Source organism: Mycoplasmopsis gallinarum DSM 19816, from assembly GCF_000621085.1.
GTDB classification, from domain to species: Bacteria; Bacillota_I; Bacilli_A; order Mycoplasmatales; family Metamycoplasmataceae; genus Mycoplasmopsis; species Mycoplasmopsis gallinarum.
On sequence record NZ_JHZE01000011.1, the window covers coordinates 1 to 43,494 of the forward strand.

The window sequence follows — 43,494 nt, forward strand, 5'->3', positions numbered from 1 at the left end:
CATTCTCTTGATACTGCTCAAAATCTTTTTCATATCCTATTCCAAATCTGGTTTCATACCCATTGCCTTTAAATTTTTGATATCCAATTTGTAAATAATTGCCTTTTTCTCTTTTAGATATTGAAATTATTCATGTTCTCTTTCTTGTTTTGCTTGCCATATCGGTATTATACCATTATTTTAGTAGTATCATACTATATTTTTCACATATTTATTACATAAATATGTGATAATTTAAAATATATAAAAAAATCCCACAAGTGGGAAACGTGGGACAAATACACTATTCAAAAATTAAGAAAGAAATATTAAAAAGCAGTTCCCAATGAACTGCTCTTTTATTTCATTTTTTACAAATCAAGTTTAATTAAGCTTGTTCGATGTGGAAGATTTCGTCTCCAACAGTAATTTCTTGACCTGGTTTGATTAAAATTTCAACGATTTTTCCATTTACTGGTGCAGGAATTTCTGAAGTCATTTTATCAGTTTCAACTGAGAATAAAATGTCACCTTCTTTAACTTCTTGACCAACAGTAACCATAACTTCTGCTACTGTTCCTTCATGTAATCCTTCACCGATGTCGGTAAATTGCATTTTAAACATAATTATAACTCTCCTAATTTTTCTGGTTGTTCTAATAATTCTTTAACTCTGCCATTAAAACGTCCCATATCAGCGCCATCAACTCAACGGTGATCAGCTGCTATTGATAAATACATTGCTTTTTTGACAACAATTTCTTTATCAACTAAGGTTAATTGATCCTCAATTGCGCCGACAGCTGTAATTGCAATTTCTGGGTAATTCATAATTGGGGTACCTCAAAGAACTCCAACTGAACCAACGTTTGTAATAGTATATGAGCCACCTTGCATATCAGCCATTGTTAATTTTTTGTCTCTTGCTAATGTGGCTAATCTTACAATTTCTTGTTGAATTTCAACAATTGATAATTTGTCAGCATTTTTAATCACTGGTACTACAAGTCCATAAGGTGTATCAACTGCAATTCCAATGTTTAATGAATCAGGGAATTTAATAACTCCATTTTCTTCATCAACTTTTGCTGCAAACATAGGGTATTCACTTAGGGCAATAGTAATTGCTTTAATAATTCATGAAAGAAAAGTTAACTTAATACCTTTTTCTGCTAAAACTTTGTCTTTAACTTGAAGACGGTAGTTTCATAAATTAGTTGCATCTACTTTTTGCACTAATGAACAATAAGCAACTTGATTCATTGCATTTTTTAAATTTTTTGCAATAGCTTTTCTAATTGGAGGAAGCTTAACTTCTTTTGCTTCCAATGGTTTTACTTCTATAATTTCGCTCATAATTATTTCACTTCTTTTTTCTTGTTAATTCTTGCTAAAATAGCTCTTTCTCTTGGAGTTAAATTAGCATTATCTTCTGTAATTTCTTCTTTAGCTTTAGCTTTTTTATTGGTTTGAGCTAATGCAGAAAAGTCAAGTAAATCGTTAGAAACTTTTAATTGTCCAACAACTGCTGGAGCCCCTTCTTCCTCTTTACTTCCACATTTTTTTGCGAAATCTTCGATCATATTATCTCCTAACAAATTAATTATTTATAGCTTAGTAAAACTATTAATAATTATAAATAAAGAAAAAGGCTTTACTACAAAATATTTTATTTGTAAGAAAACCTTTCTCTTAATTTAATTTATTTATTATTCTTCATCTAACATTTCTTCAATTACTGTAGCAATTTTTTCTTTGTCTACCATAAAGTAATTTTCTAATGCTGGAAGAGGAATTGTTACGTCTGGTCCATTTAAACGACGTGGTTTTGAAATTAAGTCATCAAAAGCATGTTCGTTTACACGAGCTAACACTTCGGTTGCAATTGAACCATATTCTACAGCTTCTGAAACTACTAATACACGTCCAGTTTTTTTAACAGATTCAATAACTGTTGCTGTATCTAATGGTTTAATTGTTCTTAAGTCAACCACTTCTACTGAATATGATTTTCCTTTTTCTGCTAATAATTTTAAAGCAGCAATTGTTTCATGAACCATGTGTCCATATGCAACAACTGTTAAATCTTCACCTGGAACTACAACATTTGCTTTACCAATTTCAACTTTGTAGTATCCTGCTGGAATTTCTTGTTTGAAAGCACGATAGTCACGTTTGTGTTCTAAGAATACAACTGGATCTGGATCTTCAATAGCTGCAATCATTAAACCTTTAGTGTCATATGGGGTTGAAGGCATAACAACTTTTAATCCTGGAATATGTGCATATAATGCTTCCAATGATTCTGAGTGGTGTTCTAAAGCCTTAACCCCACCACCACATGGCATACGTAAAACCATAGGAACTGTCATTGTTCCTCTTGATCTATTTCTCATACGAGCTGCGTTTGAGAAAATTTGACCCATTGCGTACATTGAGAAACCTGAGAATTGAATTTCGATAACTGGTTTTAATCCAGCAATAGCTGCACCAATAGCTGAACCTGCAATAGCTGATTCTGAAATTGGGGCATCTCAAACTCTATCTACACCATATTTTTGTTGAAGCCCTTGTGTAGCACGGAAAACACCACCTTCATATCCGGCATCTTCACCATAAATAACAACTGACTTATCTCTTTCCATCATTAAATCTAATGCATGTGTAAGAGCACCAATATTATTAACTGTAATTTTTTCCATTTTTATCTCCTTAATATCCCACTGATATTATTTTTTTAAAAATCTTCTGTTAGCTTCTTTTTGAGCTTTTAATTCATCTGTTAATTCTGCATAGGTGTAGTCATAAATGTCATCAAATGATTCTGAATTAAGAATTTCAGTTGATTTTTCATATGCTTCTTTAGCTTCATTTTTGGCTTCTTCGATGTATTGAGTTCTTAATTCTTCAGTTAAGTAACCTTTATCCATTAAGAATTTTTCAATTCTGTGCATTGCCTCTCATTTTTCATGTTCAAGTTCTTCTTCTTTTGTACGGTAAACACGAGGATCATCACTTGTTGTATGTTGTCCTTGACGTCATGTAACAAATTCAATAAGAACTGGTCCATGTCCTTCTCTTGCATATTGATATGCTTCTTTAGCAACTTCATATGATGCAAGTAAATCGTTTCCATCTACACGAATACCTGGAATGTCATATGATTTTGCTCTTTGTGATAATGTTTTAACTTTATAACTATTTCTTTCTGGAACTGAAATAGCTCATTGGTTATTAATAATAGCAAAAACTACAGGTAAATCACGTACTGAAGCTAAGTTAAGCCCTTCGTGGAATTCACCTTCATTGGTTCCACCATTACCAATAGTTGTAAGAGCAATTTTGTTTTTTCCTTCCATTTTTAATGCATATGCAACACCATCTGCCATTGAAATTTGTGATCCAATAACAACTTGCATTGGAAGTACATTAACATCTTTTTTAAATTTAGAACCTAATTCTGAACCTCTTCAATATAGGTAAATGTTTTCCATTGGAATACCACGTGATAATTGTGATGCTAGCACACGGTAGTGTGGAACGAATCAGTCATCTTTTTCTAAAGCATAACCAATAGCTGATAAAACAGCTTCTTCACCTAAGTTAGGCGCAAAGGTACCTAAACGTCCTGTTTTTTGTAAAGTTAATGCATATAAATCTCATTCACGAGATCTAATCATAATTTTATACATTTCTAATAATTGTTCTTTTGATGCACTAGTTTCAAAATTTTTATCAATTAAGTCACCGTTTACATCTAAGAAACGAATCATTTCTTTTGGGTCTGACATAACTTTGTCAGGTTGAATGTATTTAAATTTCATTCGCTCTCCTTCAAAATTTGCAATTAAATTGCATATAAATTATAACAATAAAACAAATGAATATCTTAATTTATTTGTAAGAAAAAAAATTACACTTTAATTTTCATTTCCTAATTGTTTCCTAAAATTTAATTCATTTTTGCCTTAAAAAAATCTCAAAAATGAAAAATTAAAAAATAAGACTTTATATTTTTAGCACTATTGAAATTTTTAAATTATTTTTTATAATTTATAAAATAATAAATTAAAAAATAAGGATATTAATATGGCAGAAAATAAAGAAATTAAAAAAGAAGCTACTGTTTACCATGTTACTCCAAAAGGTGACCACTGACAAGTAAAGGGAGCTGGTAATTTAAAAGCTACTAAATTATTTAACACTCAAAAAGAAGCAATTGAGTATGCAAATGAAATTGCTAAAAAAAGAGAAGGTTCATTATTAATTCACCGTACTAATGGACAAGTTAGAGACAGTAAAAGTTTCAAACCTAAAAAAACATCTAAAAAATAGAATCTATGGCCAAGTTTATTAAAACTTTTTTTTGAATTTTTTCAGCAATTATTTTTTATTCAATAATAATTGCTATTTTATTTTTAATTTATAAAGTAAATGTTGAAATTTTTATTGTTTTGGTTTTTTTATCTTATTTTCTAAATGCCTTAACTACTATTGTTATTTTTAATCAAAATCGTTCAGAAACTTCAAAATTATCTTGAATGCTTCTTATTATTACTTTTCCTTTATTGGGCCATTTATGCTATTTTGCTTTTGGTTCCAAATTTAGAAATAAAAAAGAGCAAAAATTAATTAAAAATAAGCAATATTATTTGCAAACTTATGAAGATTATTGACAAAAATATGAATATAGTCGACTTGAACAATTAAGTAAATTAAATCGCGCTACTTTTTTAAAAGCAAATTATAATTTTTATCATCATCCACACAATTTTTTTGAAGATTTATTTAAACAAATCAAAGAAGCCAAAAAATCTATTTATTTGATTTCTTATATTTTAAAACCAGGTGAGATACTTGATACTTTGTGTGATTTGTTATTGGAAAAAGCTAATCAAGGAGTTAAAATTCATTGATTAATTGATGATTTTGGTCGTGGTTTAGTAAAACCAAAATATTTTGTTAAATTAAAAAAGAATCATAATGTGGAAATTGTTTTTATTTCTAAAGTATTTTATCCTTTTATTCATTCACAAAATTTTTATCGCAATCACCAAAAGTTCTATGTAATAGACAATGAAATAGTTTTTGGTGGTGGTTGCAACATCAGCGATGAATATGTGGGGTTATCTAAAAAATATGGTGACTGAGTAGATTTAAATTACGTTTTAAGGGGCAAGCATGTTAATTCATATATTTTATTGTTTTTAAAATATTGAAAACTTTGAGGACCTAAAAAATCTATTTTGAATCAAAGCAGTATTAAATCATTATTGAATTGAAAAATTACAGATGAAAATGAGAATTCCTTGGCTTTATTAACTCATGATTCTCCTGTTTATAATATAAGCAAGCTGGAATATAACTTATTGTTTCTAATTTCAATTGCAAGAAAAAAAATTAGAATTGCCACTCCTTATTTTTCAGTTCCTTCATCTATTATTAATTCTTTAATTCTAGCTTTAAATTCAGGAGTTGAAATTGAAATTTATTTTCCTGGCTTACCTGACAAAAAAATTATTTGAAATAGCAGTTTAAATGAATTAAAAAAATTGGAAGAATATGGCTTAAAGTTATATATTTATCAAAATAGTTTTTTACATTCAAAATGTGGCATTATTGATGATTCAATTGGTTTCGTAGGCTCATCAAATATGGATATGCGTTCAATGTATGCTCAATATGAATTGTTGGATATTTTTACAGGAGAAGCTGTTAGTCAATTAAATGTAATTATGAATTCTTACCAACACAATTCATACTTACATAAAGAAAATCCAATTCAAAATCGAAAAAACTTATTAGCTGAAACTTTTTATGAAGGGATTAAACCATTAGTATAAATATGAAAAAACCTAAATGATGATTAACCGGTTTGCTTTGTCCTCTTTTATTAGCACCAAGTTGTTTTAACCAAAATAGTGAAATTAAAAAAACAAATAGTAATGAAACAAAAGATGATAAAGCAAATTCCTTATCTAATTCTGATGATGCAAATATTGTTACTGATGTTTCTGAGAAAAATGAAAGTGCATCTGATTCAATTAATAAAAAAGATGAGAACTCTAATAAATTAATTGAATCTGAATCATCATCTCAAGATAGTTCAGAAAACAATTTGAATAATGATTCAAATGATTCAAATCAAGATAATTCTATTGAAGAAGATACTCAAAGTAATAAAAAAACAGTTTCTGATGATTTAACTGAAGAATCAAGCCGAGAAACTGATAATCATTCTGAAATTAAAGAAATTGAAAATAACGTTGATGAAAATGAACATTCAGAAGATGAAATTGTAAATGACAATTCCGAAAATAATGAAAATGAAGGAACAGAAAATTCTACCAATTCTTCATCTGAAAATAGTTCAACCGTTGAGAACACAGAAAAAGTAAAAGAAACAGCTCAAGGTTATTACCTAGAATTTCCTAATGCTTATAAATATTTTGAACGCACTCCAGAATATTTCAAATTAAATTCAAATCGTGAATATTTACAAAAAATTCAAAATCGTACTTTTTCAATTTTTTGAACTTTTAATGATGGTAGTTTTACAGCTGGAACTTTTTGATTATTAGACTATAAAGTAATAGAAGAAAAGAAAAAATACAAATTATTTTTAGCAACTAATCACCACGTTGCAGTTGATTTATTTCATGCTAATGATTACCCTGAATATCAACAACCAAATCGCGAAAAGCAAATAGATCAAATGATTGTCAATATTAAAGATAATTTAATTGATAATGGAGCAAAAACTTATTCTTGAAATTTAAGTAAAAATCAGTGACCTCGCAATTTTTATCTTGCTAGAAATTTTATTTATAATGCAAATAATGGGCGGAGTCATTATGCTGATTTTGCAGTAGTTGAATGAGACATTGATTTTAGTCAAATAAATTTGCGTGATTTGCATCAAAAAGCAATTGCCAAAAGAATAATTAATGCAATGGTAGAAGTAGACTGAAGCATTAATCAAGCGCAAAACAATTTATCAATGAATTTAAAACATAATCCATATGTCTCAATAGACTATGGATCAATTTTAGAATTAAGAAATAATATTATCGGTTTTCAAAATAATTCAAGTAATTTAAATGAAGTTAAAACATACCAAAAAGCTGAACAAATTGATAAATATTTAAATAATATTTTTAATCAAACTCAAAATATTAATTATTATTTTAAGCCTAATTTATTTTATGTTTATGGACATCCAGTGGTTAATAATCGTATTGCCACTTTTAGTAATGTAATGGCTGAGGACTTAGATTCATTTAATCACTCAGATTGAATTAAGACTTCAATGTATATACAAATGGAAAAAGAATATCATAATCTTCCGGTTGCAAGCCATGGCAATCGTTTTAATAATGAAGAATTGCCTAATTTTTATGGTTTAGTTTATTTAGGTTCACAAAGAAATAGAATTATGGGCGGCGCAAGTGGCGCTTTAGTTATAGATCAGGATGGAATGCCTTTAGGAATTGCTTTTGCTGAACCAAAGAGTCCATCAATTGTTTATGTCAATCAAAACAATAAATATGCTACAAATTATAGTTTTTTATTTCAACAATTTGTTCAACAACATGCAATTTATACTAATCAAGGTCAAATTGAAAAATACAATTTAATTGATGGTAGAGATAAAAATAGATATCCACATCAAAAAAGTTCTTATAAAGAACAATTGATTAAAATTTACGGATTAAATTATTCAACTAAATTATTTGAAAATGAATAATTGATTAAAACCATTGAAAACTGAAAAGAGACATAAAAAATACATATTTTTAAACTGAGACATAAAAATTGAACAAAAGTTTAATTTATCATAACACTTCAAGATTCTTGAGGTGTTATTCAATTCAGTACAGATTAAATTCTTTCAATGTTATATAAAATATAAGATTAGTAATTAAATTTTTAAGTACTTTAAATTTAATTTTTGATATGTCTATTAATTTTAAACATTCAGATTTCAAAATTGAAAAGAAATATTCGGATTCCCTATTATCCAAAAAATTTCCAACTCTTCCCATTGAAACCATTCCATTCTTCTTTTGAATCGTTTCTACATAATTTTTTGAAGAACATTGAAATCCATGATCAGAATGTGCAATTCATTTTTGATTTAATTTTGTTTTTGACATATGTTGCATAACCAATTCAAGATCATTTCTTGTTGAAAGATTGTAATTAATAAGATATTTACTTTTATGATCAATAGCAACTGACAAGAAAACAAAATTGTTTTCGCAATTTTTTGGTTCTTGAATATATGTTACATCTGTTGCAATAATTTGATTTTTTTACCTTTGTAATCTCGATTTATTAAATCAATAAATTTTACATTTGTATTTTTTTGTTCTCTATCTTTTCTCTTTTTTCTAATTAAACAAAGCAAACTTAATCTATTCATTATTCTACCAATAGTTCTATAATTAAGCGTTATTTGATATTTTCTTTTTATATAATTTTCAAGTTTTTTTCTTCCAAATAAGCATTTATTTTGTTTAATGATTTAATTACTAATTCATCATATTTATTATTAAATTTTAAATTTTTATTTTGTTTATGTTTTGTTTTTAAATTATGAATAGTTGATTTAGACTTGCTAAAAGAAAGACCTAATTTTCTTACTAAAATTGAAGATTTTTTTATCTTAGAAATATCAACTTCAATTCCATTTTTGTCAAAAGAATCTTTGTAAATTTCCAAAAGTTTTATCAATTGTTCTTTTGGCATTTTTTCTCATTCTTTTTTAACAATTTCAATTGAGGTTATATTTTTCTTTTTTGGCCTTCCTGCGCCTTTACCTTTTTTAGGAGATTTGCCTGTTTAATATTCTAAATTAGTCATACCTAAATTATATCTTTTGTAATTTCTAATAAAATACTTTTCACTTCTATGAATTTTTTATCAAAAAAGCTAATTCCTCTGATTGAGAGAAATTTAATTTTAAAATCATTTTTTGCAATTAAACCTTTTTTATAATCATGATAAATTGAAAAAAGTTCAAGTCATTTATGTTGTTTAAGTTGTCTCATATATTCCCTTATACAAAAAACACGAAATATGGATTGTCTATATTTCGTGTCCCGGTTTATGGATTTATTAACTGTATCTTTTTAATTTAAACTAAAAAAATATTAAAAGATTTTTTAATAACATCTTAATATTTTGTTACAATGATAAAAAAAATAAATAAACATTACAGAAGTTATAATTATAAGGAGATTTTACCTATTATGTTATACGATAAAGCAATCTTTTATCCTTCTTTAAATAAAAAACCTAAGCGTGAAGAAATTTTAACTTATAATCAAGTTAAAGATAGTCTTGATACTAATGAATACGTCCTTGATTTAAAATCAATGGATTTAATTTGTCTTGATATTGATAATCAAAAATCAAGAGATTTATTAGAAGAACTTTTAATTAATAATGATTTAAGTCATCTTGCTTATACTTATAAACCACAAACAGGTTCTTTTCATTTCTTTTTTAAAAATAATAAATACCTTAAAAATATTTTAAAAAATAAACATAATTATTTATCTTTTTCTGGTATTGAGTATGAAATATTAGACAGAAAAGTAGTTTTTTCAAATAGTGAAACACAAAGACATAATTTAGATAATATTAATGACTTTCCAAACCTGGATATTCTCTTTTTTCCTGCACTTAATTTAAACAAAAAATGAGCCGCTTTTAGTGGCATAGAAGAGAGAATTAATAATTTACAAGGAGCAAAAGAAGGTGATAAACGAAGTGAAAATTTATTAGTTTTAGCTTCTAATTTACTCCGTTTAAATAAATATTATCAAGCAGAAGATTTAAGTCGCTTTTATAAATATTATAATAATTATATTTTAGAAGATTGTTTAAGTAGAAATGAAATTAATAATAACATTAAAAAAGTTTTAAATCAGTTTAATAAAAGCCAAAACGCGTCATCTGTTTTTATACAAGCACTGCATCTTACAGAGAATGGTAAATATAAATTTAATTTAAGTGCTTTTGTTGATATCTTTATTAATGAATATAAGATTAAAAAATACAACGGAGAAATCTTTATTTTCCTTGATAATAAGTATTTAAGTGCGAATGAAGGTTATCAAAATAAAGGAGAATTGTTTTTTTATCTTTTAAAATTAAAAATAAATGAAATTAATGATTTAGCGGGTCATAAAGTAATTGAAATCAATATGACTAAATACAGGGAAATTTGAGAGCAAATTTATTTAAGTGTTACTGAGATAAATACTAATCAAACTAATGCTAATTTAATCAGGGTAGCAAACGGTGTTTTAAGTTATGATAATAACGCTCGCAAGTTTGATTTTGTTTCAGGAATTGTTTATGATTATGATGTATTTAGTTATTTAGATATTAAATATAACCCTTTAATTACTGAAAATGAAAAAATTGATAATTGACTAAGAAGTCTTTTTAAAAGAAATAACAAACAAGAAGAAGATAAACTTATTCAGGTATTTTGAGAAATGCTTGGGACAGTTTTAGTCGATAATAATAACAACCTAAGTGTTTTTCTTTTTAAAGGGTATTCAGGAAGAAATGGAAAAAGCACCATTATGCAATTTATCGCACGGTTTGTCGGTTCTAAAAATGTTTCTTCTTTAAACTATGAACAACTTACCGATGCTGATTTTGCTTTAAGTGCATTAAGAAATAAAAAGGTGAATTTAACAGATGAAACGCCGTCGTATTTTGACGCAAATAACGTAACTTTTAAATCATTAATCAGTGGTGAGGTAATCTCAAATGATATTAAGTTCAAACGAATTACACAGTGAAAAAACTTTGCGACATTGATTTTCGCTTCTAACTATAATTTAAAATTTAAAAAGCTTAATCAAGCAATTAGTGATAGATTATATATTATTGAATTAAGAAATAGATTTATCGGTGAAAAAGACATTAAAAACATTGAAGAGATACTTTTAAGTGAAGAAAGAGACTATCAATATGTCTTAAATAAAGCGCTTGGTGGGTTTGAAAGATTAATTGATAATCATTATATTTTCACTAATACCGAAGATAATTTCAATAACCATCTTGAAATTATTTTTGATAATGAGCCTGTTAAATTATGACTTTATCTACATCATTTCTTTGAAGATATTAAATACGGTATTCAAGAAGACTTTATTTTAAATGACAAGTTCATTAATATCATAAACAAAGATAGCGCTATCGAAATGCTTGAAAGATATAAAAATTGATATAAGGAATATATGGGTGTGGAAAGTAATATTGGACTTGGTTATTTTAAAGAGAAAATGAATGAGATGGGAGTTAAAACAATTATGAAAGATAATGGTAAGGAGTATTTTGTTTATGAAAAATAACAACACTAAAACTTTAAAAATAGAAATCAACCAAGAACTCTTTAATGATTTAATCACCATTTCAAAAGAATACAATTTAAGTCCAAGTCAATATGTAAGAAAACTTTTAACCATTGTTCTTGAAAAGAAAAAATGAAAAGCATGTTAAACTGGGACACGAAATATGAACAATCCATATTTCGTGTTTTTTTGTATAGGAGAATATATGAGACAACTTAAACAGCATGAATGACTTGACTTTTTTGAATTTATCATAGTTATAAAAAAGATTTAATTGGAAAAAATTATTTTGAAATTAAATTTCTTTCAGTCAGAGGAATTAACTTTTTCGATAAAAAATTCGTAGAAGTGAAAAGGTATTTTATTAGAAATTACAAAAGATTTTTATTTCATTTAATTAATTAGCTTTATAAAAACTCTTATTTAATTTTATTTTAACTGTATTGCCTTTATGTAACGATCTTAATACTGTATTAAAAGTATTCAAAAACAAATTTTGAATCTAAACATTTCATAATACATTCAGATCATGGAGTTCAATATACAAGTATTCATTATAAAAAATGATAAAAAATTTAAGAGAGCAACATCGTATTAACGAATTAGAAATTCATTCAATAATAGAGGAAACAAATTTTGAGTTTTAATTTTAAAAACCGTATTTTTAAATGATATCGATCGTCAAAAATTAACATTAAAAAAATTAGAAAAAGAAATTGCAAAATTTATAATTTTTATAACAATGATAGAATTCAATCAAATTTAAATTCAAAAAAAATCAAAGAAATATTATGTTTGATGTAAATATATAAAATGTCAAATTTTTGTGTTCAAGTTTGCAATGTTTAAGTTTTTTATAAAAAAAACTTGAGTGCCTGTCTTAATAGTGATTACACTCAAGCTATTTACATAGTAAATATTAATATATTTTAACGTATGTTAATGCGTAAACATTTTTCGATATTTATCTTGTCCTATACAAGCTGTGTTCGTGCGTGTTCGTCTAAGTTTAATTTTCTGAAGTATTGAACTTTAATTAATATATGGAAGTAAGTGGTCAAAAAATAAAATTTTTTTCTAAAATATCTAAAGAAGACATAAAGTGAATTCAATATATCTTTTAGTTTAATCAAGCGTGTATGATAAAGCAAAATCTTGTTTTTCTAATGGTCCTATTACTTTAATTTTATATTTTCCTGTTTTTTTAACTTTTCATTCAATTAGTTCAATATTCCTGTTTAAAGAATCGGATTTTTGAACAATATTATTGTTTTCATCAAGTAAAAACAAATCAAAATTTTCAATTTTGGTTTGCATTGTTCTTCGTCAAGTTTTTATAGGCGGAAAAACATTATTATTTGGTTTATTATTTAAAATTAATGCAGTATTAAAACCAACGCTATGAACAGGTGGCCCTGGTCTATCTTTGATTTTAGTTGTCACATTAGCTTCTCAAGATAAAGATAATTTTATTGTTTGATTTTCCTTTAAAATAATTTCCTTAATTAAATAATCTTTTAACTTGTTTTCTTTTGTGTGATAATAAAGATTACTAAATGCTTGATCAAGTTTGTTATAATCAAAAATACCTGCACCATCAAAATTGATTAATATATTATTATTTCTATTTTTTGTAGCTGTAGAAATTGCAGATATTGCAATAATATTATTTTTTCCTTTTTCATAAATTTTTGGATATTTTTGTAAAGTCAATGAAATGATTCCTGTTATAAATGGAGCTGCAAAACTTGTTCCATTAAATGGTATTCCATTTTTATAATATAATCCTGGAGCCAATAAAGTTATTTGTCTATCAGTATCAGAATCATAACTTGAATAATAAGCTCTATTTTTACCATTGTTAGTTGATCCAACAACTAAGATATTATTTGCCAATGCTCAATTATTTAACTTATGTATAGATTCATCGCCATCATTTCCTGCTGAAGCCACAAAAATAATTTCAGGATTTTCTTGCGCAACTTTATCTAGTTTTGCAGAATTTAAATTATATTTTAAGTCTATGTTATCATGATATTTTAGGCCAAATGACATATTAATAACTTTTACATTTTTAGATTTAAAATATCTTATCTCATCTTCAAAATCGTCATCGTCATCAAACCATTGTCCATACAAATTTATATTAGGATTAACCCCTTCATAGCCTCCAGCTATTGAAGCAACTTTTGTAGCGTGTTCACTATATCCTGTTTTTCATCTTCAATTGTTATATACGTCAATTTTGTATATAGTATTATCAAAATAGTCTATATCTTTTGCGTTGATTAAAGCATTACGATGTCCCTTTTCATCTCCAACTTCCAAAATTCCAACATTAATTTTTTCATCTTCATTTTTAAATTTATTTATATTGGCAATTCTTGCTTCTTTTGAATAATTAACTAAATCAAATTGTTCTTGATGAGAAGAATTATAAAGAAGTTTCTTTCGATTGTCATTATTTGAATTATTATTAATATCTCTTTTATTTTCATTAATAGAATTTGTTTCTTTAATTTGAATCTTGACTTCCGTTAAACTTAATTGATAGTTTATTTTTGATGAGCTAAAAAATACAGTAATAAAACTTAAAACTGATAAAAATGCAAATTTAAATTTATTTTTTATTTTCATAATAATTTTCCTAAAAAGTAAAATCTAATTAAAATACAATTTGTTTTGATTACGATAAAGAAAAAACCCACAAAAGTGGGTTTGATTTTAATTTGATTCCGTAGTTGCAGAACTATTTTCAGTTGAATTTGTATTTTTTGCTTTTTCTTGTTTTTTATTTTGAACAATTTTAGCAAGCATTTCATTAAGTTTTTGTTGTGTTGAGCTTGCTGGAATTAATTTAAAAGTTGAAATAAATTCTTTTGCTTCAGCATCAGTACCATTTGATAATTGTTCAACAAGTTGTGATCTTAAGTCATCAATACTTGCTAATTGTAATTTTAATTCGCTTTTTTGTGCTGCATCACCATTTTCGCCTAATTGAGCAAGTGCACTTTCTAAGCCTTCTCTCATTGTTGAGATGTAACTGTCAAGATAGTTAACTGCTTCTTTTTTTGGTGAAGCTTCACATGAAACTACTAAAGCTAATGGAAGAGTAACAGGAGCAATAGTTAAAGCACAACCTAAAAGTGTTTTAATTTTTTTCATAATTAATTGTTGATTAAATTTTCAACACTCCTTTTTTGTATTCTTCAAATTTTTCTACTGAACCATATTTTCTTCTTATTACTTCATTTTCGATGAATGTTACACCATAACTTAAAATTACATAAATTAATAAGGTTACAAGCAACATAATTCTACCAATTAATATTGGCATTAATTCTTCAGTTGTGCCTCTGAAACCAATTAATAACATTAAGTTTACGGCTGGTTCTAAAACAGAAACAATTAAAGCTGCAAAAATTAAAATAACTGAAATTCAAGCTCAAACTAAGAAGTATTTTGATTTTTGTGGAATTTCAATTCTCTTTGTTCTTCTATTTACTATTCCACCAAAAATTGCCATAACAATAAAGGCAAATGTGAATAATGCTGTTCAGTTAGCCATTAAGTCTGCAAATGCATATAATGAAGCCATTCCTGAACCATAAATATCATAATCAGCATTAGGAATGTAAGCTATTGCACCAATAATTGTGAATAACAATACAACTGGAATGGTAATTACAATTGAGTAAATAACACCAATGACTGGTTTATTTGGATTTAATTTTTTATAAACTTTTTCTCAGAATGGTAATTCACCTGTTGCTAATAAATCTTCAACATAACGTGGAGCTCACATTGAGAAACCATTAATGATTCCTAATACTCCAATTGCAATAGCAATATTCATAATACCAAATAATCATTTGGCAGCGGTTGCTCCCATTAAATTAGCCATAAAGTCTCTCATACCAAAGAAGCTTCCGCCATTAATTGACATTGAAATTGCAATTATTAAATAAATAACTGTAGTAATTGCAAGTCCTAAGAATAAAGCTAAAGGAGTTTTTTTAGGTTCTTTCATTTCTGAAGAAATACCTGCTGCTACATAAAAGCCATCATAAGCAAAGAAAATAGCAGTCATTGATAAGAAAATTCCTAAAAAGGCACCAAATCCGCCAATGTTTTTAAGTTCTTCTTGACCATTTGCAATGGTTTTTGTGATGTCTTCGGTAACTTTAATAGTTACATCACCTTGACCACCAGTTTTAGTAATTGCTAAAACAAAACCAATAATTGCAATAAATACTAATGGGAAGAATTTGATTGCTGTAACAATTTTGTTTTGCACGTCTCCAACTCTTGATCATAAGGTTGGAATAGTTAAGAAGTATGCTGACATTGCTAATGAAATAATTGTTCAAATTAATCAGTCAACATTTGTGCCAAATACGGCTGCATCTTTATCTAATAATGCTCCAAGACCATCTTGAAGAGACATAATAACGTAAAGAGGCATAAAGAAATATGTTAATGGTAAGTAAATATATACCATAAAGTTTTTTGAAGCGTTAGCTGTAATTTTTTTGTTGAAAACTTTGTTTCAACCAATTAATGATAAGTTGTCATTACGAACGCTTGCAATTTCAATTAATGCTAATGCCATTGCAATAACAGCAAAGGAAGCAATAATTCAAGAAAAAGCTGCTAAAAGTAGTGAACCTTGTGAGTTCGCTAAAACATTTCCACTTTTGAAGAAAATTCCAGCTCCAATTGATCCACCGATAACAATAAGCATCGCTGAGAAGAAACTAATTTTCTTAGCAGTAGATTTTTCAGCAACAAATTTTGTTTCTTGTTGTTGAGACATATTTTTCCTTTTTTTTTTTTTTTTTTGATTTTTGTTTAAATAGGCCCAATGCTATTTAAAACTGATTGTCATTTTTAAAAATGACTATAAAAATTGATATTTAAATATAAATAAAATAACACACATACACTATAAAATGGATTACCCATTAATTACTCTGGTACCTGAAGTACCAGCCACAGCATCCCCTACTTTTTCTAATGAAGCAATAATTGCAACATTTTGAGGGTTTGCTTTTACGAAGTTAATTGCCGCTTCAACTTTAGGTAACATTGAACCTGGAGCAAATTGTCCTTGTTTAATGTATTCTTCTAATTCACTAATAGTTACAGTTTCTAATTTCTTTTGATCAGGTTTGTTGTAATTTACATAAACATAATCAACAGCAGTTAAAACGATAAACATATCAGCTTCAATTTTTGAAGCGATTTTTGCTAAAGCAAAATCTTTATCAATAACTCCATCAACCCCTTTATAAAGGTTGTTTTCAATGATGGTTGGAATTCCACCACCACCACCTGCAATAACAATGTTTCCATTGTCAAAAGCAGTTTTAATTGACCTCATTCCGATGAAGTCAATTGGTTTAGGACTTGGAACTACTTTTCTGTAGCCTCTACCTGCATCTTCAACGATTGTTGAATTTGGATTATTTAATTCTGCTTCTTCTTTTGAAGCATAGAAAGGTCCAACTGGTTTGGTTGGTTTACTAAAAGCAGGATCGTTTGAATCAACGATAGTTTGAGTTAAAAAGTATAAAACATCTTTATCAATTCCTGCTTTAGTTAATTCATTTGTAATAGCTGTTAACATGTGGTAGCCAATGTATCCTTGACTCATTCCACCTGCTTCGGCAAAAGGAACTAATGGAGTTTTTTCATTAACTTTTTTTGCATCTGCAAAAGCATTGAAAATCATCCCAACTTGTGGGCCATTTCCATGACCTACAAGCACTTGGTGTCCAGCTTGCACTAATTCAGCTACTTTTTTAGCTGGTACTTGTACTAATTGTTTTTGTTCTTCAGGATTATTTCCTAAAGCATTACCACCAAGGGCAATAACAATTTTTGACATTTTAAGTTCTTTCGTACTTATTTATATAAAAGAATTATTTTAGTAACCTAATGTTGCTAAAATAACTGCTTTAATTGTATGCATACGGTTTCCAGCTTGTTGAATTGATTTGTTGTATTTTGATTGGAATACTTCGTCAGTAACTTCCATTGCTCCAGTAGCTACCACAGGATATTTGTCACCGAATTGTTTTTTAATTTCAGCTGAAAATTGTGTGTGGTCATCATGGAATGCTGGTAAACAGTGTAAGAAAATAACATCTTCTTTAGCTGCTTTAATCATTGCCATATCTACTTGGAAAGCACCTAATTCTTGAATTCTTGGTTCAAATAATTCAAATGGTTCACCTAATGATACTCATACGTCTGTATAAATAGCATCTGCATCTTTAGCAGCTTCAATTTTGTCTGCAGTAAATGATACTGATCCACCATTTCTTTCAAATAATTTTAAGCAAGCTTCATAAACTGCTTTGTGGTCTGGACCATTTTTAACAATTTCATGTTGTGCTTCTGGTCCTGCTAAAACAATGTGCATACCTGTAAAAGCTGCACCAATCATTAAAGAACGTGCCACGTTGTTTTTGATGTCTCCAGCAAAAACAAGTTTTTTGCCTTTTAAGTCGCCTTTAAATTCTTTAATTGTCATTAAGTCGGCGAACATTTGTGTTGGGTGTTCTGCGTCGGTTAAACCGTTTCATACAGGTACACCTGAATATTTAACTAATGCATCAACATCAGCTTGAGCAAATCCACGGAATTCAATTCCATCATACATTTGGCCTAAAACCATAGCTGTATCTTCAATTGATTCTTTTTTACCAAAGTTTGAACCTGCTGGTCCGATGTAAGTACATGATGCACCTAAGTCAGCTGCTGCTACTTCAAAAGCACAACGTGTTCTTGTTGAGTCTTTTTGGAACATAATAACAATGTTTTTTCCAACTAATGGACGATTGTTAACATGTAATCCTTGTTGTTTTGATCTTTTTAAATCGATTGAAAGATCTAAAAGATAATTTACTTCGTCAGTAGTTAAATTTAATGCTGAATCTAAACTTCTTCCTTTTAAGTTTAATGGCATTATTTCTCCTAATATATATTTAGTTAACTTATTTATTAATTAAATTAATAAATTTACTTTTAATTAATTATTTATGAATTTTTATAGTAAGTTGTGTCATCTTATTTAACATCTTCTCTTACTAATGGCATTGACATACATCTAGCTGAACCCATACCTAATGATAATTGGTTTCCTTCAAATGAAAGGACAGTAATTCCTGCAGCTTTTAATGCCTTTTCGGTTTTTTCATTTCTTGAATAACCGACAACAACACCTGGAGCTATTGTTAAGTAATTAGTTCCATCAAAATGTGTTTCAATATCAATGTCTAATTGTGAAGCACCTTCTCCTGCGATAGGAATTAAAATAGGTTTTTCACCGATAATGCTTTCTAATACTTCTGTTAATGATTTATTTGATTCAACCATTTCAATTGGTTTAGCTAAATCAATTTCTCAAATTTTTAACACAGATAACATATTTGGTGAATAAATAAATTTATTTTTATCAACCATTGTCAATCATGTATCTAAGTGCATTAAGTTTGGCATTGGTGGAACATTGATAGCAACAATTTTCTTAAATTCTGCTTCTTTGTTGTCTTGAATATGTTTTGCAATTGTAATAATTGCTTCTTTGTTAGTTCTTTCACTAACTCCAATCACTAATGTGTCCTTGTTGTAAACGAATACGTCTCCACCTTCAATGCTTCCGTGATCTAAACGATCAAATCAATGTGGTGTTTCTTTGTATTCAGGGTGAATAGCAAAAATAAATTCTGCAAAGATAGTTTCACGTTTTCTTACAACGTATTTCATATTATTTAATGAAATTCCATTTCCTGCTGATGCAAATGGATCACGTGTAAAGTACAAGTTTGGCATTGGATCAATAATTAATTCAATGTTGCTCTCAACATTTAATTCATATTTTGAAAGACCAGCCATCATTGTTCTAATCATTTTAACTGGTTGCATTTCTAATGAAAGAATGTATTTTTTAGCTCTTTCTCTGTTTTCTGCTGAAAGAGCAGGAGTAGCTTCATCTAAATATTTTTCAATAAAAGCTGCTTTTTGTTCTGCTGTAGCATATTTAACATATGTTTCTGCTACTAAGTCAGAAAGTTGAATTGCTTGAATTCCACGATCTTCTAAAAGTTTCACAAATCTTTTGTGTTCTTCGATCGCTGCATTTGGTTCAAGTACAGCTGAAAATAATAATTCTTCAAGACGACTTGGACTGATACGCCTAATTTCGTCTCCTGGGGTGTGAACTAAAACCTTTTTAAGGTTTCCAATTTCACTATATACTCTGATTTTACTCACGAATTTCTCCTTGTAAGAAATGTATAAATATTTGACACAAAAACCAATTTTTTATGTCGTATATATTATAAATAATATAAATATAAATTATTTATTTTTTATACATTTGCTTACAAAAAGAAAAAATTAAAAAATTGCTACTTTTTTACCAAATTATTATTTTTTTGCCTATTTTATTTAGATATTAATTTTAAATTTATCTTTGATTTTCTAGATTTTTTTATAATTTTATATTATGAAAAAAATAAATAGTAATAAAAATAGTTTTAGTGACTATGTAATTGCGTTGCATACTTTAGTTCTTTTATATAATCGCCAAGAATGTATGAGTAGCACTAGTATTTCTGAAAATGTTTGTACCAATCCAGTTAGGGTAAGAGAAGTATTAAGGCAATTAACCGAAAAAAAATATGTCATTAAAAAAATGGGTAAAAATGGTGGCTATCAATTTAATAATAATTACCAAAATCTTACTTTAAAAGAAATAGCTTTAAGTTTAGAATTTGAATTTTTAAAAAATTCATGAACTAGTGGGCAAAATCAAAATTATTGTATGATCAGTCAAGGAATGGGTAAATTTATGGAAAATTTAATTTATTCAATTAATGATGAAATTTTGAATAAATTAAATAACATTAAAATTTCTGATGTGGAATATAAATTAACTAAAATTTAGTTAATTTTTTTATTTATTATTACATATACTAAAATATATAAATATGTATTAAAAGTATGATAAAGAAATGAGAATTTTATGAACAAAATTAAAGGAACAAGAGATAGTAATATTTTTGAAAGCCAAATAAGAGAAGAAATCAGATCTTTATTTGTAGCTTATATGAATGCATTTAATTTTAAAGCCATTGAAACTCCAATTTTAGAACCGAGTGAACTTTATCGCCGTAGTGTACCTGAAAGTGATATTGTGCAAAAAGAAATGTATGACTTCATTGATAAGGGAAAAAGAGAAATTACTTTAAGGCCTGAAGGAACAGCCGGTTTTATTCGCGCTTTAGTTAATGAAAAATGATATGCGGCTAATCATTTAAATAAATACTGGTATTGAGGTCCAATGTTTAGATATGAGCAACCGCAAAAAGGTAGATATCGTCAATTTAATCAAGCAGGAATTGAATTTATTGGTGAAGCTAATCCTTTTAATGATGCTGAAATTATTATTTTAGCAGCAGAATTTTTAAAAGAATTAAATGTTCCATATAAATTAAAAATTAACACTTTAGGTGATAATGAAAGTAAGCAAAAATATCAACAAGCTTTGAAAGAATATTTTTTACCTTATAAAAATGAATTAAATGAACTCAATCAAAAAAGATTAGAAAAAAATGTTTTAAGAATTCTTGATGATAAAGAAGATAGTCAAAAAGAATTTGTAAAAAATGCACCTAAAAATAAAGACTTTTTAAATGAGTTTAGCAAAAATTACTTTAATAAAATTTTGCTTTTATTAACTGATAATGATATTGTTTATGAAGTGGATGATTCATTAGTCAGAGGTTTAGATTACTATGATCAAACTGTTTTTGAATTTGTTTTAGATGTTGATAATTTTGCACAAAGTACTATTATTGGCGGAGGAAGATATTCTAAATTAATTCAAGAATTAAATGGTCCAGAAATGTCCGCTTGTGGATGAGGCTTCGGAGTTGATCGTTGTTTAGATTTTTTAGTTGAACAAAAGGCTAAAGAAAATCTTAATCCAGAAGAAGTTTTAGTTTTAATTGGCACAAATCAAGAAAATAAATTAGTAGATTTTTTCAACATTTCAATGGCTTTAAGTAGTAACTTTTGTTCGACTTCTTTTATAAATAAAGCTACAAAAGCAAAGAAAATTTTTGAAAAAGCTAAAAGGTTGAATGCACAGTTTTTAATTACCAATGATGATTTTATTGAAAATGAAGATCAAATAGTATTAAAAAATTTAGTTACTAATCAAAAACTAATTTTAGATTTATATGATGAAAGTTTAATTAATAAAATTCTCGATTTTATAGAAAAAGAAATGAATATAGAAGAGTAAATTCTAAGGAAATTATGAAAAGTAAAAAAATTAATAATAATAGTTTGTCACTTAAAGATTTAAACAAAAAAGTGACTTTACATGGTTGAATTGCGAATAAAAGAAGATTTGGTGAATTAACTTTTATTGATTTAAGAGACCGTTCTGGAATTGTTCAATGTGTAATTAAAGGTGACTTTAAAGTTCCTAAAGAAAGCGCAATCCAAATTACCGGAATTGTAACTAAAAGACTTGTACCTAATTTAAATTTACCAACTGGTAAAATTGAAATTAAAGTTACCAAATATGAAATTTTTTCAAAAGCTAATGAAGAATTACCTTTTGCTATTCGTGATGATATTGATACTAAAGAAGATAATCGTTTTAAATACCGTTTTTTAGATTTACGTCGTCCTATTATGCAACAAAACATTATGTTAAAAAATCAAATTATGTTTGCAGTGCGTGAATTTATGTTCAAAAACGGTTTCTTGGATATTGAAACTCCAATGTTAGCTAAAAGCACTCCTGAAGGCGCACGTGATTTCTTAGTTCCAACTAGAAATAAAAATGAATTTTGAGCTTTACCGCAAAGTCCGCAATTATTTAAACAATTATTAATGGCTTCTGGATTTGAAAAATATTATCAATTTGCTAGATGTTTTCGAGATGAAGATGGCAGAAAAGATAGACAACCTGAATTCACTCAATTAGATATTGAAGTTGCTTTCACAAAAGTTGAAGACTTCCAAAAATATATTGAAAATTTATTTGTTCATATATTTAAATCAGTTGGAATTAAAATCAAAAAACCTTTTGCACGAATTAAATACTTTGATGCCTTAAGAGATTATGGAACCGATAAACCAGATTTAAGATTTGATTATAAAATCATTGATATTAATGATTTTTGTCAAAATACTGATTTTAATATTATTAAAGATAGCCCAAGTAAACGTTTGTTGAAAGTTGATAATTTAATTACCAAAAAAGATTTCAAAGAGCTTGAAGAAATTGCCTTGAAAAATAAAGCGAATATCTTGTTCTATTTCGTTTATGAAAATAATCAAGTGCTTCATAGTAATTTTGCTAATAAAGTACCTGAAGCAGTGAAAGAATTAGTCAATAATTTTACAAATAAAAACGGTTCATATTTTATAGTGGCTAACACTTATGAAAATGCTTCTAAAGCTTTAGGAGCTGTAAGAGTTGAGTTGAATGACAAATTTCATTATGCAAATGAAAATGAATATCATCTTTCTTGAATTACTGATTGACCAATGTTTGAGTATGATGAAGAAAATGATACTTGACAAGCAGCTCATCACCCATTTACCCAATTTGATAATCCAATTGAAGATTTAGATAAATTGCCACTTTCAGAAATTAAAGCCAAATCTTATGATTTAGTTTTAAATGGTTTTGAATTAGGTTCAGGTTCTGCAAGAATTTATGATAAAAACATTCAAGAGAAAATGTTTGATATTTTAAAAATGTCAAAAGAGCAACAGGAGTCACAATTTGGTTGATTCTTAAGAGCATTTGACTATGGACTTCCTCCTCATTGTGGAATTGGTTTAGGATTAGACAGACTCACAATGATTTTAGCTAAACAAAAAACTATTCGTGATGTAATTACTTTCCCTAAAAATGCCAAAAATCAAGACATTTTCACTTCTGCACCTTCTGCAGTTTCTGAAGAACAATTGAAAGATTTACATTTAAAAATTCAAGAATAAATCAGAATTAACTGATTTATTTTTTTACAATGTAAAGTGTAGTTTATTAGTTAAAATAAATTTAACGGAGATATAATGAAACCTTTTGTAAAGTGAGTTGGTGGTAAAAGACAACTTTTAGAACAAATTAAAAAACGAATGCCAGAAAAATATAACAATTATTATGAGCCTTTTGTAGGTGGTGGTGCCCTTTTATTTGAAGTTTCGCCCAATAAAGCAATTATTAATGATATTAATCAACAATTAATTAATGTTTATAATCAAATTAAATTTAATATTGAAGATTTAATTTTTGAAATCAATGAAATTGATTCTCTTAATAATGGCAAAGAATATTTTTATAAATTAAGAGATGAATATAATCAAAATATTTTAAATAAGAATTTGAATGCAAGAATAGCCGCTTTATTTATATTTTTAAATAAACATTGTTTTAATGGCGTATATAGAGTTAATAAAAATGGATTATTCAATGTTCCATATAATGGAAAAGTTACAACTTCAATTGATCCAGACAATTTATGAAAAGTACATGAATTTTTACAAAATGTCAAAATTGAAAATACTGATTTTGCTACAGTTTTGAAAAATGCAAAAAAAGATGATTTTATTTTTATTGATAGCCCTTATGCGCCTTTAAATAGCACTTCATTTGACGCATATACTAACACGGGTTTTAATTTAGATGATCATATTAGATTGGCTAACTTAGTTAAAAAATTGGATCAAAAAGGTTGCAAAATTTTGTTAACGAATCACAATACACCCCTAATTAATGAGCTTTATGAAAACTATAAAATAGAAGTTATACCTGTTAAAAGAATGATTAATTCTGTTGGTTCTAACAGAAAGGGTGAAGAAGTTATAATTACTAATTATTAAAAGGTTATTATGAATAAGAAAACGTAAAAGTCTATAAATTAGTCTTTTACGTTTTTTAAAAATTTATTTTTTTAATTTTTTATTTTTTATTCATTTAAAAAGTCCGAACGATCCTGCTATAGACGTCAAACCAAGAGTTCCAAAAACAGAACCCAAAGTAATTGGCATTCAATTTCTAGATTTTGACTTTTTAACACTTTCATTGTTTAAAAATTCATTTAATTTTTGATTTGCTAATTTTACTTCTTCTGAAGTGTCTAACTCATCAATTTGCAATTCGTTTTTCAAGTTACTGAATTTTTCTTGAAGTTTTTTGTTATTTTGAATATTTTCTTCAATTATATTTAAAGTTTGGTTCAAAATACCCATTTCATTGTTCAATTCTATGTTTTCAGTCTGAAAATCATTTAATTCGTTCATATTAGTAATGTTTTGAATTTTTTTATTTGCAATTTCAAATTGTTTTGCATTTAAATTGTTTTTAGCAAATGAATTCAATGTTTTTTGGTATTCGATAATAAAAGTTTGATAAAGTTTTAAATCATCTAGATGTGTTTCAATATTGGTTCTATTTTTTAAAACATTTTTTTGGTTTTGATTCAGTGTTAAATTATCTATTATTTCTGAATTGCTAGTTAAAATAGCATTCTTTTCTTCAAGTAATTGAGATTTTTGTTTGTTAAAAGCAACTACTATTTGATTAATTTCATCTTTGAAAATATTTAATTTTTTTACATTTAATGTATTTGAATCCACACTTGTTTTAGTGTTTCAAAGTGTATAAACATCATTTAACTCATAACTATAATTTAATATTTCAGTGTTATTAATATTAATTAAATGTTTAATTTCGGCAGTTAAATTATCTCACTGTAATTTAATTTGTGTGCTATCTAACATAATTGAATTTAAATCTTGTATGCTTTGCTTTAAAATTTCTAGATCATCGCTATTTAAATTATTAGCAACAGTATCAGTTACTGAAATTAAATTATTTTTAATTTCAATTAAACCTTCTACAGCATAGTTATTTATGGCGTTTTTAGCATTTTCTCAAGCATTTCTTAATTCTTCTTGTTTTTGTTGTACTCGATAATTAGCTAATAATTTTTGAATTTCAGTCAAAATTTCATCTTGCGCCTCATACTTAGCTTTTGAGTCTATTTGGTTGAAAATATTAATATATTCATTATATTTCAGCTCATCAATACCATTAACTTTTTGTAAAAATTTTAAATTATTAATTGTCTCTTTAGTTTTTTCAGTTCAATTAGTTTTAAAGTTTTTAATTAAATAATTTTGCTTTTGCGTAGCGCTAATATTGGTTAAATTATCTCTAGTTGAAATTAAAGTATATATTAAATTTAATGCTGCTAAATTCTCATCAAATTTAATATCAAGCAATTTAATTTTGGCTTGATTTTCACTTTCATTGGTAATAGCAAAATTAAAATATTGATTTTCTAAATTATTTAACAATCCCTCTTTTTGGTTTTCTAAAATGCTTAATCAAAGATTATTTGGATTGTCATATACAAAATTAATAGTTTTATTTATTTCTTGACTAGTGAGTAGATTGTTTAATCTTTGACTTTCTGTCATAAATGAAATTAATTCCATACTTTTATAATCAGAAATTGCTTCATAGTCATTTTGATGATCAACTAATCTAAATTTAACATTTAAAATCCCGTTGATATCATCAAAATTAACAATTTGAAAATCACTAATTTCTAAATTGGAAATTTCTTTTATTCAATTACTGTCATTAGATTCTGCATTTGAAGCCAATGTTATATCTTTATTATTATAAGTAAGATTAAAGGCATATTGAGTTTTTAAATCATCTATAGTTAATGAATTTAATTCCTTTTCTCTTCTTTTTGCTTTGGTTTCAAAACCATCGATAGTTAAATTATTATTGAGCGATGAAAGAACATTTTCTAAATTGTTTCTTAAACTTTTTAATTTATAGTCGATATGAATTTGCCCAATTAAATCATCATAACTCAAACTTTCAATTGATAATTTTGCAGTTGAATTATCAAATCTATATTCAAGTCGATCAAAAACCTCAGAAGGTAAAAAGTTTTGATAATTTTCTTTATTTATTCCAATTAAAGAAACTGAAGGAATCTGAATTTTTAATAATTCGTTTAGTCTATTTTTTTCTGTTAAAAAACCATTAATTCTAAAAGTTTTCAAATCTGATTTTAAATCTTGATAAACTCCATTTTTAGTTGATGTAACATAATATTCAACATCAATTTGACCTTCGATATCATCGACATTTGTTAAATTAACTATTTCATAACTGGTTTCATTATCTAAATTACTGGTTTGAATAACTCTTTTTTGACTAATTTCAGAAGCCAATAAATTACTTTTATCATTAACATCAAAATTTAAATTAATTGCATTTAATCTAGCTTTTTCTTGACTTCTTTTTTCTTTTATATTATTTTCAGTTGTAATAAAGCCTTCAATATTTACATTTTTATTATTAGATTGAATTGCAACTAAATTTTGTGAATCATAATTATAAATTAATTGATTTTTCTTTCTTGTGCTGGTTAAATTTAAGTTTAATGTATTAATTCCAAGTGCGTCATTTGAATTAATTGTGTTAATTTGCAATGCTACATTTTCTTTTTGTAAATTTGGAGTTAATTGATAAGAATTTTTATCAATTTGTTCAGAAGCTAAATATTGATTTTTTTCAAAATTCAAGCTTAAATTAACATCAGTTAATGATTCAAGTAAATTATTTATTCTATTTAATTCAGTCAAATAACCTGATAATTCAATTTCATAATCTTTAGAAACTAACAATCTTTCTTTGACTTGATTTTGAATTTGATATTTAATTTTTAACTTGCCTTCTAAATCATTGAAAGCCAATATTTCCTTAATTTTTAAAACATAATCATTTTGATTAGTTCTTAAATTAATTAAATTTAAATTTTGAGCTAAATAAGAAGGCAATAAAGAAGAATTTGCGTTAAAAATCAAATTAGAAGTAGCAAAATTATCAATTTCTTTTTGTTTTAAATCATAAATACTTGCAAAACCACTTAAAATTTCTTGTTTAATATTTGTTCTAAAAAGATTATTTTTAGTACTTTGTAAATAATAATTGATAATTAAACTTTTTTCATTTTCATCCATAAAACTTAATGAATCAATTACAACTTTCGCCTGATTTAAATTTAAAGTATTTTTAATAATTTGTTCTTTATTCACATTAGTTACTAAAATATTTTCTTTATTTGGATAATCAAAACTAATATTATTAGGAGTATTAATTAAGTATTCTAATCTTTGAATTTCTGATAATGCTTGTAAATTTTGAACTTTTACATTTGATCTTAAATTATTTAAGTTTTCTAAATTTGATTCAAGTTGATAACCAATTTCTAAAGTTCCATCATTTAAATTAAATGAACTAATATTTAAATTTAAAACTTGCATATTAGGAATTGGTTCAATAATTAGATCGCTTAATTGAATTTCATCAGCTGATTTAATTAAATTGACATCATCTCTAAATGAAATATTTAAATTTTGACCCTTTAAATGTTCTAATTCCTGATTATAACGATTCATTCCGTTGAGTGAATTTTTAACTAATATGATTGAAGTTATTAAATTTTGAATTTCATTAGTGTCTAAAATAACATTTTGATTTAAGTTATTTTGAGTCTCAATTATTACTTCATTATAAGCATTCTGATTTTTATTAGTTGCATAAATAAAATCGTTTTCTGCCTTTACACTTGTGCTTTCAGACAATAGTTCATTAATTTGTAACATTTTTAAATTTAAATCAACAATTAATCTTTGTAAAGTTTTTAAATCGTCAAAATTTTCAAGTGCTTCTGCTTTATTTAAAAGACTTGTATTTTGATTTTGTCTTAAATTATTATAAAAATTAGTTCTTAATTTTTCAACTAAATCGTTTTTAGCACTATCAAAATTATCATTCCCATTTAAATTATTAAAAGCTTGAATTAATTGTTCTCATGTGGTCATTAAATCGTTTAAAGTGAAATTATTTTCATTATCAATTAATAATCTTTTTGTGTTATTTAGGGATTGATTATAAGCATTTTTTAATTCAGTAGCAGAATAGATGTAATTAGACTCTTGTAAGTAATTTTCATAAAAATTCAAATTAGTTTTCTTGTCTTTTATTTCTAAATCAAAAGTCAAAATATTTCTTAATTTATCTTGATAATTTTTATCATTTTCACTTGTTTTTAAATCATTTAACAACGTAGTTTTTTGAACACTATTTAAATATTCTTTTTTCTGAATAGTTTTAAAATCTTCAGAATTTTGTAAATTCTTTTGCACCGCAATATCAAAAATTGATGAAATTCTTTCTAAAATAAAAGTATTATTAACTTCATTTTTATAATTATTTTTTTGAAAATCTAAAAGATATTCCATTTGAGAAATTGCTTGAATTTTATTATTTTTTTCTGTCACAATTTTTTCAAAATATTTTTGAATTTTCTTTTTAATTGTGCCATCTAAGTCAATTCATTCTTTTAAATTAGAAGATAAATATTCAACTTTTGAAGAAACAAAATAATTTTGAATTTTTTGTAAATTATTTAAATATTGTTCTTTTAATTCTTCAGTACTTCAACGATATTGATCTTCTTGTTTATAAGAACTGTCATTAGCAATAATTTCGTTTGCTTTTTTGGTTAAATTATTTAATTCGTTTACTTTATTTATTAATTGATTTCATTTGCTAAAATCAATATCTTCTAATTTGAAGTCGGCTGTGAAATCATTTTCAAAACTATTTTTTTGTGCATCATTTAAATAAGTTGCATTCGCAATTGATGAATTAAAAGAGTTAACTTTGATTTTTTTGCCGTTATAAAAATCCAAAATTTGATTATTAATTTCCTCTAAATTATCAGTATTAATTGTAATTTGTGAATTTAAATAGTTAGTTAATTTAATGTTAAGTGAACTATTAAAATTATTTTTATAAGTTTCAATTTGATTTAAGTAAAAATCGAAAGCTCATTTTTTGTTATCAAATAAGATTCAATTAGTCTCCAAAAATTGATTATTATAAGTATTTATATCACTCTGTAATTCAAAAACCGTGTTTAATTTAGTGATTAATCTTGTGTCGAAATTATTATTAAAAGTATCTAAATCATTGCTATTTTTTTGATTTAAATATTCATTTAATTTGGCTTCCAAGATTTGATTTAATAAATTTTGATTTTCAGTAGTAATGATTGGATTTAGTTTATTAATGATATCAGAAAGATTTTTGAGCTTTTCAAGAGCTAAATTAATTTTCGTTTTATTCGAATTAAATTCCTCTCCTCAATTAGTCAACTTTTCCTTAGTTATGCTAATTGGTGCTTTTCTTTCTGTTTTTAATTTTGTAATTTCTGCTTTTAAATTTATGAAATAATCTAAAGTATTTTGATAAACACTTAAATTAGTAAAATTATTCAAATAATTTATTTCTTCATTTATTTTTGCGACTAATAAATCAAATAATCTATCTATAGTTGAATCAGGATTTACCCTAAATTCCTCGCTTCCAGTATTATAAAGTTGAGGAATAGTATAGTATTGATTTGGTTCAGTTCTTTTAAAATAATTTAATTCTACATTTTCATTTTTTGAAAATTCATAATCAAAAATTATTTTTTTTGCATTTGAATCAATTGTACCAGTTAGAATTTGATTAACTTGTCCATTTTCATCTTTAATGTTTAATTTAAAATTAAAATCAGTTGCATCTCCAGAATATTCGATAAAATTATTACCTTCAGTAGGAGTTCTAAAACTTAAAGAAACATGAGGATGAATATCTTCACGATTTAATTCACGTTGTGTATAGACATAGTTTGTTTTAATAATTCTTTTTAAAAGAGAATCACCGGGAAAATCGAAAACTATGATTCCTGTTCTTAAAATTTGTTGATTATTGTTTAAGTATTCAAGAATATTTTTATTTATAGGACGAGCAGTTGCATGAGGCTGTGAGCCACCTTTTGATCTAGAAGTAAAATTAACAATTAATCTATCTTTGTCTTCGTCATCATTATTTGAAAGATTCAAATATTCTTTAACTAAATTTAATTTAACATTTTCATCTGTTTCGTATTGATCTTGAATAATATGTACTCCTGGATTTCAAATAGTTCCAAAATCTTTATTATGTTCCAAGATAAGATGATGCATGTTATCCATTACATATAGTTTTCCTCTTAACTCATTTAAAGTTGGATTAGTAAATCATTCATTAGTTTCATTTTGATAAACAATATCTCTAATTCCATCTTTTAAAAAAGATGCATAGATTTTCGCTCTTCATTTTGCTCGATCTTGAGCACTCATTCCTTGAATATTCGTGTTTTCATCTTTATAACGCATAATAACGGTTTCACTTGGATACCGTTTTAGAAAATTTTTAATTTCATTTAAAAATGCATCAAAAGATAAAGATGAAGCAGCCTTTCCATGATAAATCCACATGTCATTGCTAATTCTAATATCAAAAAATCTAATTCCTGATTTTAATTGTGTTGCAATATTTCTACTTTGTGTTTTAGCTCATGCTTGTCCACCAACATTTCACCAAAAACCAGAGCCGCTAAACATAGCAGCATCATGAGTGCCTGGTATTGATAAGTCTGTCAATCTTTTATTGCCATCTACATATTTCATTCAATCATTAAAATTCAATCTTGTGTCAGTAACATCGACCGAACTGGCTTGATTTAAATCATTTTCTGGAACACTTTGACTTGGAATAGTAGAAACAGAAATTATTGTAGTAAGAGGAAAAATTATTGATGATAAAGTTAATAAAGTTTTAATTTTTTTACTCATTAGATTAATGTCCTTAATTTTATTTTAATTAATATATAAGAAAAAAATAAATATGTTAAAAATAAACAAAAAAACTTGTGAAAACAAGTTTATTGTTCTGAAATTTTATTGCCGTTTGCTAATGCAATCTCTACAAAAATTGATTTAGTATCTAATTTAAAAATTTTAGAAATTTCTTCAAGTATTTTAATAGTGTTTTTTACTTGCTCATTGAAAGTGATACTAAATTCTTCTACATCTTCTACTTCTTGTGAAAAAAGTTTCTCTATTTTTTCTTTTAAAATTAAAAAATCATTTTTAAATTCATTGTAAATAGTTTTATTTTCAATGCTTTCATCATTAATTTGTGTATCGAGACAGTTCACAAGTTCTTGAGCATCTGCTAAAAATTGATTTTTAATATTTTCTTTTTCATTAAATTCAAATAAATGCGCAAATTCATGAATCATATTAGCTAAAGCATGTGAATGATTATGTGAATTTTTATTATCGTTATCATAAATTACGATTTCATGACTATGGCTTTCATCTCATAATTGAGGATTAGTGTTTGAAAGTAAAGTTGATAAAGTTTTATAATCGTAACTAATTACTCTTTGAACTTCGTCTTGACTTGGAATTTTATTATTTAAAGTTCAATTATTGTAATTAGCAATTAAATAAGAACGTGAATTATTGTTTAAATTATCATAGTCGCTAAAATTATTAAAATTTACTGAATCGGCAGAAATTTGTGAAACCAAGTCTTGTGCCAAAGAATTAAAAGCCTGAATTACAGCATCAATTTTAGAATTTTGAATAAAAATAAAATTAGAATGACTTAAAATTTCTGAGTATTTAGTGCTATTATTTAATTTTTTATATAAATCAAATAGATTAACATTCAATTTATTATCACTAGATAGCTCTTCTTCATTATAAATGTCTCTTTGACTCAACACTAAAGGCAATAATTCTTGAGTTAATTTATTTAAAACCGTTGCATTTTCACTGTTATTATTAGCTGTAAAAGTAGTTTTGGTACCTGCAACTTTATAGGTGAAATTAGTTTTTAAATTAATTAAAGCTTCTTTGTATTCGTTAGTTAAATTTTTTAAATTAACATCTGTTAATACAGAAGTTTCTTTATTATTGCTATTATTATCACAAGCAGCAGAAACTGCAATAATCGGGCTTAATGATAAAATTAAAGGTGTATAAAATTTAAGTTTTTTCATAGTAATCTCCTTATAAAAAATCTTAAATGTTAATCTTATTAATTATAAATTAAATAGTTACTTAGTGGTTGAAAATTCTTATTGTTATAATTTTTATATGAATAATTTCAAAATTAATAATCATGATTGAAAAATAATTCAAATGGTTTTAGCTGAATTAAAGTGATCAAATTGTCAAATAAGTCTATATTATAGTGGTTTTCATAATAATACATATTTGGTTGAATATAAAAAAAATAAATATCAATTGCGAATACCAATTAATGATTTCGTTTTGCATAATGTTGAAGAAAAAGTGATTGGCCACTTTGATGACTACATTTATTATAAAAATGGCGTTTTATTAAAAAAATGATTTGATGGCGAAATAGTTGGTAATAAAAAATTAAATCATAAGCAACAATTAAAACTTCTTAAGGAAATTAAGAGCTTTCATAATTTGAATATTTTAAATTTACCTGTTTTTGATTGAAATACGTATGGTTTTATATCTGAAGAATTTAACAGAATTGCTAATAAATATAAAAACCCGATTTATTTTAAAACAACTCATGGGGATTTAAATAGTAAAAATATTTTAATGAATCACAAAAGTGAATTCAAGTTAATTGATTTTGAATGATGTAGATTAAATCATATTGGATTTGATATTGTTTGCTTGATTGAAAATTTAAATATTAGTCGCAAATTAGTAAAAAAAATTTTTGATTTAAATGATGAAATTATTGATGACTTTATATATTTAAAACGTAAATTTGATTTTAAAGCTTATCAAAGTCACTATGCAAAAATTAAAATTGATAAAACTGCATTAAAACCAGTTAAATTGGGGTTAACAAATAATAATTTTCAATTCAATAATTTATTCTTAAAAATTAAAAATTATGATGGTTTCAATCATCAAAATTCGCTTTATTTTTTAAATAATTTATATTTTTGTATTCCTGTTTTATATGATGATAAAGAGAAAATAATTCAAAAATTTTATATTTTTGACCAATGAAAAAGTAATTTTAAAAATCTAAAAATTATTGTTTCTTATATTAAAGAATTACAAAATTTAAATCCTTTGATTGAAATATCTAAAAATCAAACTTATCAAAAATGTTTAAAGTGATATAAAGAAAAAGAAACTTCTAATTATATTAATCTGCATTTTACAGAAAAAGAAATTAAACAATTGTTTTTCAATTTAGAAAAATTGCCTTCAAGTGTTTTAAGTCATAATGATTTAAATATTAATAATATTGTCTCTTTAGATAAAAATTTAAAAATAATTGATTGGGAATATTTATCTTTTAATCATAAGTATTTTGATTTAGCTTACTTAACTTCTAGTCTTAATTTAAATAAAAAAAATGAATTAAAATTATTGAAATTTTTTGACTCAAATTTTGATTTAAATGAATATTTCAGAATCAAATGTTTAGTTAATTTTTATGCTCTTCTTTGATCTTTAAATTTAAAAGATGATTTTGATTTATCAATTAATCTAAATAATATAAAGAAATATTTAGCCTATTTAAACTAAAAATTAGTTTAAAAAGTCCTTATTTATAGTTAAATAAGCCTAAAATTTTTAATTCAACAATGCATAATAAAAATCACAAGTTTAAACTTGTGAGGTTGATTATAATTTCCAACAGGTCGCCCTAAAAAAAGAAACCGCGCACGCCAAAAGAAAAGAAGAAGAATTTTTGGATTTTTTAATTAGGGATTTTCTAAAAAAGATCTAAAAGTAGCTCAAAACAAAGAAACCACATTCAAGAGTTTATAAGCTCAAGAGTGTGATTTTTTCATTGCTTAAATTTAGAAGTTAAAATCACTAATAGTTTAAAATATTAGTGCAAAATTGTTTAATTTGAAGTGAAAATTATGATTTACGGATACACAAGGGTAAGCACTAGAAAACAAGTTGATGGATACGGATTGGAGGTGCAAAAAAACGAAATTCTAGGCAAATACCCTAACGCCACTATAATCGAAGAACAATTCACAGGTACTAAATTAGATAGACCTGTTTTTAACGAACTTTTAGAAAACCTACAGGCAGATGATATTTTGGTTGTTTCCAAGCTAGATAGGTTTGCTAGAAATACGGTTGAAGGAATACGTGTTGTTGAACGCCTATTTAAAAAGAAGGTTGCTATACATATTTTAAATATAGGACTCCTAGAAGATACGCCAATGGGTAGATTCTTCTTAACTACTATGTTAGCAATTGCTGAGTTAGAAAGAAATATGATTGTTGAAAGAACACAAACGGGTAAAGAGTTTGCTAGACTTCGAAGTGATTATAAAGAAGGCAGGCCCCGAAAATATACCGACGAGGATGTGTCAAATGCCGTTCAACTTCTGTCCTTCCACTCTTACCGCGAGGTTGTTGCTATCACAGGAATAAGCAAATCGACTATTGTTAGAGCTAAAAAAACATTAAAAAACATCTAGTGTCATAAGTTACAAGTTTTGGGACAAGTTATTTTTAACAAAATTTTCATTTCTGAAAATGCTACTGTTTCATTGCTTGATTTTCCGTATATTCAAATATTAAAACCAGGAATTATACGATTTGATGGTTCTAAACATTATATTGCTACAGCGGAAGTTGAGGGCGAAAAACTCAATTTCGACGCGCCTTTGATTGAATATGTCACTCGCAAAAACAGAGCTAATATGCAACCCATCAAAAATAGCATATGATTTGCAAAAATGAAAAATAGCGTTAAACATATTTATATTTCCAATTTAGACGAATACCTAATAGATAACTACATTTTTTCAACAGGGTTTTGTGGTATAAAATGTGACGAAATAGCGTTTGAATATATGATAAATTATATTAATTTACCTTATTTTGAAAATGAAAAGAATATTTTGTCGCACGGCGCTACAATGGAGGGTTTAAATAATGAAGATCTAAAATTATTTAAGATTCACTTGCCATCAAAAGATACATTAATTGATTTCCATAATAAAACGAAAAATATTTATCAACATATATCCAAAATTAATTTAATGTCATATCAATTAACCCGTTTGAAAGAAATACTCCTACCATTGCTTATAAATGGCCAACTACAATAAAAGAAAAGTCCCATATAGTTAAGGTGGGACTTTTTTTATGTCAATTGTTGATTAATAAGCAACGGTAATAATTTGCTTTTTAATGCAAGTAGATAGTCTGTATTTTCACTAATAATATTTATTTCAGATAAAAACTTATTTAATAAATAATTTGTTTTATTATCGAATAAAGGTACCGAAATTTTATTTAGCATATCTATAGTTAGAAATTTTATTATAGACCCATTTGCTTTTTTCTTAAATAACTCAGTGTTGAAAAGCAATGTATAATATAAATCACCAATAATTTCGTTGTTTTTGATAATGTACGTTCTTTGATACGCATTAAATTTACCATCATAGTATTTTACATTAAAATTACCGTTTCCTGCCACTAATATGCTTTTACCCTCGAATTTAAAATCATCGCAAAGAGAAACACTATCGGAACAAGTGAAGAATTTGTATTTACCATTAGTGGTTGCATGATTAGCATTTTCTTTACCTGTTGTTATAGTTGAAATAATAGATAAATTAGAATATCTTACGGTATCAATGTTTTTGCTATATATCGCTTTGCCCAAAACTTGTAATTTTTTAATCATAGCATTATTACGCTCGATTTGGTCTTCAATGCTTTTTAATACTCCTCCAATTTTACGTTGCATTTCTATAGGAGGCAAATCAACGATCACATCGTAAATATTTTCTGGTGATATATTTCTTTGTCTTGTCCCACTAGCTCTATCTTCTAATTGTTTTTTAACACTTTTCGTTGCTAATAAATAATGCAAATATATTTTATCAACTTTTTGCTCATCACATATAATCTTACCAACGCGCTGATTTAATACAAACTTAAATTCTTTTGAATAAGGAACAAGTGCGGTATTGCCAAACAACCCAACTACTTGTTCGGTTAGGGGCATAATCAGATCATTTTCTTGCAGAATGAATTCACTTGGAAAATCTGTGCAATAATAAGTAGCTTTAGCATCGTTAGTTTTAAAGGTGTTATTTTCACTAAAATTACCTAGAGTCACTAATCTATACGAGCTGTTTTCTACATAATACTCGCTTTTAAATGCAAACCCGTGTTGAACTTTAAGTATAGTTCCAAGCTTAACTAGCATATTTAATTCCTCTATTTTTAGAGAAATTCAATGCTGGTTTAAAAGATTGTAACTTATGAACCATCGCATTATTTCTTTGTATTTGAGCATCAATAGAACTGAGAATGTGAACGATTTGTCTTTGTTCCGCAATAGGTCTTTTTATAATTTGGGTCTTTCTGATACTTTCCATTGTAATATTGGGCTGAGAAGACCCCTGCTTTGCTTGGAATAAATATGATTGTCCTATAGGCGATTGCATATAGTACATCATATATTCTAGTAAATAATCGCTAGAATTTAATTCCACTTTTGCAATATTGCTTGCTAAATGACATCTATAGTTATTGGGAAATATTCCTACTTCGCCCAAATTACTGCCCACATAAGGAATCAGTATGCATTTTTTATAAAGAACACTTCTTGGAAGTACGTTTGAAATTTCTTCCTTTATATACCAATCATATTTTTCAATAAAACATCCATTTCTAACATTTTTTCCTTGTACCATTGGAATGTCCGTTATTGTTACAGGTTCTTTTGTTGCATAAGGCTGTATATATTTGCTGTGTTCAAACCCAGCTAATTTTGTAACAAAAACATATGGAGAAATTTCTTCGTACATTAGTTTTTTGTTCATTTTATCTTCAACTCCTTTAATATTTTACCTATTTCTTGTTGGAATTCAGTAGTTTCTGCAACATAAGTGGCAAAATCAGCGTTGAAATCATCAATCATTTTATCGTACTCTTCTTGAGAAATATCTACATATTCAATTTTTACATCAAAATACTGACCTGCTGAGAGAGAATAATTCTTTTCTTTTATTGCCTCGTACTTAACCGAAACAGTAAAATCATCCTCCACAACGTGATCTACAAAATCATCGACTATTTTTTGAAGTTCTTCTGGCGTTAATACAGTCTTTTGAACATCCTTAATTTTTTCCTTATGACCCATTTTTGATGCATCCATCAGCAAAACCTCACCATCAAGGTTTGTTTTATCGATGAAAACCACGGAAACATTAGTGCCCGTATTGGCAAAAATGTTTGAGGGCATAGAAATAACACCCTTTAACCAATGATTGTCAACGATAGTTTGTCTAATAGTTTTTTCAATGCCACTTTGCCCAGTGATGAATCCTGTAGGAACAACAATTGCTGCCTTTCCGCCTTCCTTCAATGAATAAAGAATGTGTTGAATAAAAAGTAAATAAATTGCCATAGAGTTCTTTTTCTTATTAGGAATAGTAGGAACACCTGCAAAAAATCTATCGGTGGATGATCACATTGTTTTTATAGTGTCTCTTGTAGATGAAAAATCAGTTTTGAACGGAGGATTAGAGATAATGTAGTCAAAATGTTTTAAGCCTGAGGTATTATCGCCTCTACGTTTAAAATGCGCGGGGGTGGTTAAAGTATCGCCTTCAATAATATTTTCAAGGGACTCTTTAAGACCGTTTAAAAGCATATTAATTCTTAAAAATCTTGATGACTTTTGAGAGATATCTTGCGTATACACACGTGCTTTATTACCAAATTTACCATCACCGAGCTCGTTTGCAAGATGTAGTACAAGAGAACCAGACCCTGCACTTGGATCATATATTTCATATATTCTATCTTCGACAGGAGACATTCTAACTAAAATTTGAGAGATAGCTTTTGATAATGCTTGAGGAGTGAAATACTCTGCATATTTACCGCTTGCCGTATTATAGTCAGAAATAAGATACTCAAAGATTGTTGAGAAGAAATCGTAGTTATCCTCAAACGCATCACCAAAGTCAAATCTATCTCTTGTTATGTAAGAGAATATGCTTTTCGCGAATGCATTACGTTTTGAGGGCTCAACGTAGTTTGAAAGAGGGGTAAACAAAGGTTTTTTAGTACCTTCTGCCGTATCCACACTAAAAGCATCATTTTTTTCATAGTTAGAAATTCTTACAAGTGTTTCGTCAAATTTTTTATAAAAATCGTTATTGTTAAGGCTGCCGATCAAGTAATCAATAGTGTCTTCGTAAGCAAATGCAACGTCTTGGGGGTAGGAATCGTAAAAACCGTCCATATAATCATTATTTGTAATTATTTCATCATACGGAACATCGATATCTTTGGTAAAAGCTCTTAAATTGGCAATGAATTTATCATTCAAAAATTTATAAAGAAAAACCGAAGTAACAACAATTTCTTCCCCCGCAGTATTTGAAAGCCCATTTGTTGAACATAAGCCTTTTAAATCATCAATTATGGATTTTATATTTTTTTCTAATTCTACGTAATTAACCATAATATTGCTCCTTAGATAGTTTCTTTATAGTTTAATAAATTGACATAAAGCATTCTTAAAATTTCATCATAATCATTTTTTACTATTTTATAAAGGCCACTCTTGATGATATTCTTTGTAACCAATGCTTTAGTGGAGTCGATAAAGCCTTTTTTGCCCTGCATAAGAAGTACATCGTCATAAACAGTATCCTTTATATTTTCATACACGACTTCGAGTAACCTTTCAATATCACTTCTATTAATTTTGGTTTCAAGAACGGCATCGTTTAAAGTTTTTACAAAGGCGTAGCTGCCGCCATAAAATGAGGCCAACCTTTCGTTTTCTTGATTGATTCGTTTAGTTTCTTCACAAGCTTTTCGCAATTCATCGGTCAATTCGTCTATGCTATAGAACTCAGCAACAGAGAGTTTTTCAAAAATTCTTTGCAATAGCTCGTCCAACTTTTGAATTTTAATATCTTTTTTGTTCTTATTTTTCTTAATTTCAATCTGCACGTCTTCAACCACCTTCTTGAATTTTTCAAAATTCTCGCCTGAAGGAATAAATTTGTTTAAATCCATTACAGACACTTTGGTTTTGATAAATTCATAAATAACCTTGATAATCTCTTCGTTGTTCATAATATCGAGGGTATTTATCGGGGTGGAATGAAGATTTATAAAGGAAATTCTGTCGTTAACGGCTTTTCTGTATTTATCAACTCTATCATCATCAATTAAAGCAGAATATTCGTCGGCTCTTGATAACTTAAATTCTATAGAACATTCTTTAACGCCGGTTAAAAGTTTTTTAATTTTATAAAGTGCCTCTTTGTTGTAATATTGCATATCATCAACAAAAAATTCGATATTATCTTGCTTTATAAATCTTCTTAATTCCAAGACTAATTTATCAAACTTTTTCTTGATATTTTCTTTATCTACAATAAGTCCAGATAAAGAGTATCCATCGCCATCTTCACTGCCCATGTCTTCTTCTAGTTCTTTAATATAGGCATCAAGGGTGTTGTTGTATTCTTCTTCGATATCAACAAAATCTACAATATAACCATATTGATATACTTTACCCGCAGGACTTTTATAAGGCCTATTAACTCTAGAAATGGTCTGCAACAAATTTTGCGCTTTAGGTCCTCTTAATAAATACATCTTTTTAAGACGTTTCACATCGTAGCCCGTAGTGAGCATAAAATGAACGATCAAAATGTCGGGATAGCCATTTTCCCTAAAGTTAATTTGATTTTGTTTATTAATTTCGTTTTGTACAGTTGTATTTTCACTGTCAGACAAAACAATACCCGTTGTAATATTGCTATGGAATTTAAACCATTTGTGTATTTTTTTAGCTTGAGCATTAGAGCGACATACAATCATACCGCCGATGGAGAAATCCGCATTTATAAGCCTAAAATTTCTAAAATCTTTTTCTATATAACGGCTTACTCCCTCAACGTAATCATTGGACTCGTAAACGTCAGCACTATTAAGGTCTTTATTCTCAATTTCAAGATTTTCTTTGATTTCCGTTCTAGCGGCGGTATCAATTTGTTCTTTTTTTATTCTTAAAGTATAGCCATCAGCAATAGATTTATCAAAAAAATACTTGTGAATGTAGTCGCCGAATTTCAGATTGGAACGTTCCTTTTTAGTAAGGAGAGGAGTTCCTGTCATAGCAATATATATGCCATTTCTATCACAGGTCATTAAATTTTTATAAAATTCGCCGTGAATATTGTAACTTCTATGAGCCTCATCAATGAAGAATATTCTTTGTGTTTTTACGTTATATTCATTAAAGATAATAGGGAGTTTTGACTCTTCCATTAATTTATGAATGTTTACAACACAGATGGTACCAATTCCATCATATTTATCATCAAGTGGTTTTTTCAATTCTTTTGCGAATTCCAATCTTGATGACACAGTGACAACCCTAAATCCACGGTTGATGAATTCGGTTGTAGCTTGCATCATTAAGTCAAGCCTGTCCACTATGAAGAAAAATCTCGTATTAACTTTTCTCTTACTAAAATAGTCTCTAATTACAGAATTAGAGAATGCACTCAATGCTGTTTTACCAGAACCCTGCGTGTGTCAAATAATACCATTTTTGTCTTTTTCTCCAAGTCTTTTAATAATAGCTCTTGTAGCAAAAAATTGAGGGTAGCGCATTATATGTTTTTGTTTTACTGGTATTTCTTCATCTATATTAAGCGTTTCGTTATGTATCTTCTTAATCTCTGTAAGGTACATAATACCATAATGCAAATAATACAAGAAACGCTCTTTGTCATAGAAAGAAGTAATAAATCTATTGCATGGAGTAAGATCTGACAAAGCGGTTTGAAACTCTGCAGTTTCGGCTTCAGTTGGATCATAGCCACCGTCTTTTATTACATAACGTATAGTTTCATCGCTAATTTCTTTAAATTTATATTTTGCATGATAACCAATAATATCTTCTCTGAAGAACGAGAAAGAAGTGCTAAACCCATTGGGCGTTGTATAAAATGATCCTGCTTTGACTTCATCGGCAACCTCATCATCAGCATCCTCATATTCCATATTGTTAGAAAAGGAGACTATTTGGATTAAGTTGAAAAACCTTTTATATTCATCGTTGCTTAATCTCTTGTTTATCATTCTATCAAATTCAACTTGGATGCCACCTTGGTTATTTGGTTTTTTTACCTCTAAAAATGCCAAAGGTATACCGTTAATTAAAATGTTGATATCAGGACGGAATGAACCCTCTTCAGACGACTCTTTAACACTAAATGGAAGTTCATCAACAACAGCAAAGTCATTGTTTTCGATATTGTCAAAATCAATTAATTTTACATGATATTCGCTAGAAAATAAACGATAATAAAATTCTTTTCCCAAATCGTTATTCTTTATCATTCTAGTAATATCAGCAATTAACTGAAATAACTCATCATTTTCGATAGTACGTCCGTTTATTTTTTCAAGTGCAGGTTTAAACCTATTTATAAATATTTTAGTATTAAAATCAATAATAGCGTCCTTTAAAGATTGATATTCGTATCCCAACCTCAAAAATTGAATTGTTGCAGGAAATTTAACTCTTGTATCCTCGTTAAAATGTCTATACATATTATATTTCCCCCAATTCAATATTATTTTCTTTAAAAAGAACCTTCAATTTTTCTTTAGCTAGAACAGTGGGCGAAAACTTTCCCTTTTCCCATCTGTTGATTGAAGAAAAAGAAACGCCAAGTATTTTTGACAGCTCAGTTTGTGACACATTCAATTTAACTCTTAGTTTGATAATTGCATCTGAATAATTGTATTTCATTATTTTGCTCCTTATTTATCTGTCATTTTATTTCACATTATAGCACATTTTAAGAAAAACTTTGACCATACACGAAAATATTCGATAAATTTTTATATTTCTATCTTTTAGAACTGTGGTTCATATTACGGCTGCTTGAATGTAATCTACATAGAACAGGTTACTCAAGTTTTTTTATAAAAAACTCAAGCAATGTTTGAAAAACATTTTATGACTTCTTTACCTATTAAATAATTTATTTCTTTTAGTATTTGAAACGCATTGTCTTTTTCAGAGTTTATAAAGTATTTTATTTTCTGGAATTGTTTTTCGTTTTTAAAATGAATAATTTCATAATCAAAATAATTCAAACGCATTTTGAAAATCAAAAATCCTTCTTGACATATCATTAATATCCTTTTGTAATTTTGAAATTTCTTTTTCGTCAAAATTGGTTCTTTTTTTGAACTTTCTTCTAATTAATTCATTGAAGTTTTGATTTGTTTCTTTTGAAAAGACACATTTACAGAATTCTAGTAAATATAGATTCTTAATCTGTAAGCTAAACAAAAAATTCTTTTGAATTCAAATCCATTATCAGCAATTATTCCTTTAACATTCAATTTATATTTTTTGATTAAATTGCAAAATTGTCGATTTACATTTCATAGATCTTTTGAATGAATTTTGTGAATTATTCCATACCTTGTTTTTCTTTCTACAAATGTTAGCAAATGCTAATGTTTAGAACCTAATTTACCAGCAACCAAATCAAGTTCTCATCAGCCAAAATCTCTATGTTTAAGCACTTTTTTGAGTAATGCTCAATAGGAGTCTATTCATTTTTTACCAAACATTTGAGTTACAAAAGAAGTTTTCTTTTGCCTTCTTTTACATAATTTTTACGTAATTTATCATTTTTCATGATGATTCACAAACCGAAATTAATTCAATTATAAACTCTTCTTTATGATGGAGATTTTATATTTTTCCTACGTTTCCCACTTAGTAGCATAAAAAGGAAAATATCCGTTTTGGCGGATATTATTTTTTATTTTTGGATCTTTTCTAGGATTGTTTGAACAAGTTGATAGTCATTTCAACTTTCTTCTACACTTGTATCTTTCAAATTAAATGTTTTTATTGTTTTTCCATTAAACTTTTCCTCAATTGATATGACATTTTTCATCATTTCAATAAGTCTATATTCAGTAAATTTATCTTTGCCAGATAAACCAGTTAAATCATTTATTTTAAAAACTAAGAATTTAAGTAAAACCAAACTTAAGAAGCAAATGCAAATATAACCAATAATATGTTTTCAAGTTGATAAATACATTGGTCTAAGAGATAAAT

Annotated in this window: 34 protein-coding genes and 1 pseudogene; 12 read left to right on the forward strand and 23 right to left on the reverse strand. The window is 26.8% G+C overall.

Annotated features, from left to right (window positions below; genetic code table 4):
- Positions 1-367: 367 nt before the first annotated feature.
- From Q346_RS0102540 to pdhA, 5 genes are all read right to left on the reverse strand, one after another.
- Positions 368-604: a biotin/lipoyl-containing protein gene (locus Q346_RS0102540; RefSeq protein ID WP_027332933.1), complete on the reverse strand. Its 237-nt coding sequence runs from the start codon at positions 602-604 to the stop codon at positions 368-370.
- 2 nt (positions 605-606) lie between these two features.
- Positions 607-1,335, reverse strand: coding sequence for a 2-oxo acid dehydrogenase subunit E2 (locus Q346_RS0102545; protein ID WP_027332934.1), 729 nt, complete (start codon positions 1,333-1,335; stop codon positions 607-609).
- 2 nt (positions 1,336-1,337) lie between these two features.
- Positions 1,338-1,562, reverse strand: coding sequence for a hypothetical protein (locus Q346_RS0102550; protein ID WP_027332935.1), 225 nt, complete (start codon positions 1,560-1,562; stop codon positions 1,338-1,340).
- A gap of 126 nt (positions 1,563-1,688) precedes the next feature.
- Positions 1,689-2,681 (reverse strand): alpha-ketoacid dehydrogenase subunit beta, encoded by a 993-nt coding sequence (locus tag Q346_RS0102555; protein ID WP_027332936.1) that lies wholly within the window; start codon positions 2,679-2,681, stop codon positions 1,689-1,691.
- A 27-nt stretch (positions 2,682-2,708) separates the two neighbouring features.
- Positions 2,709-3,803: a pyruvate dehydrogenase (acetyl-transferring) E1 component subunit alpha gene (pdhA, locus tag Q346_RS0102560; RefSeq protein WP_027332937.1), complete on the reverse strand. Its 1,095-nt coding sequence runs from the start codon at positions 3,801-3,803 to the stop codon at positions 2,709-2,711.
- Between the two features lie 265 nt (positions 3,804-4,068).
- On the opposite strand from pdhA, the gene Q346_RS0102570 reads away from it, so the two are divergent.
- From Q346_RS0102570 to Q346_RS0102580, 3 genes are read left to right on the forward strand one after another with little or no spacing between them, the layout of a single operon-like run.
- Positions 4,069-4,314 (forward strand): DUF2188 domain-containing protein, encoded by a 246-nt coding sequence (locus Q346_RS0102570; protein WP_027332938.1) that lies wholly within the window; start codon positions 4,069-4,071, stop codon positions 4,312-4,314.
- A 5-nt stretch (positions 4,315-4,319) separates the two neighbouring features.
- Positions 4,320-5,822, forward strand: coding sequence for a phospholipase D-like domain-containing protein (locus tag Q346_RS0102575; protein ID WP_036438010.1), 1,503 nt, complete (start codon positions 4,320-4,322; stop codon positions 5,820-5,822).
- Positions 5,823-5,824: 2 nt separating this feature from the next.
- Positions 5,825-7,726 carry an MIP family Ig-specific serine endopeptidase gene (locus Q346_RS0102580; protein WP_027332940.1) on the forward strand — a complete coding sequence of 634 codons (1,902 nt, stop codon included), beginning with the start codon at positions 5,825-5,827 and terminating at the stop codon, positions 7,724-7,726.
- Positions 7,727-7,841: 115 nt separating this feature from the next.
- Here the strand turns inward: Q346_RS0102580 and Q346_RS04105 are convergent, their stop codons facing one another.
- From Q346_RS04105 to Q346_RS0102595, 4 genes are all read right to left on the reverse strand, one after another.
- Positions 7,842-8,135, reverse strand: a complete 294-nt coding sequence (locus tag Q346_RS04105) for a hypothetical protein (protein WP_155946933.1) — start codon at positions 8,133-8,135, stop codon at positions 7,842-7,844.
- A 131-nt stretch (positions 8,136-8,266) separates the two neighbouring features.
- Positions 8,267-8,404: a hypothetical protein gene (locus tag Q346_RS04165; RefSeq protein WP_155946934.1), complete on the reverse strand. Its 138-nt coding sequence runs from the start codon at positions 8,402-8,404 to the stop codon at positions 8,267-8,269.
- Positions 8,405-8,451: 47 nt separating this feature from the next.
- Positions 8,452-8,730: a hypothetical protein gene (locus tag Q346_RS0102590; protein ID WP_027332941.1), complete on the reverse strand. Its 279-nt coding sequence runs from the start codon at positions 8,728-8,730 to the stop codon at positions 8,452-8,454.
- 116 nt (positions 8,731-8,846) lie between these two features.
- Positions 8,847-9,032 (reverse strand): hypothetical protein, encoded by a 186-nt coding sequence (locus Q346_RS0102595; protein ID WP_027332942.1) that lies wholly within the window; start codon positions 9,030-9,032, stop codon positions 8,847-8,849.
- A gap of 201 nt (positions 9,033-9,233) precedes the next feature.
- Between Q346_RS0102595 and Q346_RS0102600 the strand changes: the two genes are divergently transcribed.
- Together Q346_RS0102600 and Q346_RS04170 are read left to right on the forward strand one after the other, a co-directional pair.
- A complete protein-coding gene (locus tag Q346_RS0102600; RefSeq protein WP_027332943.1) occupies positions 9,234-11,357 on the forward strand; it encodes a DUF5906 domain-containing protein in 2,124 nt (707 codons plus the stop codon).
- Entirely contained in the window at positions 11,347-11,505 is a 159-nt protein-coding gene (locus tag Q346_RS04170; protein WP_155946935.1) for a hypothetical protein, read from the forward strand. The genes Q346_RS0102600 and Q346_RS04170 overlap by 11 nt, the downstream gene beginning before the upstream one ends.
- Before the next feature lie 977 nt (positions 11,506-12,482).
- Here the strand turns inward: Q346_RS04170 and Q346_RS04030 are convergent.
- The 6 genes from Q346_RS04030 to Q346_RS0102645 all read right to left on the reverse strand — a co-directional run bounded on the left by Q346_RS04030 (position 12,483) and on the right by Q346_RS0102645 (position 19,637).
- Complete coding sequence (locus Q346_RS04030; protein WP_051521800.1) at positions 12,483-13,994, reverse strand: S8 family serine peptidase; 1,512 nt, start codon at positions 13,992-13,994, stop codon at positions 12,483-12,485.
- Positions 13,995-14,081: 87 nt separating this feature from the next.
- The gene (locus tag Q346_RS0102625; protein ID WP_036438013.1) at positions 14,082-14,570 is read right to left on the reverse strand and encodes a hypothetical protein; all 489 of its coding nucleotides are present in this window, start codon (positions 14,568-14,570) and stop codon (positions 14,082-14,084) included.
- Positions 14,536-16,173 carry an APC family permease gene (locus Q346_RS0102630; protein WP_027332945.1) on the reverse strand — a complete coding sequence of 546 codons (1,638 nt, stop codon included), beginning with the start codon at positions 16,171-16,173 and terminating at the stop codon, positions 14,536-14,538. The genes Q346_RS0102625 and Q346_RS0102630 overlap by 35 nt, the downstream gene beginning before the upstream one ends.
- 141 nt (positions 16,174-16,314) lie before the next feature.
- Positions 16,315-17,247 carry a carbamate kinase gene (arcC, locus tag Q346_RS0102635; protein WP_027332946.1) on the reverse strand — a complete coding sequence of 311 codons (933 nt, stop codon included), beginning with the start codon at positions 17,245-17,247 and terminating at the stop codon, positions 16,315-16,317.
- Between the two features lie 39 nt (positions 17,248-17,286).
- Positions 17,287-18,330 carry an ornithine carbamoyltransferase gene (argF, locus tag Q346_RS0102640; protein ID WP_027332947.1) on the reverse strand — a complete coding sequence of 348 codons (1,044 nt, stop codon included), beginning with the start codon at positions 18,328-18,330 and terminating at the stop codon, positions 17,287-17,289.
- A gap of 101 nt (positions 18,331-18,431) precedes the next feature.
- Positions 18,432-19,637: an arginine deiminase family protein gene (locus tag Q346_RS0102645; protein WP_027332948.1), complete on the reverse strand. Its 1,206-nt coding sequence runs from the start codon at positions 19,635-19,637 to the stop codon at positions 18,432-18,434.
- A 235-nt stretch (positions 19,638-19,872) separates the two neighbouring features.
- Here Q346_RS0102645 and Q346_RS0102650 point away from each other — a divergent pair, with 235 nt between their 5' ends.
- The 4 genes from Q346_RS0102650 to Q346_RS0102665 all read left to right on the forward strand — a co-directional run bounded on the left by Q346_RS0102650 (position 19,873) and on the right by Q346_RS0102665 (position 24,275).
- Entirely contained in the window at positions 19,873-20,313 is a 441-nt protein-coding gene (locus tag Q346_RS0102650; protein WP_063625862.1) for an Rrf2 family transcriptional regulator, read from the forward strand.
- Between the two features lie 78 nt (positions 20,314-20,391).
- Positions 20,392-21,675, forward strand: coding sequence for a histidine--tRNA ligase (gene hisS, locus Q346_RS0102655; RefSeq protein WP_027332950.1), 1,284 nt, complete (start codon positions 20,392-20,394; stop codon positions 21,673-21,675).
- Positions 21,676-21,689: 14 nt separating this feature from the next.
- Complete coding sequence (gene aspS, locus Q346_RS0102660; protein WP_027332951.1) at positions 21,690-23,393, forward strand: aspartate--tRNA ligase; 1,704 nt, start codon at positions 21,690-21,692, stop codon at positions 23,391-23,393.
- Between the two features lie 75 nt (positions 23,394-23,468).
- The gene (locus Q346_RS0102665) at positions 23,469-24,275 is read left to right on the forward strand and encodes a DNA adenine methylase (RefSeq protein WP_036438017.1); all 807 of its coding nucleotides are present in this window, start codon (positions 23,469-23,471) and stop codon (positions 24,273-24,275) included.
- Between the two features lie 63 nt (positions 24,276-24,338).
- Here the strand turns inward: Q346_RS0102665 and Q346_RS0102670 are convergent, their stop codons facing one another.
- Together Q346_RS0102670 and Q346_RS0102675 are read right to left on the reverse strand one after the other, a co-directional pair.
- On the reverse strand, positions 24,339-31,154 hold the full coding sequence (locus tag Q346_RS0102670) for a phosphatidylinositol-specific phospholipase C domain-containing protein (RefSeq protein ID WP_027332953.1): 6,816 nt from the start codon (positions 31,152-31,154) through the stop codon (positions 24,339-24,341).
- An 89-nt stretch (positions 31,155-31,243) separates the two neighbouring features.
- On the reverse strand, positions 31,244-32,371 hold the full coding sequence (locus tag Q346_RS0102675; RefSeq protein WP_027332954.1) for an MAG5150 family histidine triad lipoprotein: 1,128 nt from the start codon (positions 32,369-32,371) through the stop codon (positions 31,244-31,246).
- Between the two features lie 97 nt (positions 32,372-32,468).
- Between Q346_RS0102675 and Q346_RS0102680 the strand changes: the two genes are divergently transcribed.
- From Q346_RS0102680 to Q346_RS03870, 3 genes are all read left to right on the forward strand, one after another.
- Complete coding sequence (locus Q346_RS0102680) at positions 32,469-33,902, forward strand: phosphotransferase (RefSeq protein WP_027332955.1); 1,434 nt, start codon at positions 32,469-32,471, stop codon at positions 33,900-33,902.
- A gap of 344 nt (positions 33,903-34,246) precedes the next feature.
- On the forward strand, positions 34,247-34,819 hold the full coding sequence (locus tag Q346_RS0102685) for a recombinase family protein (protein ID WP_027332956.1): 573 nt from the start codon (positions 34,247-34,249) through the stop codon (positions 34,817-34,819).
- Positions 34,820-34,837: 18 nt separating this feature from the next.
- Entirely contained in the window at positions 34,838-35,455 is a 618-nt protein-coding gene (locus Q346_RS03870; protein WP_051521801.1) for a restriction endonuclease subunit S, read from the forward strand.
- Between the two features lie 35 nt (positions 35,456-35,490).
- Here Q346_RS03870 and Q346_RS04035 read toward each other — a convergent pair whose 3' ends face one another.
- From Q346_RS04035 to Q346_RS04205, 6 genes and pseudogenes are all read right to left on the reverse strand, one after another.
- Positions 35,491-36,567, reverse strand: coding sequence for a restriction endonuclease subunit S (locus Q346_RS04035; RefSeq protein WP_051521802.1), 1,077 nt, complete (start codon positions 36,565-36,567; stop codon positions 35,491-35,493).
- Positions 36,557-37,186, reverse strand: coding sequence for a restriction endonuclease subunit S (locus tag Q346_RS04040; protein WP_027332957.1), 630 nt, complete (start codon positions 37,184-37,186; stop codon positions 36,557-36,559). Before Q346_RS04040 ends, Q346_RS04035 begins: the two co-directional genes overlap by 11 nt.
- Positions 37,171-38,838: an HsdM family class I SAM-dependent methyltransferase gene (locus tag Q346_RS0102705; protein ID WP_027332958.1), complete on the reverse strand. Its 1,668-nt coding sequence runs from the start codon at positions 38,836-38,838 to the stop codon at positions 37,171-37,173. Before Q346_RS0102705 ends, Q346_RS04040 begins: the two co-directional genes overlap by 16 nt.
- An 11-nt stretch (positions 38,839-38,849) precedes the next feature.
- On the reverse strand, positions 38,850-41,957 hold the full coding sequence (locus Q346_RS0102710; RefSeq protein WP_036438020.1) for a type I restriction endonuclease: 3,108 nt from the start codon (positions 41,955-41,957) through the stop codon (positions 38,850-38,852).
- Between the two features lies 1 nt (position 41,958).
- Entirely contained in the window at positions 41,959-42,159 is a 201-nt protein-coding gene (locus Q346_RS0102715; RefSeq protein ID WP_027332960.1) for a helix-turn-helix domain-containing protein, read from the reverse strand.
- Between the two features lie 1,030 nt (positions 42,160-43,189).
- A pseudogene (locus tag Q346_RS04205) lies at positions 43,190-43,494 on the reverse strand (IS1634 family transposase); the annotation flags it as partial.